The organism is Enterobacter cloacae complex sp. I3, assembly GCF_014896175.1.
GTDB lineage: Bacteria > Pseudomonadota > Gammaproteobacteria > Enterobacterales > Enterobacteriaceae > Enterobacter > Enterobacter bugandensis.
On sequence record NZ_JADBQZ010000016.1, the window covers coordinates 57,672 to 114,853 of the forward strand.

The 57,182-nt window shown below is 57.0% G+C and carries 54 protein-coding genes and 1 pseudogene (2 of these 55 cut by a window edge); 34 read left to right on the forward strand and 21 right to left on the reverse strand.

Annotated elements, in window-relative coordinates; genetic code table 11:
- Positions 1–682, forward strand: partial view of a sn-glycerol-3-phosphate import ATP-binding protein UgpC gene (locus IM271_RS13960; protein ID WP_028015154.1) — the 3' portion only. Its footprint begins 389 nt before the window's first position; only the last 682 of its 1,071 coding nucleotides appear in the window; its start codon lies beyond the left edge, outside the window; its stop codon occupies positions 680–682.
- A complete protein-coding gene (ugpQ, locus tag IM271_RS13965) occupies positions 679–1,419 on the forward strand; it encodes a glycerophosphodiester phosphodiesterase (protein WP_193052756.1) in 741 nt (246 codons plus the stop codon). The genes IM271_RS13960 and ugpQ overlap by 4 nt, the downstream gene beginning before the upstream one ends.
- Here the strand turns inward: ugpQ and IM271_RS13970 are convergent.
- Complete coding sequence (locus IM271_RS13970; RefSeq protein ID WP_045260950.1) at positions 1,409–1,780, reverse strand: DUF2756 family protein; 372 nt, start codon at positions 1,778–1,780, stop codon at positions 1,409–1,411. The genes ugpQ and IM271_RS13970 overlap by 11 nt on opposite strands.
- Before the next feature lie 126 nt (positions 1,781–1,906).
- Here IM271_RS13970 and ggt point away from each other — a divergent pair, with 126 nt between their 5' ends.
- Positions 1,907–3,649, forward strand: a complete 1,743-nt coding sequence (gene ggt, locus IM271_RS13975) for a gamma-glutamyltransferase (RefSeq protein WP_041911549.1) — start codon at positions 1,907–1,909, stop codon at positions 3,647–3,649.
- A gap of 48 nt (positions 3,650–3,697) precedes the next feature.
- Here ggt and yhhY read toward each other — a convergent pair whose 3' ends face one another.
- Positions 3,698–4,186, reverse strand: coding sequence for an N-acetyltransferase (yhhY, locus tag IM271_RS13980; RefSeq protein WP_063155548.1), 489 nt, complete (start codon positions 4,184–4,186; stop codon positions 3,698–3,700).
- A 256-nt stretch (positions 4,187–4,442) separates the two neighbouring features.
- Between yhhY and IM271_RS13985 the strand changes: the two genes are divergently transcribed.
- The 5 genes from IM271_RS13985 (at position 4,443) to gntU (ending at position 9,385) form a co-directional block, all read left to right on the forward strand.
- Positions 4,443–5,480, forward strand: coding sequence for an oxidoreductase (locus tag IM271_RS13985; protein WP_028015159.1), 1,038 nt, complete (start codon positions 4,443–4,445; stop codon positions 5,478–5,480).
- A gap of 123 nt (positions 5,481–5,603) precedes the next feature.
- Positions 5,604–6,299, forward strand: a complete 696-nt coding sequence (locus IM271_RS13990; RefSeq protein WP_003861565.1) for a pirin family protein — start codon at positions 5,604–5,606, stop codon at positions 6,297–6,299.
- A 92-nt stretch (positions 6,300–6,391) separates the two neighbouring features.
- Positions 6,392–7,387: a gluconate operon transcriptional repressor GntR gene (gene gntR, locus IM271_RS13995; protein WP_014882133.1), complete on the forward strand. Its 996-nt coding sequence runs from the start codon at positions 6,392–6,394 to the stop codon at positions 7,385–7,387.
- Between the two features lie 126 nt (positions 7,388–7,513).
- A complete protein-coding gene (gntK, locus tag IM271_RS14000; RefSeq protein WP_193052757.1) occupies positions 7,514–8,041 on the forward strand; it encodes a gluconokinase in 528 nt (175 codons plus the stop codon).
- A 3-nt stretch (positions 8,042–8,044) separates the two neighbouring features.
- A complete protein-coding gene (gene gntU / locus IM271_RS14005) occupies positions 8,045–9,385 on the forward strand; it encodes a gluconate transporter (RefSeq protein ID WP_047366855.1) in 1,341 nt (446 codons plus the stop codon).
- A gap of 101 nt (positions 9,386–9,486) precedes the next feature.
- On the opposite strand, the gene plsB is transcribed toward gntU, so the two are convergent.
- Positions 9,487–11,907, reverse strand: a complete 2,421-nt coding sequence (gene plsB, locus IM271_RS14010; RefSeq protein WP_028015161.1) for a glycerol-3-phosphate 1-O-acyltransferase PlsB — start codon at positions 11,905–11,907, stop codon at positions 9,487–9,489.
- A 154-nt stretch (positions 11,908–12,061) separates the two neighbouring features.
- On the opposite strand from plsB, the gene IM271_RS14015 reads away from it, so the two are divergent.
- From IM271_RS14015 to IM271_RS14030, 5 genes and pseudogenes are all read left to right on the forward strand, one after another.
- Positions 12,062–12,430 carry a diacylglycerol kinase gene (locus IM271_RS14015; protein ID WP_014830281.1) on the forward strand — a complete coding sequence of 123 codons (369 nt, stop codon included), beginning with the start codon at positions 12,062–12,064 and terminating at the stop codon, positions 12,428–12,430.
- 108 nt (positions 12,431–12,538) lie between these two features.
- The gene (gene lexA / locus IM271_RS14020; RefSeq protein WP_193052758.1) at positions 12,539–13,147 is read left to right on the forward strand and encodes a transcriptional repressor LexA; all 609 of its coding nucleotides are present in this window, start codon (positions 12,539–12,541) and stop codon (positions 13,145–13,147) included.
- 63 nt (positions 13,148–13,210) lie between these two features.
- Entirely contained in the window at positions 13,211–14,548 is a 1,338-nt protein-coding gene (gene dinF / locus IM271_RS14025; RefSeq protein WP_048998287.1) for an MATE family efflux transporter DinF, read from the forward strand.
- A pseudogene (locus IM271_RS20350) lies at positions 14,545–14,619 on the forward strand (hypothetical protein); the annotation flags it as partial. The gene dinF and the pseudogene IM271_RS20350, both read left to right, overlap by 4 nt.
- 49 nt (positions 14,620–14,668) lie before the next feature.
- Positions 14,669–14,878 carry a CsbD family protein gene (locus tag IM271_RS14030; protein WP_014882139.1) on the forward strand — a complete coding sequence of 70 codons (210 nt, stop codon included), beginning with the start codon at positions 14,669–14,671 and terminating at the stop codon, positions 14,876–14,878.
- Between the two features lie 48 nt (positions 14,879–14,926).
- Here IM271_RS14030 and zur read toward each other — a convergent pair whose 3' ends face one another.
- A complete protein-coding gene (gene zur, locus IM271_RS14035; protein ID WP_028015164.1) occupies positions 14,927–15,439 on the reverse strand; it encodes a zinc uptake transcriptional repressor Zur in 513 nt (170 codons plus the stop codon).
- Positions 15,440–15,554: 115 nt separating this feature from the next.
- Here zur and IM271_RS14040 point away from each other — a divergent pair, with 115 nt between their 5' ends.
- The 4 genes from IM271_RS14040 to pspG all read left to right on the forward strand — a co-directional run bounded on the left by IM271_RS14040 (position 15,555) and on the right by pspG (position 18,984).
- The gene (locus IM271_RS14040; RefSeq protein WP_045260944.1) at positions 15,555–16,043 is read left to right on the forward strand and encodes a cupin domain-containing protein; all 489 of its coding nucleotides are present in this window, start codon (positions 15,555–15,557) and stop codon (positions 16,041–16,043) included.
- A 225-nt stretch (positions 16,044–16,268) separates the two neighbouring features.
- Complete coding sequence (gene traF, locus IM271_RS14045) at positions 16,269–17,528, forward strand: conjugal transfer protein TraF (protein WP_226858995.1); 1,260 nt, start codon at positions 16,269–16,271, stop codon at positions 17,526–17,528.
- 82 nt (positions 17,529–17,610) lie between these two features.
- Positions 17,611–18,606: a tRNA dihydrouridine(20/20a) synthase DusA gene (gene dusA / locus IM271_RS14050; RefSeq protein WP_193052759.1), complete on the forward strand. Its 996-nt coding sequence runs from the start codon at positions 17,611–17,613 to the stop codon at positions 18,604–18,606.
- A 135-nt stretch (positions 18,607–18,741) separates the two neighbouring features.
- Positions 18,742–18,984: an envelope stress response protein PspG gene (gene pspG, locus IM271_RS14055; RefSeq protein ID WP_028015168.1), complete on the forward strand. Its 243-nt coding sequence runs from the start codon at positions 18,742–18,744 to the stop codon at positions 18,982–18,984.
- A gap of 184 nt (positions 18,985–19,168) precedes the next feature.
- Here the strand turns inward: pspG and IM271_RS14060 are convergent, their stop codons facing one another.
- Entirely contained in the window at positions 19,169–20,152 is a 984-nt protein-coding gene (locus IM271_RS14060) for a quinone oxidoreductase (RefSeq protein WP_193052760.1), read from the reverse strand.
- A gap of 66 nt (positions 20,153–20,218) precedes the next feature.
- Between IM271_RS14060 and dnaB the strand changes: the two genes are divergently transcribed.
- The 6 genes from dnaB (at position 20,219) to IM271_RS14090 (ending at position 25,847) form a co-directional block, all read left to right on the forward strand.
- Positions 20,219–21,631 (forward strand): replicative DNA helicase, encoded by a 1,413-nt coding sequence (gene dnaB / locus IM271_RS14065; protein ID WP_008503375.1) that lies wholly within the window; start codon positions 20,219–20,221, stop codon positions 21,629–21,631.
- A 16-nt stretch (positions 21,632–21,647) separates the two neighbouring features.
- On the forward strand, positions 21,648–22,727 hold the full coding sequence (alr, locus tag IM271_RS14070) for an alanine racemase (protein ID WP_048998280.1): 1,080 nt from the start codon (positions 21,648–21,650) through the stop codon (positions 22,725–22,727).
- A 109-nt stretch (positions 22,728–22,836) separates the two neighbouring features.
- A complete protein-coding gene (tyrB, locus tag IM271_RS14075; RefSeq protein ID WP_045260940.1) occupies positions 22,837–24,030 on the forward strand; it encodes an aromatic amino acid transaminase in 1,194 nt (397 codons plus the stop codon).
- A 218-nt stretch (positions 24,031–24,248) separates the two neighbouring features.
- Positions 24,249–24,962 (forward strand): acid phosphatase AphA, encoded by a 714-nt coding sequence (gene aphA, locus IM271_RS14080; RefSeq protein ID WP_041911537.1) that lies wholly within the window; start codon positions 24,249–24,251, stop codon positions 24,960–24,962.
- A 112-nt stretch (positions 24,963–25,074) separates the two neighbouring features.
- Positions 25,075–25,491 carry a secondary thiamine-phosphate synthase enzyme YjbQ gene (locus tag IM271_RS14085; RefSeq protein ID WP_041911536.1) on the forward strand — a complete coding sequence of 139 codons (417 nt, stop codon included), beginning with the start codon at positions 25,075–25,077 and terminating at the stop codon, positions 25,489–25,491.
- A gap of 2 nt (positions 25,492–25,493) precedes the next feature.
- Positions 25,494–25,847 (forward strand): MmcQ/YjbR family DNA-binding protein, encoded by a 354-nt coding sequence (locus tag IM271_RS14090; RefSeq protein ID WP_028015174.1) that lies wholly within the window; start codon positions 25,494–25,496, stop codon positions 25,845–25,847.
- Positions 25,848–25,850: 3 nt separating this feature from the next.
- On the opposite strand, the gene uvrA is transcribed toward IM271_RS14090, so the two are convergent.
- Complete coding sequence (uvrA, locus tag IM271_RS14095; RefSeq protein ID WP_028015175.1) at positions 25,851–28,673, reverse strand: excinuclease ABC subunit UvrA; 2,823 nt, start codon at positions 28,671–28,673, stop codon at positions 25,851–25,853.
- A gap of 251 nt (positions 28,674–28,924) precedes the next feature.
- Here uvrA and ssb1 point away from each other — a divergent pair, with 251 nt between their 5' ends.
- Positions 28,925–29,455, forward strand: coding sequence for a single-stranded DNA-binding protein SSB1 (ssb1, locus tag IM271_RS14100; RefSeq protein ID WP_193052761.1), 531 nt, complete (start codon positions 28,925–28,927; stop codon positions 29,453–29,455).
- 60 nt (positions 29,456–29,515) lie between these two features.
- On the opposite strand, the gene IM271_RS14105 is transcribed toward ssb1, so the two are convergent.
- Positions 29,516–29,797, reverse strand: a complete 282-nt coding sequence (locus tag IM271_RS14105) for a YjcB family protein (protein ID WP_028015176.1) — start codon at positions 29,795–29,797, stop codon at positions 29,516–29,518.
- A 656-nt stretch (positions 29,798–30,453) separates the two neighbouring features.
- Between IM271_RS14105 and IM271_RS14110 the strand changes: the two genes are divergently transcribed.
- Positions 30,454–32,019 (forward strand): EAL domain-containing protein, encoded by a 1,566-nt coding sequence (locus IM271_RS14110; protein WP_193052762.1) that lies wholly within the window; start codon positions 30,454–30,456, stop codon positions 32,017–32,019.
- A 6-nt stretch (positions 32,020–32,025) separates the two neighbouring features.
- Here the strand turns inward: IM271_RS14110 and soxS are convergent, their stop codons facing one another.
- Positions 32,026–32,352, reverse strand: coding sequence for a superoxide response transcriptional regulator SoxS (gene soxS / locus IM271_RS14115; RefSeq protein ID WP_008503387.1), 327 nt, complete (start codon positions 32,350–32,352; stop codon positions 32,026–32,028).
- Between the two features lie 98 nt (positions 32,353–32,450).
- On the opposite strand from soxS, the gene soxR reads away from it, so the two are divergent.
- The 4 genes from soxR (at position 32,451) to IM271_RS14135 (ending at position 37,315) form a co-directional block, all read left to right on the forward strand.
- Positions 32,451–32,909, forward strand: a complete 459-nt coding sequence (soxR, locus tag IM271_RS14120; RefSeq protein ID WP_023331806.1) for a redox-sensitive transcriptional activator SoxR — start codon at positions 32,451–32,453, stop codon at positions 32,907–32,909.
- A 287-nt stretch (positions 32,910–33,196) separates the two neighbouring features.
- On the forward strand, positions 33,197–33,868 hold the full coding sequence (locus IM271_RS14125) for a glutathione S-transferase family protein (protein ID WP_049137624.1): 672 nt from the start codon (positions 33,197–33,199) through the stop codon (positions 33,866–33,868).
- Between the two features lie 297 nt (positions 33,869–34,165).
- A complete protein-coding gene (gene ghxP / locus IM271_RS14130; RefSeq protein WP_028015179.1) occupies positions 34,166–35,515 on the forward strand; it encodes a guanine/hypoxanthine transporter GhxP in 1,350 nt (449 codons plus the stop codon).
- Positions 35,516–35,668: 153 nt separating this feature from the next.
- Positions 35,669–37,315, forward strand: coding sequence for a Na+/H+ antiporter (locus IM271_RS14135; RefSeq protein ID WP_028015180.1), 1,647 nt, complete (start codon positions 35,669–35,671; stop codon positions 37,313–37,315).
- Between the two features lie 81 nt (positions 37,316–37,396).
- On the opposite strand, the gene IM271_RS14140 is transcribed toward IM271_RS14135, so the two are convergent.
- The gene (locus IM271_RS14140; protein WP_041911529.1) at positions 37,397–38,284 is read right to left on the reverse strand and encodes a LysR family transcriptional regulator; all 888 of its coding nucleotides are present in this window, start codon (positions 38,282–38,284) and stop codon (positions 37,397–37,399) included.
- Positions 38,285–38,386: 102 nt separating this feature from the next.
- On the opposite strand from IM271_RS14140, the gene IM271_RS14145 reads away from it, so the two are divergent.
- Complete coding sequence (locus tag IM271_RS14145) at positions 38,387–38,797, forward strand: CidA/LrgA family protein (RefSeq protein ID WP_028015182.1); 411 nt, start codon at positions 38,387–38,389, stop codon at positions 38,795–38,797.
- On the forward strand, positions 38,790–39,479 hold the full coding sequence (locus IM271_RS14150) for an LrgB family protein (RefSeq protein ID WP_045630755.1): 690 nt from the start codon (positions 38,790–38,792) through the stop codon (positions 39,477–39,479). Before IM271_RS14145 ends, IM271_RS14150 begins: the two co-directional genes overlap by 8 nt.
- A gap of 32 nt (positions 39,480–39,511) precedes the next feature.
- Here IM271_RS14150 and actP read toward each other — a convergent pair whose 3' ends face one another.
- From actP to acs, 3 genes are all read right to left on the reverse strand, one after another.
- Positions 39,512–41,161, reverse strand: coding sequence for a cation/acetate symporter ActP (gene actP, locus IM271_RS14155; RefSeq protein WP_047366862.1), 1,650 nt, complete (start codon positions 41,159–41,161; stop codon positions 39,512–39,514).
- Positions 41,158–41,472, reverse strand: a complete 315-nt coding sequence (locus IM271_RS14160; RefSeq protein ID WP_028015185.1) for a DUF485 domain-containing protein — start codon at positions 41,470–41,472, stop codon at positions 41,158–41,160. Before IM271_RS14160 ends, actP begins: the two co-directional genes overlap by 4 nt.
- A gap of 128 nt (positions 41,473–41,600) precedes the next feature.
- On the reverse strand, positions 41,601–43,559 hold the full coding sequence (gene acs, locus IM271_RS14165) for an acetate--CoA ligase (protein ID WP_192987552.1): 1,959 nt from the start codon (positions 43,557–43,559) through the stop codon (positions 41,601–41,603).
- A gap of 423 nt (positions 43,560–43,982) precedes the next feature.
- Between acs and gltP the strand changes: the two genes are divergently transcribed.
- Entirely contained in the window at positions 43,983–45,296 is a 1,314-nt protein-coding gene (gltP, locus tag IM271_RS14170) for a glutamate/aspartate:proton symporter GltP (RefSeq protein WP_028015187.1), read from the forward strand.
- An 80-nt stretch (positions 45,297–45,376) separates the two neighbouring features.
- Here the strand turns inward: gltP and IM271_RS14175 are convergent, their stop codons facing one another.
- From IM271_RS14175 to fdhF, 3 genes are all read right to left on the reverse strand, one after another.
- Positions 45,377–46,051, reverse strand: coding sequence for a tetratricopeptide repeat protein (locus tag IM271_RS14175; RefSeq protein WP_193052763.1), 675 nt, complete (start codon positions 46,049–46,051; stop codon positions 45,377–45,379).
- A gap of 121 nt (positions 46,052–46,172) precedes the next feature.
- Positions 46,173–46,325 carry a Hok/Gef family protein gene (locus IM271_RS14180; protein ID WP_028015189.1) on the reverse strand — a complete coding sequence of 51 codons (153 nt, stop codon included), beginning with the start codon at positions 46,323–46,325 and terminating at the stop codon, positions 46,173–46,175.
- A gap of 320 nt (positions 46,326–46,645) precedes the next feature.
- A complete protein-coding gene (gene fdhF, locus IM271_RS14185; protein WP_193052764.1) occupies positions 46,646–48,793 on the reverse strand; it encodes a formate dehydrogenase subunit alpha in 2,148 nt (715 codons plus the stop codon).
- 257 nt (positions 48,794–49,050) lie between these two features.
- On the opposite strand from fdhF, the gene IM271_RS14190 reads away from it, so the two are divergent.
- A complete protein-coding gene (locus IM271_RS14190; protein ID WP_048957490.1) occupies positions 49,051–49,782 on the forward strand; it encodes a response regulator in 732 nt (243 codons plus the stop codon).
- Here the strand turns inward: IM271_RS14190 and IM271_RS14195 are convergent.
- From IM271_RS14195 to IM271_RS14220, 6 genes are read right to left on the reverse strand one after another with little or no spacing between them, the layout of a single operon-like run.
- Entirely contained in the window at positions 49,779–50,786 is a 1,008-nt protein-coding gene (locus tag IM271_RS14195; RefSeq protein ID WP_193052769.1) for a carbohydrate kinase family protein, read from the reverse strand. The genes IM271_RS14190 and IM271_RS14195 overlap by 4 nt on opposite strands.
- Complete coding sequence (locus tag IM271_RS14200; protein ID WP_193052770.1) at positions 50,783–51,643, reverse strand: ketose 1,6-bisphosphate aldolase; 861 nt, start codon at positions 51,641–51,643, stop codon at positions 50,783–50,785. The genes IM271_RS14195 and IM271_RS14200 overlap by 4 nt, the downstream gene beginning before the upstream one ends.
- A 10-nt stretch (positions 51,644–51,653) precedes the next feature.
- Positions 51,654–52,340, reverse strand: a complete 687-nt coding sequence (locus IM271_RS14205; protein ID WP_048999403.1) for a D-lyxose/D-mannose family sugar isomerase — start codon at positions 52,338–52,340, stop codon at positions 51,654–51,656.
- 49 nt (positions 52,341–52,389) lie between these two features.
- On the reverse strand, positions 52,390–53,331 hold the full coding sequence (locus tag IM271_RS14210) for an ABC transporter substrate-binding protein (RefSeq protein ID WP_193052765.1): 942 nt from the start codon (positions 53,329–53,331) through the stop codon (positions 52,390–52,392).
- 30 nt (positions 53,332–53,361) lie between these two features.
- Positions 53,362–54,357, reverse strand: coding sequence for a ribose ABC transporter permease (locus tag IM271_RS14215; RefSeq protein ID WP_028015198.1), 996 nt, complete (start codon positions 54,355–54,357; stop codon positions 53,362–53,364).
- The gene (locus IM271_RS14220; RefSeq protein ID WP_028015199.1) at positions 54,354–55,874 is read right to left on the reverse strand and encodes a sugar ABC transporter ATP-binding protein; all 1,521 of its coding nucleotides are present in this window, start codon (positions 55,872–55,874) and stop codon (positions 54,354–54,356) included. Before IM271_RS14220 ends, IM271_RS14215 begins: the two co-directional genes overlap by 4 nt.
- Before the next feature lie 125 nt (positions 55,875–55,999).
- Here IM271_RS14220 and IM271_RS14225 point away from each other — a divergent pair, with 125 nt between their 5' ends.
- On the forward strand, positions 56,000–57,182 hold the 5' portion of the coding sequence (locus IM271_RS14225; protein WP_048958902.1) for an ATP-binding protein. The gene runs 1,097 nt beyond the window's last position; the window shows 1,183 of its 2,280 coding nt (coding positions 1–1,183); its start codon is at positions 56,000–56,002; its stop codon lies beyond the right edge, outside the window.

Genomic DNA, 57,182 nt, shown 5'->3' on the forward strand with positions numbered 1-57,182 from the left:
CCGCCCGCGCGAGCTCTCCGGCGGCCAGCGCCAGCGCGTGGCGATGGGGCGCGCCATCGTGCGTGACCCGGCGGTATTCCTGTTCGACGAGCCGCTGTCTAACCTCGACGCCAAGCTGCGCGTGCAGATGCGCCTTGAGCTGCAGCAGTTGCACCGTCGTCTGAAAACCACGTCACTGTACGTGACCCACGATCAGGTCGAAGCGATGACCCTCGCCCAGCGCGTGATGGTAATGAACAAAGGCGTTGCCGAGCAGATTGGCACCCCGGTGGAAGTGTACGAAAAACCGGCCACCCGCTTTGTGGCGAGCTTTATCGGCAGCCCGGCGATGAACCTGCTGGAAGGGCGCATCAGCAGCGCGGGCACCCACTTTGAACTGGAAAGCGGGATGGCGCTGCCGATCAACTGGTACTATCGTGGCTACGCCGGGCGTAAGATGACGCTCGGTATCCGCCCCGAGCATATTGGTTTAACCTCTCAGGCGGACGGCGGCGTGCCGCTGGTGATGGACACGCTGGAGATGTTGGGTGCAGATAACCTGGCGCATGGGCGCTGGGGCGAGCAAAAAATGGTGGTGCGCCTGGCGCATCAGGAGCGCCCGAAAGCGGGCAGCACGCTGTGGCTCCACCTGCCGGAAAACCATCTGCACCTTTTTGACGGTGAAACAGGACAACGAGTATGAGCAACTGGCCTTATCCCCACGTCGTCGCCCACCGCGGCGGCGGTAAGCTGGCCCCGGAAAACACCCTGGCGGCGATCGATGTCGGCGCGCGCTACGGCCACACGATGATCGAGTTCGACGCCAAGCTGTCGAAGGACGGCGAAATTTTCCTGCTGCATGACGACAACCTCGAACGCACCAGCAACGGCTGGGGCGTGGCGGGCGAACTGCCGTGGCGCGATCTGCTGAAGGTGGACGCCGGGAGCTGGTTCAGCGGGGAGTTCAAAGGCGAACCGCTGCCCCTGCTGGCGGAAGTGGCAGACCGGTGTCGTCAACATGGCATGATGGCCAACATCGAAATCAAACCGACCACCGGCACCGGGCCGCTGACGGGCAAAGTGATTGCGCTGGCCGCGCGCGAGCTGTGGGAAGGCATGACCGCGCCGCTGCTGTCGTCGTTTGACATCGACGCGCTGGAGGCCGCACAGGCAGCTGTACCTGAGCTGCCGCGCGGGCTGCTGCTGGACGAGTGGCGTGAGGACTGGCGTGAACTGACGGGCCGCTTAGGCTGCGTCTCTATCCATCTGAACCACAAGCTGCTGGATGAGGCGCGGGTGAAAATGCTGAAAGACGCGGGTCTGCATATTCTGGTCTACACCGTTAACAAACCCCAGCGCGCAGCCGAGCTGCTGCGCTGGGGCGTGGACAGTATCTGTACCGATGCGATTGACCAGATCGGCCCGAAATTTATTTATTGAGCATACTGCCGTTCTGCTGAGTCGGCAGCATATGCTGCTGACCGCTGCTTTGCGACATCCCGCCCCCTAACATCCCGCCGTTTTTATTTGGCAGCGGCTGCTCGCGCACCTGTCCCTGCTGCACGCGCTGGGTGTTGGCGTTCATCTGGTTTTGCAGGCTCTGCTGCTGCATCTGGGTCTGCGTTCTCAGCTGCTGATTGAGCATCCCTTTCTGCTGCTGTTGCTGGCTCATCATCTCGGTCTGCATACGCTGCTGGCTCGGGATGACATAACCCTGCTGGTTCGGGTTGTTCATGGTGTTGAGTGGCTGTGCGAGCGCGGCAAACGGGATCAGCGCCGCAATAATCATCAAGCGTTTCATTGTCATTTCCTCCTCTTGAGGTCTCTCTTAAGTTTACCCTGATTTCACCATGACGATGATTTTTTAGGAGTTGTGAACCAGGCTTAAGCGGGGAATATGGATCCCTTCACCTGGAGAACAATAATCATGAAACCAACCTTCTTGCGCTGGGTCGCCATCGCCGCGCTGATGGCAGGCGGCACATTTACCGTGGCGGCCAACCCGCCCGCCGCTCCTCCCGTCTCTTACGGCGTGGAGGAGGATGTTTTTCACCCCGTGCGGGCCACGCACGGCATGGTGGCCTCGGTTGACGCGCTGGCGACCCAAGTGGGCGTCGATATTCTTAAGCAGGGCGGTAACGCGGTGGATGCAGCGGTCGCGGTCGGGTACGCGCTGGCGGTAACGCACCCGCAGGCGGGGAATCTGGGCGGCGGTGGCTTTATGATGCTGCGCACCAAAGACGGCAAAACCACGGCCATCGACTTCCGCGAAATGGCGCCTTCTCAGGCGTCCCGCGATATGTTCCTCGACGACCAGGGTAACCCTGACAGCAAAAAATCCCTGACCTCCCACCTCGCCTCCGGCACGCCGGGCACCGTTGCGGGCTTCTCGCTGGCGCTGGAAAAATACGGCACGATGCCGCTGAACAAGGTAGTGCAGCCTGCCATCAGGCTGGCGCGGGAGGGATTTGTGGTCAATGACGCCCTGGCGGACGATCTCAAGACCTACGGCAGTGAAGTCATTCCCAATCACGAAAACAGCAAGGCGATCTTCTGGAAGGACGGTGAACCGCTGAAGAAGGGCGATAAGCTGGTGCAGAAGAACCTCGCCAAAAGCCTGGAGCTGATTGCGGAGCACGGCCCGGACGCCTTCTACAAAGGGGCGATTGCCGACCAGATTGCCGAAGAGATGCAGAAGAACGGCGGGCTTATCACCAAAGCGGATCTGGCGGAATACAGGGCGGTGGAGCGCGAGCCGATTAGCGGCACCTATCGCGGCTACGAGGTCTTCTCCATGCCGCCGCCGTCTTCCGGGGGCATTCACATCGTGCAGATCCTCAATATTCTTGAAAACTTTGATATGCACAAGTTCGGCTTCGGCAGCGCGGATGCCATGCAGGTGATGGCGGAGGCGGAAAAACGCGCCTATGCCGACCGCTCGGAATACCTCGGCGATCCGGACTTCGTGAAGGTGCCGTGGCAGGCGCTGACCAACAAGGCGTATGCAAAATCCATTGCCGATCAGATCGACATCAACAAGGCTAAGCCGTCGAGCGAGATCCGCCCCGGCAAGCTGGCGCCGTATGAAAGCAACCAGACCACGCACTTCTCGGTGGTGGATAAAGACGGCAATGCGGTGGCGGTGACCTACACGCTCAACACCACCTTTGGCACCGGGATTGTGGCGGGCAACAGCGGTATTCTGCTGAACAATGAGATGGATGACTTCTCCGCCAAGCCGGGCGTGCCAAACGTCTACGGGCTGGTCGGCGGCGATGCGAATGCGGTGGGGCCGAAGAAGCGTCCGCTGTCGTCCATGTCGCCAACCATCGTGGTGAAAGACGGGAAAACCTGGCTGGTGACCGGCAGCCCTGGCGGGAGCCGCATCATAACTACCGTGCTACAAATGGTGGTGAACAGCATCGACTTTGGCATGAACGTCGCCGAGGCGACCAATGCGCCGCGTTTCCATCATCAGTGGCTGCCGGATGAACTGCGCGTGGAGAAGGGCTTTAGCCCGGACACCATCAAGCTTCTGGAGCAGCGCGGACAGAAGGTTGCGGTGAAAGAGGCGATGGGCAGCACCCAGAGCATTATGGTGGGGCCAGACGGCGCGCTGTTTGGCGCGTCGGATCCGCGTTCGGTGGATGATTTGACGGCGGGGTATTGATTATTCCCCTCACTCTAACCCTCTCCCCATAGGGGAGAGGGGAGTGTGTCACTTCATTCTCGCCATGAAGTACGCGTCCACATATTCGCCGTTGCGCAGGGCGTAGCGCTTGCCGGTGCCTTCAATTACGAACCCGTGCTTTTTGTACACCGCGATTGCCGGTTCGTTATCAACAAATACCGTTAACTCAATGCGATCTACGCGCAGCCAGTTGTCGCACATATCAATCATGGTTCGCATCAGCGCGCTGGCAACGCCCCGATTTTGCCATTGCGCACCCACACAAATACCGAAATCGGCAACGTGGCTGCGACGCGGGCGTTGTGCGACGGCAATGCACAGGTGCCCGGCGACAGTCCCGTCGATACAAGCCACCAGCTGTTTAATGCCGGGCTGATCGGTTAGCCGGTCATGCCACATCTGCTCTGAGGGATGAGGAACCTGTAGCGTGTTGTGGTACACCTCCGGCTGGGCGTGGATCTGACGAATGGCATCGTAATCTCTCGGTTCAGCGTGGCGTATCACTATCTCACTCATTCCTTGTTCCTCAGTCGGTTAAAAGTCCCCTCCAACATCAATGACTTTAAAATTTGAGTCAACCGCTATTTTTTGCAAAAAGTATTGGACAAGTGCGAATGAGAATGATTATTATTGCTTTGCATTCAGGAGGACCCCTACGGGAACCTGAAAGCACGACATTGCTCACATTGCTTCCAGTATTACTTTAGCCAGCTTCTCGCTGGCTTTTTTTTTGTTATGGTTAGATTCAGTAACCTTCCAAAAGGACTGAGCCATGACACTACATTGCGCATTTATTGGATTTGGCAAAAGCACCACGCGTTACCATCTTCCGTATGTCCTCCACCGTAAAGACACCTGGCATGTGGCCCATATCTACCGCCGCCGCGCGAAGCCGGAAGAGCAGTCTCCGCAGTATTCCCACATTCACTTCACCAGCGATCTCGATGAAGTATTGAATGACCCGCAGGTAAAGCTGGTGGTTGTCTGCACCCATGCCGACAGCCATTTTGACTATGCGAAACGCGCGCTCGAAGCGGGCAAGAACGTGCTGGTGGAAAAGCCGTTCACCCCGACCATTGCCGAAGCGAAAGCGCTGTTTACGCTGGCGAAAAGCAAAGGGCTAACCGTTACCCCGTATCAGAACCGTCGCTTTGACAGCTGTTTCCTGACGGCGAAAAAGGCGATTGAGAGCGGCAAGCTTGGCGACATTGTGGAAATCGAAAGCCACTTCGATTACTACCGCCCGGTGGCGGAAACCCAGCCCGGCCTGCCGCAGGACGGCTCGTTCTATGGTCTGGGCGTGCACACCATGGACCAGATCATCTCCCTGTTTGGCCGCCCGGACCACGTGGCTTACGACATCCGCAGCCTGCGCAATAAAGCCAACCCGGACGACACCTTCGAGGCGCAGCTGTTCTACGGCGACCTTAAGGCTATCGTTAAAACCAGTCATCTGGTGAAAATCGACTACCCGAAATTTATCGTTCATGGCACCAAAGGCTCGTTCATTAAGTACGGCATTGACCAGCAGGAGACCAGCCTGAAGGCCAACATCATGCCGGGCGAACCGGGCTTTGCGGCGGACGATTCCGTGGGCGTGCTGGAGTATGTGAACGATGAGGGCGTAACGGTCAAAGAAGAGCTGAAACCGGAAACCGGCGACTATGGCCGCGTCTACGATGCACTGTATGAAACCCTCACCAGCGGCGCGCCGAATTACGTCAAGGAATCTGACGTTCTGACCAACCTTGAAATCCTTGAACGGGCCTTCGAGCAGGCTTCTCCTGCCACGGTAACCCTCGCAAAATAAGCAAAAACGGCTCCTCTGGGCTTGTTCATAATTTTTGAACAGAGGAGTCAATTTTCACCCTCTATGATCCCCGACCGTTTGAGTCCACACTTACTCCATCGAAACGAACTGAGGGTGAAAACAATGATCTACTTACGCAAAGCAAACGAACGCGGTCACGCAAATCATGGCTGGCTGGACTCATGGCATTCATTCTCGTTTGCCGACTACTACGACCCGAACTTCATGGGCTTCTCCGCACTGCGCGTGATTAACGACGACGTGATTGATGCAGGCCAGGGCTTCGGTACCCACCCGCACAAAGACATGGAAATCCTGACCTATGTGCTGGAAGGGGCGGTTGAGCACCAGGACAGCATGGGCAACAAAGAGCAGGTGCCGGCGGGCGAGTTCCAGATTATGAGCGCGGGTACCGGGGTGCGTCACTCTGAGTACAACCCGAGCAAAACGGAAAAACTGCACCTGTATCAAATCTGGATCATTCCAGAAGAGACCGGCATCACGCCACGCTACGAGCAGCGCCGCTTCGACGCGAAACAGGGCAAACAGCTGGTGCTGTCCCCGGACGCGCGTGAAGGTTCCCTGAAAGTGCATCAGGATATGGAGCTGTACCGCTGGGCGCTGGCGAAAGACGAACAGTCCGTGCACCAGATTGCCGCCAACCGCCGCGTCTGGATCCAGGTGGTGAAAGGGGAAGTGTCTATCAACGGCACCAAAGCCACCACCGCCGATGGTCTGGCCGTCTGGGATGAGCAGGCGCTCTCCGTGCACGCCGACAGCGAAAGCGAAATCCTGCTGTTTGACCTGCCTCCGGTCTAAATAATTTCTCAACCTTCCCTTTTAAACGGGGAAGGTTGAGCTTTGTCCGTGATAAACTGAGCAAATCTCTCACTTCAAGATTTCTCAGGACGATGAAAAAGAAACGCCCCGTACTTCAGGATGTCGCCGATCGCGTCGGTGTGACCAAAATGACGGTCAGCCGTTTTTTACGTAACCCGGAACAGGTTTCCGTGGCGTTGCGTGGCAAGATTGCCGCCGCCCTTGATGAACTGGGTTATATCCCCAACCGCGCACCCGATATTCTCTCCAATGCGACCAGCCGTGCGGTGGGCGTTCTGCTTCCTTCCCTGACCAACCAGGTTTTCGCTGAAGTTCTGCGCGGCATTGAAAGCGTCACCGATGCGTTTGGCTACCAGACCATGCTCGCTCACTATGGGTACAAGCCGGAACTGGAAGAGGAACGTCTTGAATCAATGCTTTCCTGGAACATTGACGGCCTGATTTTAACCGAGCGTACCCACACTGCCCGCACGCTCAAAATGATTGAAGTCGCCGGTATTCCGGTGGTGGAGCTCATGGACAGCCAGTCGCCATGCCTCGACATCGCCGTTGGGTTCGATAACTTTGAAGCGGCTCGTCAGATGACAGCGGCGATCATCGCCCGCGGTCATCGTCATATTGCCTATCTGGGTGCGCGTCTTGATGAACGTACTATCATCAAACAGAAGGGATACGAGCAGGCCATGCTCGACGCAAATTTAACCCCGTACAGCGTGATGGTGGAGCAGTCCTCATCTTACACCTCGGGTATTGAGCTGATGCGTCAGGCACGACGCGAGTATCCGCAACTGGACGGTATTTTCTGTACCAACGATGACCTTGCGGTCGGTGCAGCGTTCGAATGCCAGCGTCTGGGGTTGAAGATCCCTGAGGATATGGCGATTGCCGGCTTCCACGGCCACGATATTGGTCAGGTGATGGAGCCGCGTCTGGCGAGCGTTCTGACACCGCGTGAACGCATGGGCCGCATTGGCGCAGAACGCCTGCTGGCGCGCATTCGTGGAGAGACGGTTACCCCTAAAATGTTAGATTTAGGTTTCACCTTGTCACCGGGTGGATCTATTTGAACTGACAAATTTGAAGTAGCTCACACTTATTCACTTCGCGCACGTTTGGATATTGCTTCTCTTTTGCCCCAGCAGGACAATGTTACCGATAACTGTTACCCGTAACAATTGACTGAGGGACACCCTTTGAGCACGACTAATCACGATCACCACGTTTACGTCCTGATGGGCGTGTCCGGTAGCGGTAAATCTGCCGTGGCGAGCGAAGTGGCGCATCAACTTCAGGCTGCGTTTCTTGATGGTGACTTCCTCCATCCGCGCAGCAACATCATGAAAATGGCCTCCGGCGAACCGCTGAACGATGACGACCGCAAACCGTGGTTGCAGGCGCTGAATGACGCCGCGTTCGCGATGCAGCGCACCAACAAAGTTTCCCTGATCGTCTGCTCCGCGCTGAAAAAAACCTACCGCGACCTGCTGCGCGACGGCAATCCGAACCTCTCGTTCATCTATCTGAAAGGCGATTTTGGGGTGATTGAAAGCCGTCTGAAAGCGCGTAAAGGCCACTTCTTTAAAACCCAGATGCTGGTGACGCAGTTCGAAGCGCTTCAGGAGCCGGGTGAAGATGAAAAAGACGTCTTAGTGGTTGATATCGATCAGCCGCTGGAAGGTGTTGTAGCCAGCACCATCGAGGTCATTCACAAAAGGCAGTAAGTTTTGAGTACATTAACGCTAGTTTTGACAGCAGTGGGTTCGGTATTGCTGCTGCTGTTTTTAGTGATGAAGGCGCGTATGCACGCCTTCGTTGCTTTGATGGTGGTTTCTATTGGTGCAGGTCTCTTTTCCGGTATGCCGCTCGACAAGATCGCCGCGACGATGGAGAAAGGGATGGGAGGCACGCTGGGCTTCCTGGCGATTGTGGTCGCGCTGGGCGCGATGTTTGGCAAGATTCTGCATGAGACGGGCGCGGTCGACCAGATTGCCGTCAAAATGCTCAAATCCTTCGGGCACAGCCGCGCGCACTACGCGATTGGCCTGGCCGGTCTGATTTGCGCACTGCCGCTGTTCTTCGAAGTGGCGGTGGTGCTGCTCATCAGCGTCGCCTTCTCCATGGCGCGCCATACCGGCACTAACCTCGTGAAGCTGGTCATTCCGCTGTTTGCGGGCGTGGCGGCGGCTGCGGCGTTTCTGCTGCCAGGGCCGGCGCCGATGCTGCTGGCCTCCCAGATGCACGCGGACTTTGGCTGGATGATCCTGATTGGCCTGTGTGCGGCCATCCCGGGGATGATTATCGCCGGTCCGCTGTGGGGCAATTTCATCAGCCGTTACGTTGAGCTGCACATCCCGGACGACATCACCGAGCCGCACCTGGGCGAGGGCAAAATGCCGTCATTCGGCTTTAGCCTTTCTTTGATCCTGCTCCCGCTGGTGCTGGTGGGCCTGAAAACCATCGCCGCGCGCTTTGTGCCGGTCGGTTCTGCCGCGTACGAATGGTTTGAGTTCATTGGTCACCCGTTCACGGCGATTCTGGTGGCGTGTCTGGTGGCGATTTACGGCCTGGCGATGCGCCAGGGAATGCCAAAAGACCGCGTGATGGAGATCTGTGGTGCGGCGCTGCAGCCTGCGGGTATTATCCTGCTGGTGATCGGTGCCGGCGGCGTGTTCAAACAGGTGCTGGTGGATTCCGGCGTGGGCCCGGCTCTGGGTGAAGCACTGACCGGAATGGGCCTGCCGATTGCGGTAACCTGCTTCGTGCTGGCTGCGGCGGTGCGTATCATTCAGGGTTCCGCCACCGTGGCGTGCTTAACCGCCGTGGGTCTGGTGATGCCGGTGATTGAACAGCTGAACTACTCCGGTGCCCAGATGGCCGCGCTGTCTATCTGCATCGCGGGCGGTTCGATTGTCGTCTCGCACGTTAACGACGCCGGCTTCTGGCTGTTCGGTAAGTTTACCGGCGCGACCGAAGCGCAAACGCTGAAAACCTGGACGCTGATGGAAACCATCCTCGGCACCACCGGGGCCATTGTCGGGATGATTGCCTTTACGCTGCTCAGCTAAATGCAATGATTTAACAAGGCAAAAAAGGCCCGGTAGCGTTAGCGCTTACCGGGCCTTTTTGTTATGCAGAACGTCAGGCCGGGCCATAACCCGGCATTGTGTTACTCGCCCTGCGTCGCGCTCTCAATCGTCAAGCGCACATCCGACGTAATCAGTTCAGCCAGCATCTGGTAAACCTTCAGCGTCTCTTCCGGCTCGGCATCGCCCGTATCGCTGATGAAGCCTTCGTCACGCAGCGTCAGCACCAGCGAGCTGAATACCGCCTTGTCGAAGAATTCCGGGGCGTTAATGCCGTGCAGAACGGACAGGCGCTGCGCCAGCGTCCGGCTCTCTTTCTCCAGCGTGCCGCGGTTGATCGACGGGTTCGCGCTCAGCAGCCAGAACGTAATGGCGTAGCGCTGCAGCGTTTCGCGCGCACCGGCCGCCAGCAGTTGCAGGGTACGGGAGCGTGACGGATTGATGTGCAGCTCGTCGTTCGCAACGGTGATCAGCCCCTGACGGCGCAGCTCTTCCGTCAGTTTATCCAGCTCAACGGCCAGCTCTTCCTTGCTCCAGCGCAGGAATAGCTCCGCTTTAAGCATCGGGTAGAGCGTCTCAACGTGGCGCAACAGCTCCTGACGTGAAATACGGCGATGCTGGGTGATAATGGCCGCCATGAGCGACGGCAGCATCAGCATATGAGCGATGTTGTTGCGGTAGTACGTCATCAGTACAGCCTGCTCGCGCGGCAGAATGATGATATCGCCGATCGTATCTTTTTCGACTTCGAACTTGTTCATCTGCAGCGCGTGATCGATAAGCTCGCTGGCGGTAGCAGAAGGAGCTGTCGAATCAACCGAGTATGGCACGTTGCGCATCATGTCCAGATAGCAGTCAAGCTGCTCCGTGAGCTGTTCACGGGTCAGGGAACGTTGACGTGAAGCCAGCAGCGCCGTACAACACAGGTTCATCGCATTGGCCGCACCGGCGTTGTTAATGCGCACCATCAGCTCGGACGCGATACCGTTCACCGTTGGCGTCAGCCAGGCCGGACGCACCGCTTCGATAGGGTCGATAGACTCGCGCCAATCCGGAACATGATGGTTCAGATACGTCATCAGCGGCATCGGCTCGCCAAAGTTTACGTAGCCCTGACCCAGGTTGCGTAACTTGCTCAGGCCGCGCAGCATCTGCGGCAGGCTCTCTTTCTCTTTGGTCGCGCCGCGCAGTTCTTTGGCGTACGTGCCCACTTCCATCACGTGCTCATAGCCAATGTAAATTGGCACAAGCGTGATTGGACGCGTACCGCCGCGCAGCATCGCCTGAATGGTCATTGACAGCGTGCCGGTCTTCGGATCGAGCAGACGACCGGTACGGGAGCGCCCGCCCTCCACGAAGTACTCTACGGAGTAGCCGCGGCTGAAAAGCTCGCCGAGATACTCGCGGAACACGGTGGAGTAGAGCTTGTTGCCCTTGAAGGTACGACGAATAAAGAACGCACCCAGGCGGCGGAAAATCGGGCCTGCTGGCCAGAAGTTCAGGTTAATACCGGCGGCAATGTGCGGCGGTACCAGTCCCTGGTGATAGAGCACGTAGGAGAGAAGCAGGTAGTCCATGTGGCTGCGGTGGCAGGGGACATAGACAATCTCATGACCATCGTGCGCCAGCTGACGTACACGCTCAGCGTTATGCACGTTGATGCCCTGATACAGACGGTTCCAGGTAAAGCCGAGAATACGATCGGACAGGCGAATCATCTCGTAGGAGAAGTTCGCTGCGATCTCTTCCATCAGCGCAATGGCGTTCTGCTGGGCTTTCTCATGGGAAATTTTCTTGCTGCGCGCTTCGTCTTCAACGGCGCGGGCGATCGCTTTGGAGGCCAGCAGCTTGTTGAACAGGTCCTGACGCGCCGGAAGACGTGGCCCTACGGCCGCCAGGCGCTGACGGGCGAAGTGCATACGCGCCACGCGCGCCAGTTTTTGCGCGATGATCTTGTCAGTGCCGTGCTCGTCCGCCATTCGGCGAAGGGAGACGGAAGGGGAGAAGCGCACAAAGCTGTCGCGTCCCAGCCAGGAGACCGCGAAGAACTTCTGGATGCCGTTAAGCATGCGCAGCGGCGGGTTCTCTTCGCCTTTTTCGCGGCCCGGACGGCGACCAAACATCACCGATACCGGCACCATCTGTACATCAAGGTCAGGATTGCTGCGGTGCAGGTCGAGATAGTCGTGGAACAGCTTGATGGACTCTTCTTTCGGTGTGTAATAGGTAAACACGCGCGGCCCGCCGTGAATGAACACGTAGCGCGGCAGCAAAGTGCCGTCAACTTCCAGTGGTTCAAGCGGATCGGGTAAATCATGCGCCAGACACTGGGCACGGAGCGTTAGCAGGTCTGCCTTAGAGTTATAAGGCAAAACGTACATAATAGGGCGCGACGTATCGAGCCCCAGTTCCAGCGCGGGTTCTGCTGGGATAGACTTGCTTTTTACCAGTATGCTTAATGGTAAATTAAGTAATTTGTAGTAAATTCGTGGCCAGCCGGACATAAACGATGTAAAGCCTCTGGTTAATAATGCAATTGCGGCGCAAGGATAACAGAAAGCGCGCAAAATTTCTGTTGTTACCCGTCATACTTCAGGCGGCAGCGAAACGCGCTGCAGCTCCTGTTACTGACGCTCTTTTTTAAAAAAGGTTCTTTTAATGGCCAATAATACCACTGGGTTGACGCGTATCATCAAAGCCGCCGGCTATTCATGGAAAGGTTTCCGTGCCGCGTGGGTCAATGAAGCTGCTTTTCGCCAGGAAGGTGTCGCCGCTATCGTCGCGGTTATCATCGCCTGTTTCCTTGATGTAGATGCCATTACCCGCGTGCTTCTCATCGGTTCCGTACTTCTGGTGATGATAGTGGAAATTCTCAATAGCGCTATTGAGGCCGTGGTCGACCGGATCGGCTCTGATTTTCACGAGCTCTCTGGCCGCGCGAAAGATATGGGCTCCGCCGCTGTCCTGCTGGCGATTATCACCGCAGCCATTACCTGGGTCACGCTGCTTTGGTCACATTTCCGATGATGCTCGAGGAATAATTAAGTCCCTGGTTTTTTGTGCAGTTTTTGGTTCCAAAATCGCCTTTGACTGTATATACTCACAGCATAACTGTATATACACCCAGGGGGCGGAATGAAAGCATTAACGACCAGGCAGCAAGAGGTGTTTGATCTCATTCGGGATCATATCGGCCAGACGGGTATGCCACCCACGCGTGCGGAAATCGCGCAGCGTCTGGGTTTCCGTTCTCCGAATGCTGCCGAGGAACACCTGAAAGCGCTGGCGCGTAAGGGTGTGATTGAGATTGTGTCAGGCGCGTCGCGTGGTATCCGCCTGCTGGTGGAAGAAGAGACGGGCATTCCGCTGATAGGCCGCGTTGCTGCAGGTGAACCGCTGCTGGCACAACAGCATATTGAAGGTCACTACCAGGTCGATCCTGGTATGTTCAAGCCGAGCGCTGATTTTCTGCTGCGCGTTAGCGGGATGTCGATGAAAGACATCGGCATTCTTGATGGCGACCTTCTGGCCGTTCACAAAACGCAGGATGTGCGAAACGGCCAGGTGGTGGTTGCGCGCATTGATGACGAAGTGACCGTTAAGCGCCTGAAAAAACAGGGTAACACTGTTCAGCTGTTGCCCGAAAACAACGAGTTCACCCCGATTGTGATCGACCTCCGCGAACAGAGCTTCTCTATTGAAGGTCTGGCTGTTGGCGTGATTCGTAACGGCGAATGGCTGTAATCTCTTCCTGACAGGCTACGCTTCCGCTGTAGCCTGCTTCATTTACCCTTCCCGGTATCTCTCATGTCACTGCTGACGGCATCTGATAAGGCATTGTGGCGTCTTGCCCTGCCGATGATTTTCTCCAATATCACCGTGCCCTTGCTGGGTCTGGTCGATACGGCCGTTATTGGTCATCTCGATTCCCCTGTTTATCTTGGCGGCGTGGCGATTGGCGCGACGGCAACCAGCTTCCTGTTTATGCTGCTGCTCTTTTTGCGTATGAGTACTACCGGGCTCACGGCACAGGCGTATGGTGCGAAAGATCCGTTACGTCTGGCGCGTGCGCTGGTGCAGCCGCTGATCCTGGCGCTTGGCGCGGGGGTACTCATTGTTTTACTGCGCACGCCCCTGATAGACCTTGCGCTCCATGTTGTTGGTGGCAGCGAGGCGGTACTGGAGCAGGCGCGTCGCTTCCTGGAAATCCGCTGGCTCAGCGCGCCCGCTTCGCTGGCAAACCTGGTTCTGCTGGGTTGGTTACTGGGTGTGCAATACGCCCGTGCGCCAGTGATTTTGCTGGTCGTGGGAAACCTTCTCAACATTGTGCTCGATCTCTGGCTGGTGATGGGCCTGCATATGGACGTGCGCGGGGCGGCACTGGCAACGGCGATTGCCGAATACGGAACCTTACTCATTGGGCTGTGGATGGTCTGGCGCGTGCTGGCCCTGCGCGGGATATCCCTCGTAATGCTGAAAACCGCATGGCGCGGCAATATCCGTAAACTGCTGGCGCTCAACCGTGACATCATGCTGCGCTCGCTTCTGCTACAACTCTGTTTTGGCGCATTGACGGTTTTTGGTGCCCGTCTTGGGCCTGAGATCGTCGCGGTGAATGCGGTCCTGATGACATTGCTGACGTTTACCGCCTACGCGCTGGACGGCTTCGCCTACGCCGTTGAGGCGCATTCCGGGCAGGCGTACGGCGCGCGGGAAAGTGGCCAGCTTAGGGATGTCTGGCGGGCAGCCTGTCGACAAGCGGGACTGGTGGCACTGGCGTTTGCACTCATTTATGCCTGTTTTGGCCGTGACATTATTGCATTACTCACTTCGATCCCGGCTTTACGTGAACTGGCGGACCACTACATCGTCTGGCAGGTGATCTTGCCGGTGGTGGGGGTGTGGTGTTATCTGCTGGACGGCATGTTTATCGGTGCGACGCGCGGAGCGGAAATGCGCAACAGTATGGCGGTTGCGGCGGCGGGGTTTGGTTTGACGCTGCTGACGCTTCCGTGGCTGGGTAATCACGGTTTGTGGCTGGCGCTTGCGGTCTTTCTCTCCCTGCGCGGCCTCTCGCTTGCCTTTATCTGGCATCACCACTGGCAAAATAATACCTGGCTTCCTTCCCGTCACGATATATCGTGACGGTTAAAGATTCCGAATATGAAATCAACTGCCGAATCCTCAACTACAATTATTATCACGTCCAGCAGAAAAGAACGTAACGGACGTTACGACCCGACGCTTAACTAAGAGGACACGATGATGAATAAAGACGAAATCGGCGGCAACTGGAAGCAGTTCAAAGGTAAAGCGAAAGAACAGTGGGGTAAGCTGACTGATGACGATATGACCGTCATTGAAGGCAAGCGCGATCAGCTTGTCGGTAAAATTCAGGAACGTTACGGCTACGCGAAAGATCAGGCGGAAAACGAAGTCAAAGACTGGGAAACGCGTAACGATTACCGCTGGTAACGCTGAATAACCCACAGAGGCGGCTTAAGAGCCGCCTTTATTTTGCTGCTAACGCGGCTTTTTCTTTATCAGAATTGAGTGGTCGTGCTGACACGCATCCTGATGTCGACAGGCTTCCACCTCAACGCATGCAGAACACAGCCCGTGCGCTTCAATCACGTTATGACGCAGGGCAAAACCCATTTTTGCCGCCAGCGTGTGCATAATGTCCTCTACGCCTTCCGCTCCCTCTTCTTTCACTACGCCGCAACGATCGCAGATAAACATGGCCGATGTATGCGTTGGCTGATCGAAAAGATGGCACAGGACATAGCTGTTTGTGGATTCGACTTTATGCACAAACCCTTGTTCCAGCAGGAAATCCAGCGCGCGATACACCGTGGGCGGTTTAGCCTGCGGCTCGCTTTCGCGGAGCAGGTCGAGTAGATCGTAGGCGCTGATCGCCCCCTGTTGCAGGCTCATCAGGCGCAAGACTTCAAGGCGCTGCGGGGTCAGGCGCACATTGCGTTGCGCGCACAGCTTTTCGGCCTGCGCTAACAGCTCTTTTGTGGACTTATCCATTTAGCACCTCGGATGTTCTGGGAGATAAAACCCTCACTTTATCATGTTCTGGCAAAAACACCGATATCCGCCAGGCTGTGCTATACCTGACGCATCGCAAACCGGGAATGTAACAATGAAAAAACCAGACTGTATCAAGCACTGGCGCGACGTAGAAGGGCCAGATGACGCCACCTACCCCGACAGTAACGAGCTTTTTTCCATCGGATCGCCGCTGGCGCGCAGCCTGGGCCTCAGGCGTATAGGCATTCATCATGAACGTTTACCGCCGGGGCGTCGGACGTCCTATCCCCATGCGGAAAGTGACGAAGAAGAGTTTATCTACGTGCTTGAGGGCTATCCTGAAGCCTGGATTAATGGCTATTTGTGGAAACTCGAACCCGGAGACAGCGTGGGCTTTCCCGCCGGAACGGGGGTGTGCCACACCTTTATCAACAACACAGAGGAAGAGGTTCGGCTACTGGTGGTGGGGGAGGCCAACAAGAAGCACAACCGCATCTACTATCCGCTTAACCCGGTTTATGCCGCCACGCGGGAAGATCGCTGGGTAGACCATCCGCCACAGTTTTTTGGGCCGCACGATGGAAAACCTGGGAAAAAATAATTTCCTCTTCTATAAATATTGAGGGCCGTCACAAATTACAACAGGCCGTAAGGAAGTTTTACTTAGGGAATGAATTAGCGGGTCTTTTTATCTTTATTCACAGCAATAGTTCGCGCCTGTTTGGGGGATAACAGACAGGGGTTATTTCATAACAGACTATAAGACGGGCATACTGTGAAAAAACATTTTAAATTTTCGGTGGTTAGCATCGCTGTCTCCTTGTTTATGGCAAATCAGGCGGGAGCAGCCAATACCTGGACAGAATCACGTAGCGACGCGATGGGGGGCACCGGCGTTGCTTCGGGCAATTATGGTAGCGGGGCGTTTATTAACCCCGCGCTGCTGGCAAAGGCAAAACCGGACGATGACGTGACGGTTATTTTGCCATCCGTTGGGGTGCAGGTAACGGATGAGGACAATCTTCAGGATGAGATTGATACCATCAACGACAAAATCAATCACTATAAGGATGTGGTTGATAACCTTACGCCAATCGAGGTTATTACTAATCCGTTAGGCTCCATCAACCAGTTCCAGGGCGCGGCCAAAGATCTGGCCGATGAGCTGGACTATCTCAAGGGCAAAACCGCTCGCGCGACGGCAGGAGCAGGCCTTGCCGTGAGTATCCCTAACGATGTGCTTTCCGTGGCCTTTATGGCGAAAGGGTACGCCCATGGCCGGGTAAGTTCGTCTATCGACCAGCAGGATATTGATTATCTGCGCGGTATTCAAAGAAGCAATCTGGTGGCTGCCGGCGTTGCCCTGGACGCTGCGCTGAACGGCACGGACCAGATCACTAAAAACCTCAACTCAACGGCGTCCGGTCGGGCGGCGATTATCTCCGACTACGGTATTGCCGTTGCCCGCCAGTTTGACCTTGGCGGCGTTCCGGTTTCCGTGGGCGTGACGCCAAAACTGCAAAAAAGCTGGATCTATAACTACACCACCTCGATCTACGATTACGACAGTAATAAGTGGAACGATAGCCGCTACCGTACAGACGATACCGGCTTTAACGTCGATGCCGGTATTGCCGCTGATTTTGGCGAAAACTGGACGGTCGGCGTGAGCGGGCAAAACCTGATGTCGCGCGATATCGACACCAAAGATATCCGCATCCGTAACGGGCGTACGGGGGAAGTGGTGAGCTATAAAGACACCTACCAGATCCGTCCGCTGGTGACCGCGGGCGCTGCCTGGCACAACGATCTGGTGACCCTGACCGCCGATGGCGATCTGACCGAAACCAAAGGATTTAAGAGCGAAGATACGTCGCAGTATGTTGGGGTCGGTGCTGAAGTGACTCCGCTGAGCTGGCTGGCGGTGCGTGCCGGTTATCGTGCGGATATGAAAGGGAACGACAGCAACGTCTTTACCGGCGGTGTCGGTTTTGCGCCGTTCAATACCGTTCATGTTGACCTGATGGGCCTGTATGGCGAGGACGAAACCTGGGGCGCAGGGGCTCAGCTGAGCATGACGTTCTAAAGTACACCGGAGGCGCTGCGCCTCCGGCTTTTCTTTGTGCTATAGTAGCGCCCCTTTTCCACCAGATGCTTAAAACTTCGCCATGTCGTCAGAACACCAGACCGCTTTTCCTGCACACCGTTTCTCTATTGCGCCAATGCTCGACTGGACGGACAGACACTGCCGCTATTTCCTGCGCCAGCTCTCCCGCCATACGCTGCTGTACACCGAAATGGTGACCACGGGCGCAATTATTCACGGTAAGGGCGACTACCTGGCATACAGTGAAGAAGAGCATCCGGTTGCGCTGCAGCTGGGGGGCAGCGATCCGGTCGCGCTGGCCCAGTGTGCAAAGCTGGCGGAAGAACGCGGCTACGACGAGATCAACCTGAACGTTGGCTGCCCTTCCGACCGCGTGCAAAACGGCATGTTCGGCGCCTGTCTGATGGGCAACGCACAGCTGGTGGCGGACTGTATCAAGGCGATGCGCGATGTAGTCTCCATTCCGGTGACGGTCAAAACCCGTATCGGCATTGACGACCAGGACAGCTACGAATTCCTGTGCGATTTCATCAATACGGTGTCAGGGAAAGGCGAGTGTGAGATGTTTATCATCCACGCCCGCAAAGCCTGGCTTTCAGGCCTTAGCCCGAAAGAGAACCGTGAGATCCCGCCGCTGGACTACCCGCGCGTGTACCAGTTGAAACGTGATTTCCCGCACCTGACGATGTCAATCAACGGCGGCATCAAGTCTCTGGAAGAGGCCAAAGCGCACCTTGAACATATGGATGGCGTGATGGTCGGGCGCGAGGCGTATCAAAATCCGGGCATTCTGGCGACCGTCGGCCGCGAAATCTTTGGCGTTGCAGGCGCAGACACCGATCCGGTTACCGTCGTGCGTGCCATGTACCCTTACATTGAGCGCGAGTTGAGCAATGGCACCTATCTTGGCCACATCACCCGCCATATGCTTGGCCTGTTCCAGGGTATTCCGGGCGCGCGCCAGTGGCGTCGCTACCTCAGTGAGAACGCGCATAAAGCCGGTGCCGATATTGAGGTACTGGAACATGCGCTGCGGCTGGTGGCGGATAAGCGATAATTTCGCTAAAAGATCGTCAAATTCACCACGCCCTGCGGATCCTCGCGGGGCGTTTTGCTTTAAGAACAATAGGTTAGCTTTGGCATGATTATTGTAATGATTGCAGCATCATTCGGGAACTCGTGGGAGAGCACCATGCTTGAACTACTTTTTGTGATTGGCTTTTTTGTCATGCTGATGGTCACGGGCGTGTCGCTGCTCGGCATTCTGGCCGCGCTCGTTGTGGCTACGGTAGTTATGTTTATCGGCGGATTATTTGCCCTGACGATCAAACTGCTGCCGTGGCTGCTGCTGGCTATCGCCGTGGTGTGGGTAATACGGGCGATTAAAGCGCCAAAACTGCCGACTTATCAGCGCAATAACCGCTTCCGTTACTAAGGTATTGAGGGGTTCGTCACATACTTGTAACTTTTCCGGCAGCATGGCTTAGAACAGAATAGGATTTACTTATCGAATCTGTCACTATGGCTGCCGCTACAGAATTCATCGAGCTGTACCCTACATACAGCCGAACTAAAAAAAGAAAGGGCTTCCCACGGGAAGCCCAATTTCTTTTTGGGGGTCAGGGAATTAGCAGACTTGAACCCTGCGTCGCCCGGCTTTCCAGCACCTCATGCGCGCGCTGCGCATCGGTTAGCGGGTATTTCTGCGCATCCGCCACATCCACCTTAATCACGCCGCTGGCTATTAGCGAGAACAGCTCGTTGCTGGCTTCCTCCAGTTCTTCCCGGTTGGTGATGTAACCCTGCAAAGAAGGGCGCGTCACGTACAGCGACCCTTTCTGATTCAGAATGCCGAGATTGACGCCGGTGACAGCGCCTGAGGCGTTACCAAAGCTCACCATCAGTCCGCGACGCTGCAGGCAGTCCAGCGACGCTTCCCAGGTGTCTTTCCCCACCGAGTCATACACGACGCGTACTTTTTTGCCGCCGGTAATCTCTTTTAGCCGCTCGACGATGCTCTCTTCCCGATAGTTGATCACCTGCCACGCGCCCGCGTCCAGCGCACGCTGGGCTTTTTGCGCACTGCCTGTGGTGCCGATCAGCTTCGCGCCTAAGGCTTTCGCCCACTGGCAGGCAATCAGCCCCACGCCACCGGCGGCAGCATGGAACAGGAACTGCTCATCGGGCTTAATTTCGTAGGTTTTGCGCAGCAGGTAATAGACCGTCAGCCCTTTCAGGAATGAGGCGGCCGCCTGCTCAAAGGTGATGGCGTTCGGCAGCAGGGCGGCTTTGTCCGCCGGGACGTTGTGGATGGAGCTGTAAGCGCCCAGGGCAGACTGTGCATACACCACACGGTCGCCTTCTTTAATGTGCTTAACCGCACTGCCCACTTTGCTGACGATGCCGGCCGCTTCAGTGCCCAGGCCGCTCGGCATTGACGGAGGCGGGTAGAGCCCGCCGCGAATATAGGTATCAATGTAGTTAATGCCGATAGCTCTGTTTTCCACCTGAATTTCGTTCTCGCCAGGCGCAGCGGGGGTAAACTCCACTGCTTTCAGCACTTCAGGACCGCCGTGTTTCTGGAACTCAATGCGCGTTGCCATGCTCCCTCCGTAAGAAAAATATGGTAATCTTTCGACCCACTCTTTATCTCGGTAACTCCATTCACTATGGCAGGAAACAAACCCTTCAACAAACAGACTGAACCTCGCGAGCGTGATTTCCAGGTCGCAGGGTTAAAAGTCCCGCCGCACTCGATTGAAGCGGAACAGTCGGTGTTGGGCGGTTTAATGCTGGATAACGAACGCTGGGACGACGTCGCCGAGCGCGTAGTGTCTGAAGATTTCTACACCCGTCCGCACCGCCATATCTTTACCGAAATGGCGCGCCTGCAGGAGTCCGGCAGCCCGATTGACCTGATTACGCTCGCGGAATCGCTGGAGCGTCAGGGGCAGCTGGACAGCGTTGGCGGCTTTGCCTACCTGGCAGAACTGTCAAAAAATACGCCAAGTGCGGCGAACATCAGCGCTTACGCCGACATCGTGCGCGAACGTGCCGTCGTCCGCGAGATGATCTCGGTAGCGAACGAAATCGCCGAAGCTGGATTCGACCCGCAGGGCCGCACCAGCGAAGACCTGCTCGACCTTGCTGAGTCCCGCGTCTTTAAAATCGCCGAAAGCCGTGCCAACAAAGATGAAGGCCCGAAAAACATCGCCGACGTGCTCGACGCCACCGTTGCGCGTATAGAGCAGCTTTTCCAGCAGCCGCACGACGGCGTGACCGGGGTGAACACAGGCTATGACGATCTGAACAAAAAAACTGCCGGTTTACAGCCGTCGGATTTAATTATCGTCGCGGCGCGTCCGTCGATGGGTAAAACGACATTTGCGATGAACCTCGTTGAAAATGCGGCGATGTTGCAGGATAAGCCGGTGCTTATTTTCAGTCTCGAGATGCCCTCGGAGCAGATTATGATGCGTTCTCTGGCATCCCTGTCGCGCGTGGATCAGACCCGCATCCGTACCGGCCAGCTCGACGACGAGGACTGGGCGCGAATCTCCGGCACCATGGGCATTTTGCTGGAAAAACGGAACATCTACATCGATGACTCCTCCGGCCTGACGCCGACGGAAGTGCGCTCCCGCGCGCGCCGCATCGCCCGTGAACACGGCGGCATCGGCCTTATCATGATCGACTACCTTCAGCTGATGCGCGTCCCGTCGCTCTCAGACAACCGTACGCTGGAAATTGCAGAGATTTCCCGCTCGCTCAAGGCGTTAGCTAAAGAGCTGCACGTGCCGGTAGTGGCGCTGTCGCAGCTTAACCGCTCCCTGGAACAGCGTGCAGACAAACGCCCGGTCAACTCCGACCTGCGTGAATCCGGCTCCATTGAGCAGGATGCCGACTTAATCATGTTCATCTACCGTGATGAGGTCTATCACGAGAACAGCGACCTGAAAGGGATCGCCGAAATTATTATTGGTAAGCAACGTAACGGCCCCATCGGTACGGTACGTCTGACCTTTAACGGCCAGTGGTCGCGTTTCGACAACTATGCCGGTCCTCAATATGATGATGAGTAATTTCTAAGGAATTCAAATGCAAGCGGCAACTGTTGTGATTAACCGCCGCGCTCTGCGACACAACCTGCAACGTCTGCGTGAACTGGCGCCCGCCAGCAGGCTCGTTGCAGTCGTGAAAGCGAACGCTTACGGACACGGTCTTCTTGAGACCGCGCGAACGCTCCCCGATGCCGACGCCTTTGGCGTCGCCCGTCTCGAAGAAGCTCTCCGCCTGCGCGCAGGCGGCATTACGCAACCGATTCTGCTCCTCGAAGGCTTTTTTGAAGCCTCGGATCTGCCGACCATTGCAGACCAGCAGCTGCACACGGCGGTACACAACGAAGAACAACTGGCCGCGCTGGAAACGGCTGAACTGAGCGAGCCGGTCACCGTCTGGATGAAGCTCGATACGGGCATGCACAGGCTGGGCGTGCGCCCGGAAAACGCGGAGGCGTTTTATCAGCGTTTGTGCCAGTGCAAAAATGTGCGTCAGCCGGTCAATATCGTCAGCCACTTTGCCCGTGCCGATGAGCCCGAATGCGGCGCAACCGAGCAGCAGCTTGATATCTTCAACACCTTCTGCGAAGGCAAGCCGGGAATGCGCTCCATTGCGGCATCCGGCGGCATTCTGCTGTGGCCGCAATCCCACTTCGACTGGGCGCGTCCGGGGATTATTCTGTATGGCGTTTCCCCGCTTGAGAATAAACCCTGGGGGCCGGACTTAGGCTTTAAGCCGGTGATGTCGCTGGTATCAAAGCTGATTGCCGTGCGGGAGCACAAAGCGGGCGAGCCGGTGGGTTACGGCGGTACCTGGACCAGCGAGCGCGACACGCGGCTTGGCGTGGTGGCGATGGGCTACGGCGACGGCTATCCGCGCGCGGCACCAACGGGCACGCCGGTGCTGGTCAATGATCGTGAAGTGAAAATTGTCGGCCGCGTGGCGATGGACATGATTTGCGTGGATCTTGGGCCCGGCGCGCAGGATAAAGCGGGCGACGATGCGGTGATGTGGGGTGAAGGTCTGCCCGTTGAACGCATTGCTGAGATTACAAAAGTAAGTGCTTACGAACTTATTACGCGTCTGACGTCGCGGGTGGCAATGAAATACATCGACTGAGCTTTAACGGGATGCGATGCATCCCGCTTCTGTTAACATCCCCTCGATCTTATTCCGCTTCCGGTTTATTGTTGAAAACCCTGCCTCATAATAATCCGGAGAACATCGCGTGTTTCAGAAAGTAGACGCCTACGCCGGCGACCCTATTCTCTCCTTGATGGAGCGTTTCAAAGAAGATCCTCGCAGCGATAAAGTGAACCTCAGCATTGGTCTTTATTACAACGAGGACGGCATCATTCCTCAACTGAAAGCCGTTGCCGAAGCCGAAGCACGTCTTAACGCAACCCCGCACGGTGCTTCGCTTTATTTGCCGATGGAAGGGTTAAACACCTACCGTAATACGATTGCGCCGCTGCTGTTTGGTGCGGACCACGCGGTGCTCGCGCAAAAGCGCGTGGCGACTATCCAGACGCTGGGCGGCTCGGGTGCGCTGAAGGTAGGCGCAGATTTCCTGAAAAAATATTTCCCGGATTCCGGCGTGTGGGTCAGCGACCCGACGTGGGAAAACCACGTGGCCATCTTTGAAGGTGCGGGCTTTAAGGTCGAGACCTATCCGTGGTTCGACAGCGAAACCAACGGCGTGCGCGTCGAAGCGCTGCTGGAAAAACTGAACACCCTGCCGGCGCGCAGCATCGTGCTGCTGCACCCATGCTGCCATAACCCGACCGGGGCGGACCTCACCAATGCCCAGTGGGATGCGGTGATCGAGGTGCTGAAGGCACGTAACCTGATCCCGTTCCTCGACATCGCCTATCAGGGCTTTGGCGCGGGCATGGAAGAAGATGCTTACGCCATCCGCGCCGTTGCCAGCGCCGGGCTGCCAGCGCTGGTCAGCAACTCCTTCTCAAAAATCTTCTCTCTCTACGGCGAGCGCGTTGGCGGTCTGTCCGTGGTGTGTGAAGACGCCGAAGCCGCGGGGCGCGTTCTCGGCCAACTGAAAGCGACGGTCCGCCGTATTTACTCCAGCCCGCCGAACTTTGGTGCGCAGGTGGTGGCGACCGTTCTGGGCGACGAACAGCTGAAAGCCACCTGGCTTGCGGAAGTGGAAGCGATGCGCAAGCGCATTCTGTCGATGCGTCAGGAACTTGTTAACGTGCTGAAAGAGGCGGTGCCGGGGCATAACTTCGACTATCTGCTCAAGCAGCGCGGGATGTTCAGCTATACCGGACTGAGCGCGGCACAGGTCGATCGCCTGCGTGACGAGTTCGGTGTCTACCTGATCGCCAGCGGCCGTATGTGCGTGGCGGGCCTGAATGCCGGCAACGTCCAGCGCGTGGCGCAGGCGTTTGCTGCTGTAATGTAAATGCTCACTAACCCAGCCCTCTCCCCGTGGGAGAGGGCTGGGGTGAGGGCATCAGACCGCATAAACACGTCCCCCGGCACTTTGTGATCGTCTTCTTTTTATTCATCTTTATAAGTAAAAACTCCTTTCCTTCCCCTCCCTCCGGGGTTATGGTCGGATAGATTTTTGACCATCCACTCAAAATATAAAGATAACAAACTGAATATTCAGGGGAAAATATGCGCAAGATCACACTGGCGCTCAGCGCCGCCTGCTTATTGTTCTCGCTTAATAGCGCCGTCGTCGCGCGAGCTTCCGCACCGACGCCGCTTTACACCGGCACCACCGCCGCCATCCTTGCCGAGCAGGCACCCATTCACTGGGTTTCCGTGGCCCAAATCGAAAACAGCCTGATGGGCCGCCCGCCAATGGCCGTGGGCTTCGACATTGACGATACCGTGCTGTTCTCGAGCCCAGGCTTCTGGCGTGGCAAGAAAACGTATTCTCCGGACAGCGAAGCGTATCTGAAGAACCCGGAGTTCTGGGAAAAAATGAATAACGGCTGGGATGAGTTCAGCATTCCGAAAGAGGTGGCCCGCGCGCTGATCGCCATGCACGTTAAGCGCGGCGACAGCATTTACTTTGTCACCGGCCGTAGCCAGACCAAAACGGAGACCGTCTCCAAAACCCTGCAGGACGATTTTCAGATCCCGGCAGCCAGCATGAATCCGGTCATTTTTGCCGGTGATAAAGAGGGACAAAACACCAAAACCCAGTGGCTGGAGCAGAAAAACATCAAAGTGTTCTACGGTGATTCGGATAACGACATTACCGCGGCGCAGGATGTGGGAGCCAGAGCGATCCGGGTGCTGCGTGCCTCTAACTCGACCTATCGACCGCTGCCGATGGCAGGCAAGTTTGGCGAGGAGGTGATTGTTAACTCCGAGTATTAGTTCTTGAGCGGCGGGTTTGATTCTTTTTTGAACAAATCCGCCGCTGCGGGTTTTACCTTTCGCCTTCTTGCTGCACACTTAGAAAGATTCATCTTTCAGAACGGAGCAGCTCATGTGGTATCAACAGACCCTGACCTTAAGCGCTAAACCCCGCGGATTTCACCTTGTGACGGACGAAGTCATCGGGCAACTCCGCGACCTGTCGCGCGTCAAAACGGGTTTACTGCATCTGCTGCTTCAGCACACGTCAGCCTCCCTCACGCTTAATGAAAATTGCGACCCTACCGTCCGGTCTGATATGGAACACCATTTCCTGAAGACGGTTCCGGACAACGCCCCCTACGAGCACGATTATGAAGGCGCAGATGACATGCCTTCGCATATCAAATCTTCTCTGCTGGGCGTATCGCTGATGCTGCCGGTTCATAACGGGCGGCTAATGCTGGGCACGTGGCAAGGGATCTGGCTGGGAGAACATCGCATTCACGGTGGTTCGCGTAAAATTATCGCAACGCTACAAGGGGAATAAAGATGACAATTTCGGAGATACTTCAGTACTGCATGAGCAAGCCTGGCGCGGAACAAAGCGTTCACAGCGACTGGAAAGCCACGCAGATCAAAGTGGGAGACGTGCTGTTTGCGATGGTGAAAGAGGTTGAAGGGCGCCCGGCGGCGTCGCTGAAAACCAGCCCGGAACTGGCGGATCTATTACGTCAGCAGCATGATGATGTGAGGCCGAGCCAGCACCTCAATAAGGCGCACTGGAGTACCGTTTATCTGGACGGCTCGCTGCCCGGCTCGCAAATTTACTATCTGGTGGATGCGTCCTACAAGCAGGCAGTTGAGCTGCTGCCGGAAGCGACCCGACAGCAGCTCTCCGTGTAACAATTACAACAACGGTTTAAGGAAGCGCGCGGTGTGCGAGGCTTCGCACTCTGCAACGGTCTCTGGCGTACCGGAGACGAGGATTTCACCCCCGCCGCTGCCGCCTTCCGGGCCGAGATCGACAATCCAGTCCGCGGTTTTAATCACGTCAAGATTATGTTCGATGACCACAATCGTGTTGCCCTGATCGCGCAGCTGATGCAGCACCTCAAGCAACTGCTGGATATCCGCAAAGTGCAGGCCAGTGGTCGGCTCATCCAGAATGTAGAGCGTCTGGCCGGTACCACGCTTGGACAGCTCGCGCGCCAGCTTCACGCGCTGCGCCTCACCGCCGGACAGGGTTGTTGCTGACTGCCCCAGGCGAATGTAGGTCAGGCCTACGTCCATCAGCGTCTGCAGCTTACGCGCCAGCGCAGGGACGGCGTCAAAGAACTCGCGCGCCTCTTCGATGGTCATGTCCAGCACTTCGTGGATGGTCTTGCCTTTGTATTTAATCTCCAGCGTTTCGCGGTTATAGCGCTTGCCTTTGCACTGGTCGCACGGCACGTAGATATCCGGCAGGAAGTGCATCTCAACCTTGATCACGCCGTCGCCTTGGCACGCTTCACAGCGGCCGCCGCGCACGTTAAAGCTGAAACGTCCTGGCGTATACCCGCGCGAACGCGCTTCCGGTACGCCGGCGAAGAGTTCACGTACGGGCGTGAAGACGCCGGTATAGGTCGCCGGGTTGGAACGCGGCGTACGGCCAATCGGGCTCTGGTCGATGTCGATAACCTTGTCGAAATGCTCCAGCCCCTGAATATCGCGGTACGGTGCAGGCTCGGCCAGCGTCGCGCCGTTCAGCGCCGTCTGCGCAATCGGGAACAGCGTATCGTTGATCAGCGTCGATTTACCGGAACCGGACACGCCGGTAATGCAGGTAAACAGGCCAACCGGCAGCGTCAGGGTGACGTCCTTCAGGTTGTTGCCGCGCGCCCCTGTGAGCTTCAGCACTTTTTCCGGGTTCGCCGCGACGCGCTGTTTTGGCACTTCAATTTTGCGCTTGCCGCTCATGTACTGGCCGGTCAGCGACTCGGGCACCGCCATAATGTCCTTCAGCGTACCTTCCGCCACCACCTGGCCGCCGTGCACGCCCGCGCCCGGGCCGATGTCGATCACGTGGTCTGCGGCGCGAATTGCGTCTTCGTCGTGCTCCACCACGATTACCGTGTTGCCGAGATTGCGCAGGTGGATCAGCGTGCCGAGCAGACGCTCGTTGTCGCGCTGGTGCAGGCCGATGGACGGTTCATCCAGCACGTACATCACGCCGACTAAGCCCGCGCCAATCTGGCTCGCCAGACGGATACGCTGGGCTTCACCGCCGGAGAGCGTTTCTGCCGAGCGGGAAAGCGTCAGGTAGTTCAGGCCAACGTTCACGAGGAACTTGAGGCGATCGCCGATCTCTTTCAGCACTTTTTCGGCGATTTTCGCACGCTGGCCGGAAAGCTTCAGGTTATTGAAGAAGTCCATTGCGTGGCCGATGCTCATGTCTGAGATGGTCGGCAGCGCCGTGTTTTCCACAAACACGTGGCGCGCTTCGCGACGCAGACGCGTGCCCTCGCAGGTGGCGCAGGAGCGATTGCTGATGAACTTCGCCAGCTCCTCGCGCACCGCGCTGGATTCGGTCTCTTTGTAGCGGCGCTCCATATTGTGCAGCACCCCTTCGAACGGGTGGCGACGCACGGAGGTATCGCCGCGATCGTTCATATATTTGAACTCTATGTTCTCTTTGCCGGAACCGAACAGGATCACTTTGTGCACGTTCGGGCTCAGGGTCGCCCACGGCGCTTCAACGTCGAATTTGTAGTGCTCCGCCAGCGACTTCAGCATCTGGAAGTAGTAGAAGTTACGCTTATCCCAGCCGCGAATCGCACCGCCCGCGAGCGACAGCTCGGGGTTCTGGATCACGCGATCCGGATCGAAATACTGCTGCACGCCCAGACCATCACAGGTCGGGCACGCGCCCGCCGGGTTGTTGAACGAGAACAGGCGCGGTTCCAGCTCGCGCATGCTGTAGCCGCAAATCGGGCAGGCGAAGTTGGCGGAGAAGAGCAGCTCTTCCGCTTTCGGGTCGTCCATGTCGGAGACCACGGCCGTGCCGCCAGAGAGTTCCAGCGCGGTTTCAAAGGATTCAGCCAGACGCGTGGCGAGATCGTCACGCACCTTAAAGCGGTCAATCACCACTTCGATGGTGTGTTTCTTTTGCAGCTCAAGCTTTGGCGGATCGGACAGGTCACACACTTCGCCGTCGATACGGGCGCGGATATAGCCCTGGCTTGCCAGGTTCTCCAGCGTTTTGGTGTGCTCGCCTTTACGCTCTTTGATGATCGGTGCCAGCAGCATCAGGCGTTTGCCTTCCGGCTGCGACAGCACGTTATCCACCATCTGGCTCACGGTCTGTGCCGCCAGCGGGACATCGTGGTCCGGGCAGCGCGGCTCACCCACGCGGGCATACAGCAGACGCAGGTAGTCATGGATTTCGGTAATGGTACCGACCGTTGAACGCGGGTTATGCGAGGTAGACTTCTGCTCAATAGAGATAGCAGGCGATAACCCTTCAATATGATCGACATCCGGTTTTTCCATCAGCGACAGGAACTGACGCGCGTACGCAGAAAGTGATTCGACGTAACGACGCTGTCCTTCGGCATACAAGGTGTCGAAAGCCAGTGAGGATTTGCCAGACCCCGAAAGCCCGGTCACGACGATGAGTTTGTCGCGAGGGATTATGAGGTTGATATTCTTGAGATTATGGGTGCGGGCGCCCCGAACTTCGATCTTATCCATTCACCTTTCCCGGTTGGAACACGGATTGCCTGGTTTGTTTGAAGGACAAACGGCTGTCAGAAACGGCTAATTATGACACAAAATGACCTGTTTGAATATACAGTATTGGAATGCATTTTCTGATTCACTGTGTAACAATGTTGAGTTCGCGAGAGAACTCTGGAACGTGCTACGCAACTATCAAAGTGCAGCATGGAAATGGTACACTCGCGCGTTTACACTATTAAGAAACGTATTCAGGAGACACGAACATGGCCAGCAGAGGCGTAAACAAGGTGATTCTCGTCGGTAATCTGGGCCAGGACCCGGAAGTACGCTACATGCCGAGTGGTGGCGCAGTTGCCAACATTACGCTGGCTACTTCCGAATCCTGGCGTGATAAAGCGACCGGTGAAATGAAAGAGCAGACCGAATGGCACCGCGTTGTGCTGTTTGGCAAACTGGCAGAAGTAGCCGGTGAGTATCTGCGTAAAGGTTCTCAGGTCTATATCGAAGGCCAGCTGCGTACCCGCAAATGGACCGACCAATCCGGTCAGGAAAAATACACCACGGAAGTGGTGGTGAACGTGGGCGGTACCATGCAAATGCTGGGTGGCCGTCAGGGCGGTGGCGCACCGGCAGGTGGCGGTCAGAACCAGCAGCAGGGCGGTTGGGGTCAGCCTCAGCAGCCGCAGGGCGGCAACCAGTTCAGCGGCGGCGCGCAGTCTCGTCCGCAGCAGCAGTCTACTCCTGCTCCGTCTAACGAACCGCCAATGGACTTCGACGACGATATCCCGTTCTGATCAACGGATGCTAAAACAAAAAACCCAGACATCGTCTGGGTTTTTTTATTGCTGAAGGGATCAGGTAATCACCATCGGCCAGTCTGGTGGGGTGTGGTTCATCGCCTCAACCATCACCACTTTTATATTTTCCCAGACCGCGGCCATATCCAGCAGGGTAATGCCCAGCAGGCCCGTTGCGAACCAGCAGGCCGCGCCAAGCCCTAACAGGGTACTTATGACGGCAAGACCCGCGTAGTCGGATTTACGAAACTGAATGTTCAGCGTGCTGGCTAAAAACATCAAAACCGCGCTCAACAAGGGCCAGCGCAGGAGAACCATGCTGGTAGTAATGGTTGCCATAAAACCCATCCTCTACAAAACAGACGAACTGAATGAAACAGTGTTTCTCGTTACACAATATGTGTGAACTATATCACATTTGTTGATTTATTCGCCAGTGTCTGCGTAGCCAAAAAAGGGGATTTTATTACCCGAAAAAAAGAGCATGCGGTTCGGGACCGCCTTCGCACAGGGGGAGGCGGATCCACAACGCGCTGAGGTAATCCCGTCGGGTAAGTGGGGAAGAGCATCTGGAGGCAGAGAGACGGCCAGCCGTGCCGTTTTTAGGGGGCGCATTATTTTCTGATAATATTGTGGTGATGTCTGTTTATTTATAAAACAACGAACAAAATATACCCGCATAAATAGGATGAAACGTCACGTTGGTGTTGTACTTTTTTCATGCCGCCAGAAGTTTTGCTTAATCAGCGATCCTCTGTTGTGTTCTCTTCAAACCTCCCGTACGCGATGGATAATTATTTTCCTTAATTAAAACGGAACGAATACTTACAGTTTAGCTTACGGGAAAATATTATCGTCATAACGAAATTTAAGATTTTTAATACTAAAAGTCAGTTGCTAACTTCGCATGATTCATGCAACGTAATCACCTGTTTAACAAAGCATCCGGCCTTCATTACTACAGGCGTACAACATGCAGGGATATAGGGCGGGAAATGAATCGTAGCGCGCGGCGCAAAATGCTCAGAGTGGTAGGGATCATCATGGTAGTTATGCTGCCGGTGATGCTTGCTCTATGGTTTGCCCAGCTACGAGCCGAGTCGGAAACGAGCGCTCAGCTACGGACATTTGCTGAACTGGCTTTAGACAAAACAGAACTGGTTATTCAACAAGTTGAACTGGCCAGGGGCGAGGCAGAAAAATATCGGGGTGAACGTTGTACGCCGAAACATCGTCAATATATGTTGAACGTTGTTCGTGGCCGCCTGTTTGTCGCCGATTTAATTTATGCTGAAGGTCAGAATTTTCTTTGTTCGACCGTTTTTACACCGGATCAACCCTACGTCATTCCGGTCGCTAATTACACGCGTAAACCTGACGTTGCTATCTATTATTTTCGCGATACGCCATTTTATACTGGCTATAAAATGACATATATGCAGCGCGGAAATTATGTCGTGGTGGTCAATCCGCTTTCTTACAGTGAAGTGATGTCTACCGATCATTCCCTCGCATGGGGGGTATACGACACGGTAACTAATGCCTTCTTTTCCGTAAGCCAGAAAGCCAATGCGACTTTATTAAATTCGATGATTCAGGATAAGGAATCGGTATTTCAAAAAGATAACCGTTTCTATACCGTCGTGAAATCGACAAATCGGCCTATTGCCGCCATCGTGTCGACGTCAGATAAACGTTTTTATGAAACGCTCTATCACCAGGCGACGTTGACGCTACCGCTGGGAATGATCTGCAGCATTATTATTTTGCTGGTGTGGTCCCGTACCCATCGTGAGCTTAATTCGCCGGGGCGCTTACTGCACCGGGCGCTGAACAAGCGCCAGCTTTGTGTGCACTATCAGCCGATTATTGATATCAAGAACAACCAGTGTGTGGGGGCAGAGGCGCTGTTGCGCTGGCCTGGTTTTAATGGGCAGGTAATGAGCCCGGCTGAGTTTATTCCGCTTGCGGAAAAAGAGGGAATGAGCGAGCGGATCACGGATTATGTCGTTGAGGAGGTATTCAGCGATCTGGGCCATTTCCTGGCGGCGCATCCGCATCTCTATATTTCGATCAACCTGTCGGCCACGGACTTCCACTCCTCGCGGCTGATCGCCATGATTTCTGACAAGGCCCGGCACTACGCCGTACGCGCCCAGCAAATTAAAATTGAAGTGACGGAGCGCGGCTTTATCGATGTGCCAAAAACCACGCCGGTGATTCAGGCCTTCCGTCAGGCGGGCTATGAAGTGGCGATCGATGATTTCGGGACCGGTTATTCCAACCTGCACAACCTCTACTCGTTGAACGTGGATATTCTGAAAATCGATAAATCGTTTATCGACACCTTAACCACTAACAGTACCAGCCACCTGATCGCCGAGCATATTATCGAGATGGCGCAAAGCCTGCGGCTTAAAACCATTGCGGAAGGGGTTGAGACGGCTGAGCAGGTGAGCTGGCTGTTGAAGCGCGGCGTTGAGTTCTGTCAGGGATGGCACTTCGCGAAAGCGATGCCGCCCCAGGAGTTTATGACCTGGCAGCAGCAACCTTTGCACTGATATGCATTAATTCAACTGGTGGCGATAATCGCTCGGCGTACGGTCAAACTCGCGGCGAAACACACGGGAAAAGGTTTGTTGCGAGACATAGCCAAGATCCATCGCGATATCAAAAATCGGCCGCTGCGTTGAGCGTAACGCCTGCGCCGCCAGCAGGAGCCTGCGCTGACGAATGTACTCCCCCAGCGTCTGGTGCATGACCGTACGGAACATTCTCTGTAAATACCATTTCGAATAGCCCGATTTTTTTGCGACCACATCAATGTTCAACGGTTGGTCGATATGATCGTCAATCCATTCAATAAGTGTCTGAATAATTTGCTGATGCGACATAAGGTTGCCCCTCTGTAGATACAACTTTCTCGGTTGATTCGTCGTTTTCTCTGCGGGGGAGTATAATTCCTCAAGTTAACTTGAGGTAAAGAGGTTTTATGGAAAAGAGATTGCCGCGCATTAAAGCGCTGTTAACCCCCGGCGAAGTGGCAAAGCGAAGCGGTGTAGCGGTATCGGCGCTCCACTTTTATGAAAGCAAAGGGTTAATTAAAAGCATCCGTAACGGTGGAAACCAGCGCCGCTATACCCGTGACGTGCTCCGCTACGTGGCGATTATCAAAATTGCGCAACGCATCGGCATTCCCCTGGCGACGATCGGTGAGGCATTCGGCGTGTTGCCGGAAGGGCACACGCTTAGCCCGAAAGAGTGGAAAGAGCTTTCGTCCCAGTGGCGTGAAGAGCTGGACAGGCGTATCCACACGCTGGTGGCGCTGCGTGACGAGCTGGACGGCTGTATCGGCTGCGGCTGCCTGTCCCGTAGCGACTGCCCGCTACGTAACCCTGGCGACAGGCTGGGCGAGCAGGGGACCGGGGCGCGGCTGCTGGAGGAGGATTAAGTTCTTGCGGCAAAAAGCATAATAAAGAACTAAAGCGCCACTAAGGGCGCTTTAGTTTTTCCCGGTCTTTGTCTTTCTCTCTATCCCGCTGGTTCACGGGAGGGCTTCCCCCGACATCAGCACCCCTCGTGTCGAGCTGGTTGGGGAGGTTCCGGATTGTGCTGACACTTTAATTCTATGCAAGACCCGTATTTTCGCCAGCCGCGCTAGCCGTTTTTTAGACGAAATTTTTTCGCGGTGTTGTTCGATTTTCTATAGTTAAAAAGTATGAATAACAGGAGAAAATCATGCTCACGGTACATCACCTTAACCAGTCGCGCTCGCACCGCGTGATCTGGGCGCTGGAAGAGCTCGCCCTGCCTTATGAGATTGTTCACTACCAGCGCGAAAAGAACATGCTGGCACCCGATTCCCTCAAAAAGGTGCATCCGTTGGGCAAATCGCCGGTCATTGAAGATAACGGGCTGATCCTTGCGGAGTCAGGCGCCATTCTGGAGTATCTGCAGGAAACCTATGATGCCGAATCGCGGCTGAAGCCTTTAGACCCCGCGCATAAGGTGCAATACCGCTTCTGGCTGCATTACGCAGAAGGGTCGCTGATGCCGCTGCTGCTCATGAAGCTGGTCTTCAGCAGCCTGGGCAAGCCGCCCGTGCCGTTTGGCATCCGAACGCTGGGCAAGGCGCTGGGGCAGGGGGTACAGAAAGCGTATCTCAACCCCCAGCTGGAGACCCATGCGCGCTTTATTGACTCACATCTTGCTAAAAACAGCTGGTTTGCCGGAGAGACGTTAAGCATGGCCGACATTCAGATGAGCTTCCCCCTCTTTGCCCTGCTGGCGCGCGGCGGCATTGCTAATCTGCCGCATATTCAGGCATGGAAGCAAAAAGTGGAAACGAGTCCTGGCTGGCAAAGAACCCTGCAACAAGGTGGCCCGTTAACGATCCCGGGCGAGGATTGAAATGTAAACAAATTGCGCATAGACGATAACGTTTGCGCATCCTCTGTTTATTTCTTCATCGTCATAAGTGAATTTTAGCGAAAAACGATAAAGTTCAGTTGAAAAGGGCGGGTATTAGGCTGGATAATCGTTTGCCTTAATTTGACCACCCGTTTTATAAGCGCGGAGCTAAACGTTTGCTTTTTTTGTGACGCCCTTTCGTCGCAAACGCAACACACGGATTTGACGTTTTAGCTGGCAGCGGTGTCTCCACCACGCTTATGGACGTTCTATAAAAACTCTCAGGGGATGTTTTCTATGTCTACGCCATCTGCGCGTACCGGCGGTTCACTTGACGCCATGTTTAAAATTTCGGCTCGTGGCAGCACCGTGCGTCAGGAAGTCGTTGCCGGTCTGACCACGTTTCTGGCGATGGTTTACTCCGTCATCGTGGTGCCGGGCATGCTGGGCAAGGCGGGCTTCCCGCCTGCGGCTGTCTTTGTCGCCACCTGCCTGGTGGCCGGCGTGGGCTCCATCGTAATGGGCCTGTGGGCGAACCTGCCGCTGGCGATTGGTTGCGCCATCTCTTTGACCGCCTTTACCGCGTTCAGTCTGGTGCTGGGCCAGCAGATCAGCGTACCGGTTGCCCTCGGCGCCGTGTTCCTGATGGGCGTACTGTTTACCGTTATTTCTGCCACCGGCATCCGTAGCTGGATTTTGCGCAACCTGCCGCAGGGCGTGGCGCACGGAACCGGTATCGGTATCGGCCTGTTCCTGCTGCTGATCGCTGCCAACGGCGTGGGTCTGGTCATCAAGAACCCGCTGGACGGCCTGCCGGTAGCGCTCGGTCATTTTGCGAGCTTCCCGGTCATTATGTCGCTCATCGGTTTGGCGGTGATTATCGGCCTGGAAAAACTGAAGGTGCCGGGCGGCATTTTGCTGACCATTATTGGCATTTCTATTGTCGGCCTGATTTTCGATCCGACCGTTCACTTCTCCGGTATTTTCGCCATGCCGTCGCTGAGCGATGACAAAGGCAACTCCCTGATCGGCAGCCTGGATATCGTCGGTGCGCTGAACCCGGTGATCCTGCCAAGCGTGCTGGCGCTGGTGATGACCGCGGTATTTGACGCCACCGGTACCATTCGCGCGGTGGCCGGTCAGGCCAACCTGCTGGATAAAGACGGTCAGATTATTGATGGCGGCAAAGCGCTGACCACCGACTCCCTGAGCAGCGTCTTCTCTGGTCTGGTGGGTGCGGCGCCTGCGGCGGTGTATATCGAATCTGCAGCGGGTACGGCGGCAGGCGGTAAAACCGGCCTGACGGCCATCACCGTCGGCGTGCTGTTCCTGCTGATCCTGTTCCTCTCTCCGCTCTCATACCTGGTACCGGCTTACGCGACCGCGCCAGCGCTGATGTACGTCGGCCTGCTGATGCTGAGCAACGTGGCGAAAATCGATTTTGCGGACTTCGTGGATGCGATGTCCGGCCTGATTACCGCAGTGTTTATCGTCCTGACCTGTAACATCGTGACCGGCATCATGATCGGTTTCGCGTCGCTGGTGATTGGTCGTCTGGTTTCCGGAGAGTGGCGCAAGCTGAACATCGGCACCGTGGTGATCGCCGTTGCGTTGGTCGCCTTCTACGCGGGCGGCTGGGCAATCTAAATTATCCATTGATGCGAAAACGGGTGGCTCAGGCCGCCCGTTTTTATTTTCAGGACTCATCCCGTTGCCTTTTGCGTTACTCTGGAGAGGATAGAATAAGAGGCACGACGCCTCAGGTTTGGCTTAAAAAGAAACACAGCAAACAGGGAACGCATGGAAATCTTCTTCACAATACTCATCATGACCCTTGTGGTCTCATTATCCGGGGTGGTTACACGCGTACTGCCCTTCCAGGTCCCCCTGCCTTTAATGCAAATAGCCATCGGCGCGCTGCTGGCGTGGCCGACGTTCGGTCTGCACGTGGAGTTCGATCCGGAACTGTTCCTCGTGCTGTTTATCCCGCCGCTGCTGTTTGCCGATGGGTGGAAAACGCCGACGCGCGAATTTCTTGAGCACGGGCGAGAGATCTTCGGCCTGGCGCTGGCGCTGGTGGTCGTTACCGTGGTCGGGATTGGTTTCCTGATCTACTGGGCCGTACCGGGTATCCCGTTAATTCCCGCCTTTGCGCTGGCCGCCGTGCTGTCGCCGACCGACGCCGTGGCCCTTTCCGGCATTGTGGGTGAAGGGCGCATTCCGAAGAAAATAATGGGCATTTTGCAGGGCGAGGCGTTGATGAACGACGCTTCCGGCCTGGTGGCCCTGAAGTTTGCCGTGGCGGTAGCCATGGGCACCATGGTCTTTACCATTGGTGGCGCGACCCTGGAATTCTTCAAGGTGGCGATTGGCGGTATTCTCGCGGGCTTCGTGGTGAGCTGGCTGTACGGTCGTTCGCTGCGCTTCCTCAGCCGCTGGGGCGGCGATGAACCGGCGACGCAAATCGTTCTGCTGTTCCTGCTGCCGTTTGCCTCTTACCTTATCGCTGAACATATCGGCGTCTCGGGCATTCTGGCGGCGGTAGCCGCGGGGATGACCATCACCCGCTCCGGCGTGATGCGCCGCGCGCCGCTGGCGATGCGCCTGCGTGCCAACAGCACCTGGGCGATGCTGGAATTTGTCTTTAACGGCATGGTCTTCCTGCTGCTGGGCCTGCAGCTGCCGGGCATCATGGAATCCTCGCTGATCGCGGCGGAGGCGGATCCAAACGTTGAAGTCTGGATGCTGTTTACCGATATCGTGCTGATCTACATGGCATTAATGCTGGTGCGTTTCGGCTGGCTGTGGACGATGAAAAAGTTCAGCGTCCGCTTCCTGACCAAAAAGCCGATGGAGTTCGGCTCCTGGACCACGCGCGAGCTGCTGATTGCCTCCTTCGCGGGCGTACGCGGGGCGATAACCCTCGCCGGTGTGCTCTCTATTCCGCTGCTGCTGCCGACGGGCGACGTCTTCCCGGCGCGCTACGAGCTGGTGTTCCTGGCGGCGGGCGTGATTCTCTTCTCGCTGTTTGTCGGCGTGATTATGCTGCCGATTTTACTCCAGCACATTGATGCCGGTGACTCGACCCAACAGCACAAAGAGGAGCGGATAGCCCGTGCGGCGACGGCAGAAGTCGCGATTGTCGCCATTGAGAAGATGGAGGAGCGTCTGGCTGCCGATGCCGAAGAGAACATTGATAACCAGCTGCTGAAGGAAGTCAGTTCACGCGTGATTGGTAATTTGCGCCGTCGTGCTGACGGACGTAACGACGTGGAAAGCTCGCTGCAGGAAGAGAACCTCGAGCGTCGTTTCCGCCTGGCGGCGCTGCGCTCCGAGCGTGCCGAGCTGTATCACCTGCGCGCGACGCGTCAGATCAGCAACGAGACGCTGCAAAAGCTGCTGCACGATCTGGACCTGTTAGAAGCGCTGTTGATAGAGAATCAGTAGCGCGTTGTTGCCCGGTGGCGCTACGCTTATCGGGCCTACATTTGAACCGTAGGCCGGGTAAGGCGAAGCCGCCACCCGGCACTATTCAGACCGCACCCAAAACCCCTCACAACATTGCAGCCACGCCTGTGCGCTGTGCGAAAGATACACCCCTTCACGCCAAATCATCCCCAACTGCCAGTGCAGGTCACTCTCCAGCGGGATCCAGCGCAGCGTGTTTTTATCCAGCCGCTCGCAGATCGGCTGCGGCAGAATGGCAATTCCCACGCCCGCCTGCACCATTGCCGCCAGGAAATCCCACTGGCCGCTGCGCACCGCAATGCGCGGCTTCACGTTATGGTGGTTAAACAGGGTCATTAGCTGGCGGCTTAAGGCGAAGTCTTCGTTGTAGATCAGCAGCGGGTGTTCGCCGAGCAGATCGGGCTTCACTGAGTCTATCTTCAGCCAGTCGCCGGAGCGGGGCACCAGCACGCACAGCGGATGGCTGAACAGCGGCAGCGTTGCCAGCCCGCTCTCTTCCTCCACGGGAAGGGCCGTCATCGCCACGTCCAGCTCGCCGTTGATCACCGCCTGCTGCACGGTCAGGCCGCCAAATTCAGAAATTTTGAGCTCAACGCCAGGGTAGCGCTGACGGAACAGGCTTATCGGCCCGGCCATCATCATGCCAACCATCGGCGGAATGCCGAGCCGCAGCAGACCTTTCGTCAGGTGGTTGATGTCCGCAAGCTCGGCCTCAAGCTGGCGAAACTCCGCCAGGATCGCCAGCCCGCGCTCGAAGACCACGCGTCCGGTATCGGTCAGCAGCAGCTTGCGTCCGTCGCGGATCAGCAGGGTACAGTTCAGCTCGTCTTCGAGGTTTTTCAGCATCTTGCTGATGGTTGGCTGGGTAACGAACAACTTCTCCGCTGCGCGGGTAAAACTTTGCTGGCGAACCACCTCGACAAAATAGCGCAGCGTTCTTATGTCCATGATTATTCCTCGAAACTATACCTTCGATGATTTTAATTCATTTCAGTCGATGACGTACGCTCACTATACTGGCGCCTCGTCTCATTTCTGAGGAAAACCCCCATGGCCGTGGCGTTAAGCCGTGTTACGCCTGCCGTTGTGCAACGACTCCAGGTCCCGGTTCAGGTACTGCTCTACGCGGGACTGTTTATTTTTGCGGAATACCTTGTCGACTGGCTGCATCTGCCTTTACCCGCCAACCTGGTGGGAATGGTGCTGATGCTGGTGCTGATCCTCTGCCGCGCGTTGCCCCTCAGCTGGGTGCGCGCCGGCGCGCGCTGGCTGCTGGCGGAGATGCTGCTGTTCTTTGTTCCGGCCGTGGTGGCGGTGGTGAACTATGCGCAGCTGCTGATGGTCGACGGCTGGCGCATCTTCGCGGTTATTGCCCTGAGCACGCTGATGGTGCTGGGTGCCACCGCCTGGGTGGTGGATAAGGTTTACCGGTTCGAAATCAGCAGGCAAAAGCATGACTAACTTTCAGATAAGCGTGCTGTGCCTGATCGTGACGGTCGCCATCTACTTTGCCAACAAGCGCCTGTATCGCCGCTTTCGCACGCTGCCGCTGATGCCGCTGGTCTTTACGCCGATCCTGCTGGTGCTGATGCTGGTCTTCGGCCATATCTCCTGGCAGAACTACATTGGTGAATCCCACTGGCTGCTGTGGCTGCTCGGCCCGGCGACTATCGCCTTTGCGGTGCCGGTGTATGACAACCTGGCGATTATCAAACGCCACTGGATGTCGCTCAGCGCGGGCGTCGTCACCGCGACGGTGGTGGCGGTCTGTAGCTCCGTCTGGCTGGCGCGGCTGTTTACCCTCTCCGATGAAATTCAGCGCAGTCTGGCCGTGCGCTCGGTGACCACGCCGTTTGCGCTGGCGGCCGCCAAACCGCTCGGCGGGCAGCCGGATCTGGTGGCGCTCTTTGTGGTCGTCACCGGCGTATTCGGCATGGCGGTGGGGGATGTGCTGTTTCTGCGGCTGTCCATTCGGGAAGGGATGGCGAAAGGAGCAGGGTTTGGCGCGGCATCTCACGGGGCAGGCACGGCGCGTTCGTATGAGCTCGGTCAGCAGGAGGGCGTGGTGGCAAGCCTGGTGATGATGCTCTCGGGCGTAACGATGGTGCTGATTGCGCCGCTGGTGGCGTGGGTGATGTTTTAAGCTCCCCGGCCAGAGCAACCGGGGAGAAAGGCTTAGTGCGCGCGGCCCTGCTCAACGCCGAGGCCGGTTTGTGAGCGGATAAACTGGGCGCGGAATTTCTCACGCTCCAGGTTACCCTCCGGCGAGTTGTCGGTAGCCGAGAAGACCCAGATACCGATAAACGCCACGGCAATGGAGAACAGCGCCGGGTACTCGTACGGGAAGATAGCGCTTTCGTGACCGAGGATCTGCACCCAGATGGTCGGGCCGAGGATCATCAGAATTACCGCTGTCAGCAGGCCGAGCCAGCCGCCTATCATCGCCCCACGGGTGGTCAGTTTGGACCAGTACATGGAGAGCAGAATGATTGGGAAGTTACAGCTTGCCGCAATCGAGAAGGCCAGTCCCACCATAAAGGCGATGTTCTGCTTCTCAAACAGGATCCCCAGCAGAATAGCGACCACGCCCAGCACCAGCACGGTGATTTTGGAAACCTTCAGCTCGTCGCGCTCGCTCGCGCCTTTACGGAAGACGTTGGCGTAAAGGTCGTGCGATACCGCAGACGCGCCCGCCAGCGTCAGCCCGGCGACCACCGCAAGGATGGTGGCGAAGGCCACGGCGGAGATAAAGCCGAGGAACAGGTTGCCGCCCACCGCGTCGGCCAGGTGCACCGCCGCCATGTTGTTACCGCCAATCAGCGCACCCGCCGCGTCTTTAAACGCCGGATTCGCGCCCACCAGCATGATCGCGCCGAAGCCGATGATAAAGGTCAGGATGTAGAAGTAACCCATAAAGCCGGTGGCGTAGAAGACGCTCTTACGCGCTTCACGCGCGTCTGACACCGTGAAGAAACGCATCAGAATGTGCGGCAGGCCAGCGGTACCAAACATCAGGCCGAGACCGAGAGAGAGCGCGGAGATCGGATCTTTCACCAGCCCGCCCGGGCTCATGATCGCTTCTCCTTTCGGGTGGACAGCCATCGCTTCGGTGAACAGGTTATTGAAGCTGAAGCCGACGTGTTTCATCACCATAAAGGCCATAAAGCTCGCGCCGAACAGCAGCAGTACGGCTTTGATGATCTGCACCCAGGTGGTGGCCAGCATGCCGCCGAACAGAACGTACATCACCATCAGCACGCCCACCAGCACCACCGCGACGTGGTAGTTCAGGCCAAACAACAGTTCGATAAGCTTGCCCGCGCCCACCATCTGGGCGATCAGATACAGCGCCACCACCACCAGCGAGCCGCAGGCGGAGAGGGTACGAATCGGCCCCTGTTTCAGGCGATAGGATGCCACGTCAGCGAAGGTGTAACGTCCCAGGTTGCGCAAGCGTTCGGCAATCAGGAACAGAATGATCGGCCAGCCAACGAGGAAGCCGAGGGAGTAGATCAGGCCGTCATAGCCGGAGGTGTACACCAGCGCGGAGATCCCGAGGAACGAGGCGGCGGACATAAAGTCACCCGCAATCGCCAGGCCGTTCTGGAAGCCGGTAATGTTGCCGCCCGCAGTGTAGTAATCGTTACGGGAGCGAACGCGTTTCGACGCCCAGTACGTAATGTACAGCGTCAGCACCACGAAAATCAGGAACATGATAATCGCCTGCCAGTTGGTTGGCTGGCGCTGTACCTCGCCGGTAATGGCATCCGCCGCGTGGGCGGCAAAGGGAAGTGTGGCGGCTAGCGCCGTCAGGATTCGCTTCATGATGCTTTTACCTCTTGCAGTACCGCTTTATTAAGACGATCGAACTCACCGTTCGCGCGCCAGACGTAGACGCCGGTCAGCACAAATGAAATCACGATCACGCCAATGCCAATGGGGATACCGCGCGTCACGCTGGTGCCCTCATGTAACGGGGTGCCCAGCCAGTGCGGCGCAAAGGCGATCAGCAGAATAAAGCCGACATAGATAATCAGCATGATGATGGAAAGGGTGAAGGCAAACCGTTGCCGCTTATCGACGAGCTCCCTGTAGTGCGCACTATTCTCTATCTGCTGACAAATATCGTTATTCATCACAGAAATCTCCAGAGGTAAGGTTGGTTTGTTTTATCCCCTCTCCCCTATGGGGAGAGGGTGAGGGGAGGAAGGTGCGGTCTGATGCCCTCACCCCGGCCCTCTCCCACGGGGAGAGGGGGAAAAAATTATGAAGGCATTGCGATGGCCTGCTTCTCTTCGAGCAGTTTGTCCACCACGCCAGGATCCGCAAGCGTTGAGGTATCGCCGAGGTTGCTGGTATCGCCTGCCGCGATTTTGCGCAGGATACGGCGCATAATCTTGCCGGAACGGGTTTTCGGCAGCGAGTCTGTCCAGTGCAGTACGTCCGGCGTGGCAAGCGGGCCAATCTCTTTACGTACCCAGTTGCGCACCTCGGTATACAGCTCCGGCGACGGCTCTTCGCCGTGGTTCAGGGTGACGTAGGCGTAGATCGCCTGGCCCTTGATGTTGTGAGGAATGCCGACCACCGCCGCTTCGGCAATCTTCGGATGCGACACCAGCGCGGACTCAATTTCTGCCGTACCCAGACGGTGGCCGGAAACGTTCAGCACGTCGTCCACGCGTCCGGTGATCCAGTAATAACCGTCTTCATCCCGGCGCGCGCCGTCGCCGCTGAAGTACATGTTTTTAAAGGTCGAGAAGTAGGTCTGCTCGAAGCGCTCGTGATCGCCAAACAGCGTGCGCGCCTGGCCCGGCCAGGAGTCTGTGATCACCAGGTTACCCTCGGTGGCGCCTTCCTGCGGATTGCCTTCGTTATCCACCAGCGCAGGCTGCACGCCGAAGAACGGACGGGTTGCCGAGCCGGCCTTCAGCTGCGTGGCACCCGGCATTGGGGTGATCATGAAGCCGCCGGTTTCGGTCTGCCACCAGGTGTCCATCACCGGGCACTTCTCGTTACCGATTTTCTTCCAGTACCACTCCCAGGCTTCCGGGTTGATGGGCTCGCCCACGGAGCCGAGGATGCGCAATGAGGAGCGGTCAGTGCCCTCGATGGCCTTATCGCCTTCCGCCATTAACGCGCGGATCGCCGTTGGCGCGGTGTAAAGAATGTTGACCTGGTGCTTATCGACCACCTGACACATGCGCGCCGGGGTCGGCCAGTTCGGTACGCCCTCAAACATCAGCGTCGTTGCGCCGCAGGCCAGCGGGCCGTACAGCAGGTAGCTGTGTCCGGTGACCCAACCCACGTCGGCGGTACACCAGTAGATGTCGCCCGGATGGTAGTCGAAGACGTATTTAAAGGTGGTGGCCGCATAGACCAGATAGCCGCCGGTGGTGTGCAGTACGCCTTTCGGTTTACCGGTTGAGCCGGAGGTGTAAAGAATAAACAGCGGATCTTCCGCGTTCATCTCTTCCGGCTGATGCTGGTCGCTCGCTTTTTCAATCAGGTCGCTCCACCACAGGTCACGCCCCTCGTGCCAGTCGATCTTGCCGCCGGTACGCTTGAGGACAATGACGTTATTGATGGATTTGACGTTCGGGTTTTTCAGCGCTTCATCGACGTTTTTCTTCAGCGGAATACCGCGCCCGGCGCGTACGCCCTCGTCGGCGGTGATCACCAGCTTCGAGTTCGAGTCAACGATGCGCCCGGCAACCGCTTCAGGGGAGAAGCCGCCGAAGATGACGGAGTGGATCGCGCCAATACGCGCGCAGGCGAGCATAGCTACCGCCGCTTCCGGCACCATCGGCATGTAGATCGCCACCACGTCGCCTTTTTTAATCCCCTGGTCCAGCAGCACGTTAGCGAAGCGGCAGACGTCGCGGTGCAGCTCTTTATAAGAGATGTGTTTGCTCTGAGAGGCATCGTCGCCTTCCCAGATAATGGCCGTTTCGTTGCCGCGTTCGGCAAGATGGCGGTCCAGGCAGTTCGCCGCCAGGTTCAGCGTGCCGTCTTCATACCATTTAATGGAGACGTTGCCTGGCGCGAAAGAGGTATTCTTCACCTTCTGATAAGGTTTGATCCAGTCAAGGATGTGACCCTGCTCGGCCCAGAAGGCGTCCGGGTTGGTAACAGATTGCTGATATTTCTCGTGGTACTGCTCCGGGGTGATCAGGCAACGGTCCGCAATGTTTGCGGGAATGTCGTGTTTGTGTATTTGGCTCATGGCTTTTTTTCTCCTTGTAAGATGTTAATAATATGTCGCAAAAACGTTAATAGTAGGGGCTTTACAAGCTTTGTTTAGTATTTGGGCGACAGATCACGCATTGTTTGAACAGGTTGAAAATTGAGCGAATGAAACTTTGAAGGGAAATAATTCACGATGCCGATTATTCACAATTCTTTATAAAAAAGCGTTTTTATAACAAAAGGTTATTTATCAGAATTATGACAAACTCGCGTCATAACCGCTTTTGATAGTGAAATGCGTCGTTCTTTAAGGCTTGCGCAACAGGTCGTGCAAATGATACTCATACGCCGCGTTAAAAAATCCCATAAACCAACGCAACACAATTCATACCCTTTCAGTATGTCTCCATATTCATGCAGTTTTGCTGGTGCGGAGATTTCATTGAGGAAGTCAGTTTCTATGAAAAATTTGAAAGTCAGCCTGGCCTGGCAGATCCTGCTGGCCCTTGTGCTGGGCATCTTGCTGGGCAGTTATCTTCATTATCATAGCGACAGCCGCGAGTGGCTGATTGCGAACCTGCTCTCTCCGGCAGGCGATATTTTTATTCATCTGATTAAGATGATTGTGGTGCCCATTGTGATCTCGACGCTGGTGGTCGGTATCGCGGGCGTCGGCGATGCGAAGCAGTTAGGCCGCATTGGCGCGAAAACTATTCTCTATTTCGAAGTGATCACAACGGTTGCGATTATCCTCGGCATAACGCTGGCGAACGTATTCCAGCCAGGCTCCGGGATCGATATGTCGCAGCTGGCGACGGTGGATATTTCGAAATATCAAAGCACCACCGCTGACGTGCAGAGCCATTCCCATGGTCTGATGGGGACTATCCTGTCGCTGGTGCCGACCAACATCATTGCTTCCATGGCGAAAGGCGAGATGCTGCCGATCATCTTCTTCTCGGTGCTGTTTGGTCTGGGGCTCTCCTCGTTGCCAGCGACGCACCGCGAGCCGCTGGTGACCGTGTTCCGCTCTATCTCCGAAACCATGTTCAAAGTGACCCACATGGTGATGCGCTACGCGCCGGTTGGGGTGTTCGCGCTTATCGCAGTGACCGTGGCGAACTTTGGTTTTGCCTCCCTGTGGCCGCTGGCGAAGCTGGTGATCCTGGTGCACTTCGCCATTCTGTTCTTCGCGCTGGTGGTGCTGGGGATTGTGGCGCGCCTGTGCGGGCTGAGTATCTGGATCCTGATCCGCATCCTGAAGGATGAACTGATTCTGGCGTACTCCACCGCAAGCTCTGAGAGCGTGCTGCCGCGCATCATTGAGAAGATGGAGGCGTACGGTGCGCCAGCGTCGATAACGAGCTTCGTGGTGCCGACCGGCTACTCCTTCAACCTGGATGGCTCGACGTTGTACCAGAGTATTGCGGCGATCTTTATCGCGCAGCTGTACGGCATTGACCTGTCGCTGTGGCAGGAGATCGTACTGGTTCTGACGCTGATGGTGACCTCAAAGGGCATCGCAGGCGTGCCGGGCGTCTCCTTCGTGGTGCTGCTGGCGACGCTGGGCAGCGTGGGTATTCCGCTGGAAGGCCTGGCGTTTATCGCCGGTGTGGACCGTATCCTCGATATGGCGCGTACGGCGCTGAACGTGGTGGGTAACGCGCTGGCGGTGCTGGTTATCGCCAAGTGGGAACACAAATTCGACCGTAAAAAAGCGCTGGCGTATGAACGTGAAGTGCTGGGTCGTTTCGATAAGACGGCTGACCAGTAACATCCTAAGCCCGGTGGCGCTGCGCTTACCGGGCCTACGGGTTTTGTTGGCCCGGTAAGGCGAAGCCGCCACCCGGCACGTTATTCTCCGCTCAACGCATCAAACTCCTCACACCCCGTATCAAACCCTTCGGTACAGCTCAGGTTTAGCCAGTAGAGCGCTTTCTGCTTATTCGGCGTGATAAAGCCTTTCTCACCCTGCTGGAACAGCATTCCTGCCCAGTATTCCGCATAGCCCGTACGTGACAGCGACGAGCTACGCTTAAACCATGACGCCGCCTGTACGTCATCCTGCGGCACCTCTACGCCGTTGGCATAAATCAGCCCCAGCAGCAGTTGCGCATCGACCGCCGAGTCGTTGTCGATATCTTCGGCCGCCGTTTGCAGGAGCTTGATGGCCTGAGGATAGTCGGTTTTACCCGCCTGCGTGTTCACCATAATACGCGCCAGCATAATCGTGCCGCGCTTGCTGCCGGCGATGGTGGCCTGCTGTGCCAGCGCTTTAGCCTGAGCGTAATCCCCCTGCGTAAAGAGGATCTGCGAGAGTAACCCCATGGCGTCGACATCACCGCCTTTTGCGGCTTTCTCGGCCCACAGCGCTGCCTGCTTACTGTCACCGGAGCTGAAGTAGGTATCGGCGAGATAATACTGGGCGCGGGCATCGCCGGCTTCCGCCTGCTTCTGATACTGGCTGCCTATCTCATCCGCGCGGGCGAACGACGTAAAAAATAACAACAACAGAAAAATGGCTTTCATGGATTCTTATCATCTGGGTACACGCCGCGCAGTATAATCGCGGTAGCAAAAGAAAAAAATGGGTGCATTAAGACCTCAGCATCCTACAAGCCGGGCGAAACCGTGGTTTCGCCCGTAGAGGTTAGCCTGCCACGCAGGCTAATTTCGCCGCCACCTCCTGATGTTCACTCTTTATTGAAAACTCGCACAGTCTACCGCGAGTAATAAAGGTAAATATCACTATCGTCAGGCAGATAATAAAGACGATGCCTAACGCAGTTTTTAATGGCGTCATGCCTTTTACTCCTTGTCAAAAAAAGAATAAGAGGCTACTCTCAACCTGTTGGAAGTTGAGGGGTAGCCTCGGGTGAATGAAAATTCCCCGGGGCTTTCCACTTTCTGTCCCTCAACAATGCTCAAGACAGAAAGTCTTAAGCACCCGCCGCACATCTTATCCTTCTGAATTAAAATGCAAAGATGTAATTCTGTTCTGCGCGAATTACATTATTTTGCGAGCCGCTTTCCAGAATAATAATTGATATTTTTAATGTTTTAAGCGGAAATAAAAAAGGAGTGAATAACTCACTCCCTTTATTCAACGATTAATTAACGGCTTCAACCCATTGCGCTTTCACGCAGCCGTGCTTTCAGCTTGTTATATTCGTCGATCACATACTGTTCCGCCGCGTGCTGATCCGCAATCGGCTCCACGTTGACGGCGCAGTATTTATACTCCGGCGTTTTAGTTATCGGGCTGAGGTTCTCCGTCACCAGCTCGTTACAGGCACCAATCCACCACTGGTAGGTCATATAGACCGCCCCTTTGTTTGGACGGTCGCTGACCTGCGCGCGGGTAATGATGCGGCCTTTGCGCGAATTCACCCACACCAGCGCTTCATCCTCAATGCCGAGGCGCTCCGCATCGGCGGTGTTGATCTGCGCGTAGCCCGGTTCGTCCGCCAGCGCCGCCAGCGCGGCGCAGTTGCCGGTCATTGAACGACAGGAGTAGTGGCCTACTTCACGCACGGTAGAGAGCACCATCGGGTACTCCTCGGTGAGTTTATCGATTGGCGCAACCCAGTCGCAGGTGAAGAACTGCGCCAGCCCGTTCGGGGTGTCAAATTTCTCTTTAAAGAGATACGACGTCCCCTGGTCGGCCTCCAACTCGTCCCGGCACGGCCACTGGATGTAGCCCAGCTCACCCATTTTTTCATAGGTTGCCCCATAAAAGTCCGGGCACAGATGCCGCAGCTCGTCCCAGATCTCCTGGGTGTTGTTGTAGTGCATCGGGTAGCCCATGCGGGTGGCGATTTCGCTGATGATCTGCCAGTCCGTTTTCAAATCCCACTTCGGCTCGACCGCCTTAAAGAAGCGCTGGAAGCCGCGGTCCGCCGCCGTGTAGACGCCTTCATGCTCGCCCCAGGAGGTCGACGGGAGAATCACATCCGCCGCCGCCGCGGTTTTGGTCATGAAGATATCCTGGACAATCACCAGCTCCAGATCCTCAAAGCCTTTGCGCACCGCAGACAGCTCGGCGTCGGTCTGGAGCGGATCTTCACCCATGATGTAGGCCGCCCGCACTTCACCGTGCGCCGCGCGGTGCGGCAGCTCGCTGATGCGATAGCCGGTGTGTGCCGGCAGGCTCTCCACGCCCCAGGCCTTCGCGAACTTCTCGCGGTTTTCCGGGTACTTCACGTACTGATAGCCCGGATACGTGTCCGGCAGCGCGCCCATGTCGCAGGCACCCTGGACGTTATTCTGGCCGCGAACCGGGTTAACGCCGACGTGCGCTTTGCCGAGATTCCCGGTCAGCATCGCGAGGCTGGTCAGGGAGCGCACGGTTTCCACGCCCTGGTAGAACTGGGTCACGCCCATGCCCCACAGGATGGCGGCGGTTTTCGCTCCGGCATACATCCGAGCCGCCTGGCGGATCTCCTGCGCGCTCACGCCGGTTATCGCCTCTACCGACTCCGGCGTGTAGCCTTCGACAATTTTCCGGTACTCTTCAAACCCTTCCGTACGCGTGGCGACAAACGCCTGGTCGTACAGGTTTTCCTCAATAATGACGTGCCCCATCGCATTCAACAGCGCGATATTCGAGCCGTTTTTCAGCGCAATGTGCATATCCGCAATGCGCGCGGTTTCGATTTTGCGCGGATCGCAGACGATAATTTTCGCCCCGTTCTGTTTAGCGCGAATCACGTGGTTCGCGACGATAGGGTGAGAATCCGCCGGGTTATAACCGAAGATAAACACCAGATCGGTGTTATCTATCTCGTTGATAGCATTACTCATTGCGCCGTTACCGACCGACTGGTGCAGACCTGCAACCGATGGGCCGTGTCAGACGCGAGCGCAGCAGTCGACGTTATTGGTACCAATAACGGCGCGCGCGAATTTTTGCATCACGTAGTTGGTTTCATTCCCGGTCCCGCGTGAGGAGCCGGTGGTCTGAATGGCATCCGGGCCATACTTGGCCTTAATGGCACTCAGGCGCGTGGCGACGTAATCCAGCGCCTCGTTCCAGGAGACGGCTTCCAGCTTGCCGCCGCGCTCGCGGCGGATCATAGGGTTTTTCAGGCGCGGGGTGAGGATTTGTGTATCGTTAATGAAATCCCAGCCGTAATACCCCTTCAGGCACAGCGTGCCCTGGTTGGTTTTCCCCTGCGCGGCCTCCGCCCGGACGATTTTGCCGTTATCGACCACCAGGTGGATCTTGCAACCTGAGGCACAATAAGGGCAAACCGTGACGACTTTTTTCATCAGTCTGCTCCAGTTAATCAAATCTTTCGCACCGACTAATGCAGCTTCTATGCCATGTTTTTAGTGGGGTTACTCACCGGCTTTACGGTGCATTCCCGGCGAAATCCCTGACGAAAAGCAGACAATCGTCAAAATTGACGTGTCGAATGAGCGGCGGATGTGACATGGGTTGAATTTCCGTCACGGAAAAATTCATTTCACTGGAGCCGACGGCAGAATGGTTCAGACTTAACATAATCCCCTGACGGAAGCATATGATGAAACCGGCGATTCTGGTGGTTGATGACGATATGGCAGTGTGTGAACTGCTGCAGGATGTGCTGAGCGAGCACGTCTTTAGCGTGCTTGTCTGCCACAACGGCCAGGATGCGCTGCGGCAGGTTCAACAGGAGCCGGCTATCGCCCTTGTTCTGCTGGATATGATGCTGCCGGACATCAACGGCCTGCAGGTTTTGCTGCAGCTGCAAAAGCAGCGCCCGGCGCTACCGGTGATCATGTTAACCGGGCTGGGCAGTGAATCAGACGTGGTGGTGGGGCTGGAGATGGGGGCTGACGATTATATTGGCAAACCGTTTAATCCACGCGTGGTGGTGGCACGCGTTAAGGCCGTGCTGCGTCGTACCGGAGCGCTGGCAGCCGAAGCGCCGATGCCACGTGCGGCGGGGATAACCTTCAACGACTGGACGCTGGACACCACCCGCTGTGAACTGATTGATCCGCAGCGTAACGCCGTGCCACTGACTCAGGGTGAATATGGCCTGCTGCTGGCGCTCACGCAGAATGCCCGCCGGGTACTGAGCCGCGAGCAGCTGCTTGAGCTCACCCACAGCGAAAGTACCGAGGTATTCGACCGTACGATTGACGTGTTGATCATGCGCCTGCGGCGAAAAATCGAGGTCAACCCGCATCAGCCTAAGCTCATCAAAACCATGCGCGGTCTGGGCTACGTTTTTGCCGCCGATGTGTCTCATAGTGAGAAAGCGGCCTAAGTATTCTCTTTAATAAACAGCTGCAGCTCGGCCAGCGTTTTCGCGCCGTCAATCGCATTGGCCGCCAGTAGGCTTGCCCGCGCGCAGGCGTGCGCCAGATAAATACTTTCTGTCAGCGGCAGCGATTCATGGCAGCCGTATAAAAAGCCCGCGCAAAACGCGTCGCCCGCGCCGACGCTGCCGATAATCTCGTTCTGCTCCAGCTTCCAGGACGGAACCCATCGGCCCGCTTCTCCCGGTGTTTCACCCCATGCCCCTTCCGGGCAGTGGATCACCACCCGCTGACGAACGCCTGCCGCCAGCAGCTGCGCCGCGGCGTCGGCGATATGGACAATGTGCGGGGCGTCGTTTTCGTCACGCATTGTCAGCCCGCTAAACTCACCGGCCTCGAGCTCGTTAATCACCAGATAATCCAGATGGCGCAGGGCAGGGAGTACCAGTGGCTGATAGCGCGGGTCGCCCTTGCGGGACACCAGGTCAAGGGAGGTTTCATACCCCTGCTCGCGCATCTGCGCCAGCAGCCGCGCGCTGCGGGTGCCAAACTCGTCATCCGGCATATCCAGGCTGTCGAGCAGCAGCAGGTAGCCGAGATGGAAGATCTTCATCGATCCATCGAGACGATCGAAGGCGGGAAGATCCAGCAGACGGTTGGCGCCCGGCGAGTGGAAAAAGGTGCGCTGCCCGCTGGGATCGGTCATCACCTGCGACATGGAGGTTGGCGCAAAGGTGGTGCGCTGTACGCGCTGGCGGTTGACGTGGTACTGGTCGAGCATCGCCAGAATGTAATCCCCGTCGCCGTCTTCCCCGATCAGCCCCACCGCCTGCAGCGGCAGGCCGGCGTGCATTTTCGCCAGCGTCAGCAGCACGTTGAGCGGCGCGCCGCCGGTTGAGCGTTCGCTGTGGGTGATTTCCGCCAGCCAGCCGCGCTCCGGCCACTGCACGATCTGGTGAACGTGATCCACCAGCATATTGCCTGCGGCGATGATGCCTTTGCGTTCCATTATGCCTGCCCCGCGCTGCCGAAGATGCGCATCTGCTCGGCGACCGTATCGGTTATCGCCTCTTCTATCCCCAGCAGCAGTTCGGCAAACTCATCGTACAGCGGCTGGCGGTTCGCCATACGCTGCTCAACGGCGGCGAGCGCGGCCTGCGACATGCCGGTGTAGAAGTTGATTTTATGAATGCCCAGCTCGATGGCGCGGCGGAAGTCGGCATCGCTAATCCCGGAGCCGCCGTGCAGCACCAGCGGCAGCCCCGTCTGCTGACGAATGGCGTCCAGGCGCGGGAAATCGAGCTTCGGTTCGCCTTTGTATTTGCCGTGCGCGTTGCCGATGGCGACCGCCAGCGCGTCGATGCCGGTCTTATCGACAAACTCCCGCGCCAGCTGCGGGTCGGTAAAGAACGCTTCATCCGCATGTCCGTACAGCGCGCCGCCTTCATCCCCGCCGACCGCGCCCAGCTCCGCCTCCACCGAGACGCCCACCGCGTGGCACATCTTCACCACTTCCCGGGTCTGGCGAATGTTCTCCTCGTAGCTCAGCGTCGAGCCGTCGAACATCACCGAGCTAAACCCCAGGCGCAGGGCGAGCACGACGGCCTCGAAATGCAGACCGTGGTCGAGATTCAGCACCACGGGAATATCGTGACGGGCGGCTTCGAACTTGACCGCTTCGACCAGCGAATCCAGGGAAACATACTTAAAGTGCACTTCGGCGATGTTGATGATAAACGGCGAGCGTTCCTGCTTTGCGGCGGCAAACAGCGCGCGCAGGAAATGGGAGTCGAGCACGTTGAACGCGCCCAGCGCGTAGCGATGTTTCCTGGCGTGCTCAAGACCGTCGGCAAGAGAAATCAGTGGCATCATTCACTCCTTATCTCCGAAACAGGTTGTACTCGTTGCACAACACCAGCACCGCCGGTTCGTCTTCTTCGATGTTGTTATAGCGGGCAACGGGCTGCAAAAAGTGGTTGTCGTGCTCGTCGTCATTCACCGACGACACTTCGCCCACCAGCACGTCCCCAAAGCCGCGTTCGCCCCAGAAGCTGTGATACAGACCGGGCGTGAGACAGATGCTTTCCCCTGGTGTGAGGCGCAGCTGGCTGCCGGGAGCGTGGGTTTGCCGACAGCCGTCAATCGTGACGGTCACGTCGGTGTTTTCGGTCTCTTCATGCGCTCCCGCATTCCATAACTCAATAATCAGGTTCCCGCCGCCCCGGTTAATGATGTCCTCCCGCTTGCGCCAGTGAAAATGCATCGGCGTCACCTGGCCGTCGCGCACGTGCATGATTTTTTCGGCGTAGCATTTCTCATACGGCACGCCGTTGGGGGAGCCGTTGCGCAGGGTAAACAGCGTCAGACCCTGTGCGGAAAAGCTGTTGCCGCCGAAAGCGGTCACGTCCCAGCCGAGCTTGAGGTCAAACACTTCCTGCCACTCGGCCCGATCAAGCTGCTGCCATTTTGTGGGTGGAAAGCTGGCAAACGGCGGGAGATGCACGTCGTGCATGGAAAAGAACTGCCGCGTGTGGCCGAGGATTTCATTAATGTCGGAGCGTTTCATGGGGACTCCTTGAAAACAGTTCCCTCTCCCTGTGGGAGAGGGAAAAGGATCATTTAACCGTCCACCCCTTATACGTGCCGACGTTCTTTTTATCGATCATCGTCACCGGGATCAGCACAGGCTCTTTCGGCGCAGGTTGGCCCTGCAGAATGTCATAGCCGATCTCCACCGCCTTCGCCGCCATCACCTGCGGATCCTGCGCCGGGGTCGCCACAAACAGGGAGTTTTCGCGCTTCAGCGCCTCTTCACCGTCCGGGGAACCGTCCACGCCGACGATAAAGAACTCATTGCGCTGGGCCTGTTTCGCCGCCAGATCGGCGCCGATCGCGGTCGGATCGTTAATCGCGAATACGCCGTCGATCTTCGGATTGGCCGCCAGCAGGGAGGTCATCACTTCCAGCCCGCCTTCACGACTGCCTTTGGCATTCTGGTTGTCCGAGAGCACCTTGATGTCCGGATGTTTTTTGAATTCCGTCTGGCAGCCTTCCACGCGGTTCTGCACCGCGGAGACCGGCGGTCCGTTGATGATCACCACGTTGCCTTTGCCTTTCAGGCGGTCGGTAATGTACTTACAGGCCATTTCCCCCGCCTGGGTATTATCGGAGGTGATGGTCGCATCGGCCCCTTCCGCCGCCACGTCCACCGCCACGACCACGATCCCCGCTTCTTTGGCTCGCTTCACCGCCGGGCCGATCCCTTTGGAATCCGCAGCGTTGAGGATGATCATGTCCACCTTCGCGGCGATGAAGTTATCGATCTGCGACACCTGCTGGCCCAGATCGTACCCGCTGGAAACCAGCGTCACCTTGACGTTATCGCCAGCCAGCTTGCGCGCTTCCAGCTCGGCACCTTTGGTGATCTGCACGAAGAACGGGTTAGCCAGGTCGCCCACCGTCACGCCGATGGACTTCAGATCTTTTGCCTGCGCAAACGGCGTTGCGGCCAGCAGCGCGCCAGCACAGAGCGCGGTCACTAAGGGTTTCAAACGCATCTTGTCTTCCTCGCTTGTAGGGTATTGTTGTTATGCACTTTGATGATGTCGGGTACGGTATTTGTCGATCAGCACCGCTATGATGATCACCGCCCCTTTGATCACCAGCTGCCAGAAGTAGGAGACGCCCATCAGCGTCATGCCGTTGTTGAGGGTGGCGATGATCAGCGCCCCCACCAGCGTGCCGGTGATCGTGCCGATCCCGCCGACGAAGCTGGTGCCGCCGAGGATCACCGCCGCAATCGCATCCAACTCGTAACCCGTGCCGAGGTTGCCGTTGGCGCTGTAGAGGCGCGAGGCGCTCATCACCCCGCCGAGGCCGGAGAGCAGGCCGCTCATGCCGTAGACAAACAGCAGCACCAGCCAGACCTTGATGCCGGTTAAGCGCGCCGCCTGCATGTTGCCGCCGACCGCGTAGATATGAACGCCGAGCGTGGTGCGGCGCAGGATGAACCAGCAGATAGCGATGACTGCCAGGGCAATGACGACGAGCCACGGAATCGGGCCGAGGTAGTTATTGCCGATCCACTCGAAGCTGATGCTGGAGTTAATCACCGTGGTGCCGTCCGCCAGCAGATACGCCGCGCCGCGCAGCGCCGTATAGGTGCCGAGCGTGACGATAAACGGCGGCAGCCCGGCGAAGGCCACCAGCGCGCCGTTGAACAGCCCCAGCACCATGCCGAGCATCAGCGCCGCCGGAATGGAGAGCATCGCGAATTCAGGAATAAGCGAGACCACCATCGCCGCCACCGCCGTGGTGCCGAGAATCGAGCCCACGGAGAGGTCAATCCCGCCGGTCAGGATGATGAAGGTCATCCCCGCCGCCAGCACGATGTTGATCGACGCCTGACGGGTAATGTTGAGCAGGTTACTTTCGGTAAAGAAGTTCGGGGCGATAAAGCCAAACACCGCCACAATCAGGATTAAAATCGGCAAAATGCCGACCGTTTGCATCAGATCGCTCATCAGCATTTTTTTGGCGGAGGCGGATTTCGCCACCTGCTGCGGATGGGTTGGAGTTGTCATGATTGCACCGCCTGATGATGTGTGTCGTTCACGCCGGTTGCCAGCGTCATAATATTTTCCTGAGAGATGTCGCGCCCGTGCAGTTCACCCGCAATGCTGCCTTCCCGCATTACGTACACCCGGTCGCTCATGCCTACCACTTCCGGCAGCTCGCTGGAGATCATCAGAATCGCCACCCCCTTGCGCGCCATCTGGTTCATGATGCGGTAGATCTCGCTTTTGGCACCGACGTCCACCCCGCGCGTGGGTTCGTCGAGAATCAGAATGCGCGGGCCAATCGCCACCCAGCGGGAGATCAGCAGCTTTTGCTGGTTGCCGCCGGAAAGCCCGCCCGCGCGCACCTGAGAATGGGGCACGCGGATGTTAAGCAGGGCGATAGCGTCATCGGAAATGGACTGGGCTTTTTTGCGGTTAAGCATGCCGAAGGTGGCGTCGCGCTCCAGCGTCGCCATGGTGATGTTCTCCTGCGCCGCCAGCTCCAGAAACAGCCCCTGCTCCTTGCGGTTCTCGGTGAGAAAACCAATCCCGTTTTCAATGGCCGCGCGCGGGGAGTGGATCACCACCGGCTCGCCGTCCACCTCAATCATCCCGCCGGTGGCCTTGCGCACGCCGAAAATCAACTGCGCCAGCTCGGAGCGTCCGGCCCCGACCAGCCCCGCCAGCCCGACGATTTCACCGGAGCGCACCTGCAGGCTGCATGGCTGCACTTTTTTACCGTCGGTGAGGTGGTGCACGTTGAGACGCGGGCTGCCGAGAGGGATATCGCGCTCTTTGTTGAACAGATCGCTGAGCGGGCGGCCCACCATCATCTTCACCAGTTCAGACGCGTTCAGCTTGTCGCGCGTCAGGCTGCCGACGTACTGCCCGTCGCGCAGAACGCTCACGCGGTCAGAGAGTTCATAGACCTCCGCCATGCGGTGGCTGATATAGATAATCGCCATGCCTTCATCGCGCAGGCGCAAAATCAGTTCAAACAGGCGGTGGGTTTCGCGGGAGGAGAGGGCGGCGGTGGGTTCGTCCATCACCAGGATGCGGCTATTGCGGTGCAGCGCGCGGGCGATTTCCACCTGCTGCTGCTCGGCGATGGTCAGCTTCATCACCAGGTCGGTGGCGCTGAACTGCGCGCCGAGACGGTCAATCACCGCCTGCGCCTGGGCGGCCATCTCCTTGCGCTGCACCAGCCCGCCGCGCGACAGCTCGCTGCCGAGGAAGATATTTTCCGCGACGGTCAGATTGGGGGCGAGCTGCATCTCCTGGTAAATCAGGGTAATGCCTGCGGCCAGCGCGTCCTTCGGCCCTTTGATGTGAAACGGCTGGCCGTCGATCAGGATCTCGCCGCCGGTGGCGGTATAGGCCCCCGCGAGGATCTTCATCAGCGTGCTTTTTCCCGCGCCGTTTTCCCCCATCAGCGCGTGGATCTCACCGGGGAAGACCGTCAAATCGACGCCCTTGAGCGCGTGGAAATTGCCAAAGGTTTTGGCAATGTGGCGCATCTCTAAAACCGGGGTTCTGCTCATGGCGGATCTCCTGTGAATGTCGATATCTGCACTTCATCACAGGTGCGTAAATGCAAAATGTCAGAAGCTGTTCATATTTGTCATAGTTATGAATAGCAAATGTGGATCACAGTTACGGAGTCAACATGTCTTCACGCCCCCCGTTCTTCTCCAGCGCCCGCGGTCGCCTGCTGATATTTAACCTGCTGGTGGTCGCCGTCACGCTGATGGTGAGCGGCGTGGCGGTGCTCGGCTTTCGTCATGCCAGCCAGATCCAGGAGCAGGTCCAACAGCAAACGCTGGACGACATGACCGGGAGCATGAACCTCGCGCGCGACACGGCCAACGTGGCAACGGCGGCGGTGCGGCTTTCGCAGGTAGTGGGGGCGCTGGAGTACAAAGGCGAGGCCGAGCGGCTGAAGCAGATGCAAACGGCGCTGCGCCGCTCGCTGGAACAGCTGGCGGATGCCCCGCTGGCGCAGCAGGAGCCGGCGCTGGTGGCGCGGATTATTCGCAGAAGCAATGAATTACAGCAAAGCGTAACGGGGATGCTGGAGCGTGGGCAAAAGCGGCATCTTGAGCGTAACGCGCTGCTGAGCTCGCTCTATCAAAGCCAGAGCTATTTACGCCATCTTCAGGACATCAACCGCCGCTTCGGCAGCAACGTGCCGGACGCGCGGCAGCTGATGGAGATGGATCGGCTGATCGCGGCCGCGATTGATACACCTTCGCCGCGTGCTACCGTTCAGCAGCTGGACGCCGTGACCGCCACGCTGCCCCGAAGCGCCATACAGCCGGTCGTGGAGGGCGTTCTGCCCGATTTTAACGCCGAGCTGCGCAAGCTTGCCCCGCTCTCGAAGCAACTGGAGGAGAGCGATCTGTCCATCAGCTGGTATATGTTCCACATTAAGGCGCTGGTAGCGATCCTTAATAGCGATATTAATCAGTACGTTGAGCAGGTGGCGCAGGCTTCCCGGCTTCGCACGGCCCAGAGCCATCACGAGTTGCAATCCATCAGCGTGTTTATCAGCATCTTCGCCGTGCTGGCGCTGATCATCACCGGCTGCGCCTGCTGGTATATCTACCGCAATCTGGGCTCCAACCTGACGGCCATCTCCCGGGCGATGTCGCGACTTGCCCACGGTGAACAGGATGTTTCTGTTCCTGCGCTGCAGCGGCGCGACGAGCTGGGCGAGCTGGCGCGCGCGTTTAACGTTTTTGCCCGCAACACCGCCTCGCTTGAGCACACCACGCGTCTGCTGAAAGAGAAAACCACGCAGATGGAGATCGACCGCATCGAGCGTCAGGGGCTGGAAGAGGCGCTGCTGC

Bases quoted from the DNA above. Each gene is read 5' to 3' on its own strand.
- IM271_RS14135 (WP_028015180.1), top strand. From the start codon at position 35,669: ATGGAAATCTTCTTCACAATACTCATCATGACCCTTGTGGTCTCATTA.
- dusA (WP_193052759.1), top strand. From the start codon at position 17,611: ATGTCGTCAGAACACCAGACCGCTTTTCCTGCACACCGTTTCTCTATT.
- IM271_RS13970 (WP_045260950.1), bottom strand. From the start codon at position 1,780: ATGAAACGCTTGATGATTATTGCGGCGCTGATCCCGTTTGCCGCGCTC.
- IM271_RS14145 (WP_028015182.1), top strand. From the start codon at position 38,387: ATGGCCGTGGCGTTAAGCCGTGTTACGCCTGCCGTTGTGCAACGACTC.
- ugpQ (WP_193052756.1), top strand. From the start codon at position 679: ATGAGCAACTGGCCTTATCCCCACGTCGTCGCCCACCGCGGCGGCGGT.
- gntR (WP_014882133.1), top strand. From the start codon at position 6,392: ATGAAAAAGAAACGCCCCGTACTTCAGGATGTCGCCGATCGCGTCGGT.
- IM271_RS14175 (WP_193052763.1), bottom strand. From the start codon at position 46,051: ATGAAAGCCATTTTTCTGTTGTTGTTATTTTTTACGTCGTTCGCCCGC.
- soxS (WP_008503387.1), bottom strand. From the start codon at position 32,352: ATGTCGCATCAGCAAATTATTCAGACACTTATTGAATGGATTGACGAT.
- IM271_RS14190 (WP_048957490.1), top strand. From the start codon at position 49,051: ATGAAACCGGCGATTCTGGTGGTTGATGACGATATGGCAGTGTGTGAA.
- IM271_RS14105 (WP_028015176.1), bottom strand. From the start codon at position 29,797: ATGGCAACCATTACTACCAGCATGGTTCTCCTGCGCTGGCCCTTGTTG.
- soxR (WP_023331806.1), top strand. From the start codon at position 32,451: ATGGAAAAGAGATTGCCGCGCATTAAAGCGCTGTTAACCCCCGGCGAA.
- IM271_RS14030 (WP_014882139.1), top strand. From the start codon at position 14,669: ATGAATAAAGACGAAATCGGCGGCAACTGGAAGCAGTTCAAAGGTAAA.
- IM271_RS14205 (WP_048999403.1), bottom strand. From the start codon at position 52,340: ATGAAACGCTCCGACATTAATGAAATCCTCGGCCACACGCGGCAGTTC.
- dinF (WP_048998287.1), top strand. From the start codon at position 13,211: ATGTCACTGCTGACGGCATCTGATAAGGCATTGTGGCGTCTTGCCCTG.
- plsB (WP_028015161.1), bottom strand. From the start codon at position 11,907: ATGTCCGGCTGGCCACGAATTTACTACAAATTACTTAATTTACCATTA.
- IM271_RS14220 (WP_028015199.1), bottom strand. From the start codon at position 55,874: ATGAGCAGAACCCCGGTTTTAGAGATGCGCCACATTGCCAAAACCTTT.
- IM271_RS14110 (WP_193052762.1), top strand. From the start codon at position 30,454: ATGAATCGTAGCGCGCGGCGCAAAATGCTCAGAGTGGTAGGGATCATC.
- IM271_RS14090 (WP_028015174.1), top strand. From the start codon at position 25,494: ATGACAATTTCGGAGATACTTCAGTACTGCATGAGCAAGCCTGGCGCG.
- ggt (WP_041911549.1), top strand. From the start codon at position 1,907: ATGAAACCAACCTTCTTGCGCTGGGTCGCCATCGCCGCGCTGATGGCA.
- aphA (WP_041911537.1), top strand. From the start codon at position 24,249: ATGCGCAAGATCACACTGGCGCTCAGCGCCGCCTGCTTATTGTTCTCG.
- IM271_RS13990 (WP_003861565.1), top strand. From the start codon at position 5,604: ATGATCTACTTACGCAAAGCAAACGAACGCGGTCACGCAAATCATGGC.
- IM271_RS14215 (WP_028015198.1), bottom strand. From the start codon at position 54,357: ATGACAACTCCAACCCATCCGCAGCAGGTGGCGAAATCCGCCTCCGCC.
- acs (WP_192987552.1), bottom strand. From the start codon at position 43,559: ATGAGCCAAATACACAAACACGACATTCCCGCAAACATTGCGGACCGT.
- IM271_RS14085 (WP_041911536.1), top strand. From the start codon at position 25,075: ATGTGGTATCAACAGACCCTGACCTTAAGCGCTAAACCCCGCGGATTT.
- gltP (WP_028015187.1), top strand. From the start codon at position 43,983: ATGAAAAATTTGAAAGTCAGCCTGGCCTGGCAGATCCTGCTGGCCCTT.
- uvrA (WP_028015175.1), bottom strand. From the start codon at position 28,673: ATGGATAAGATCGAAGTTCGGGGCGCCCGCACCCATAATCTCAAGAAT.
- dnaB (WP_008503375.1), top strand. From the start codon at position 20,219: ATGGCAGGAAACAAACCCTTCAACAAACAGACTGAACCTCGCGAGCGT.
- IM271_RS14060 (WP_193052760.1), bottom strand. From the start codon at position 20,152: ATGGCAACGCGCATTGAGTTCCAGAAACACGGCGGTCCTGAAGTGCTG.
- IM271_RS14150 (WP_045630755.1), top strand. From the start codon at position 38,790: ATGACTAACTTTCAGATAAGCGTGCTGTGCCTGATCGTGACGGTCGCC.
- ssb1 (WP_193052761.1), top strand. From the start codon at position 28,925: ATGGCCAGCAGAGGCGTAAACAAGGTGATTCTCGTCGGTAATCTGGGC.
- IM271_RS14125 (WP_049137624.1), top strand. From the start codon at position 33,197: ATGCTCACGGTACATCACCTTAACCAGTCGCGCTCGCACCGCGTGATC.
- lexA (WP_193052758.1), top strand. From the start codon at position 12,539: ATGAAAGCATTAACGACCAGGCAGCAAGAGGTGTTTGATCTCATTCGG.
- traF (WP_226858995.1), top strand. From the start codon at position 16,269: ATGGCAAATCAGGCGGGAGCAGCCAATACCTGGACAGAATCACGTAGC.
- zur (WP_028015164.1), bottom strand. From the start codon at position 15,439: ATGGATAAGTCCACAAAAGAGCTGTTAGCGCAGGCCGAAAAGCTGTGC.
- IM271_RS14210 (WP_193052765.1), bottom strand. From the start codon at position 53,331: ATGCGTTTGAAACCCTTAGTGACCGCGCTCTGTGCTGGCGCGCTGCTG.
- IM271_RS14040 (WP_045260944.1), top strand. From the start codon at position 15,555: ATGAAAAAACCAGACTGTATCAAGCACTGGCGCGACGTAGAAGGGCCA.
- ghxP (WP_028015179.1), top strand. From the start codon at position 34,166: ATGTCTACGCCATCTGCGCGTACCGGCGGTTCACTTGACGCCATGTTT.
- IM271_RS14200 (WP_193052770.1), bottom strand. From the start codon at position 51,643: ATGCCACTGATTTCTCTTGCCGACGGTCTTGAGCACGCCAGGAAACAT.
- pspG (WP_028015168.1), top strand. From the start codon at position 18,742: ATGCTTGAACTACTTTTTGTGATTGGCTTTTTTGTCATGCTGATGGTC.
- yhhY (WP_063155548.1), bottom strand. From the start codon at position 4,186: ATGAGTGAGATAGTGATACGCCACGCTGAACCGAGAGATTACGATGCC.
- IM271_RS14015 (WP_014830281.1), top strand. From the start codon at position 12,062: ATGGCCAATAATACCACTGGGTTGACGCGTATCATCAAAGCCGCCGGC.
- actP (WP_047366862.1), bottom strand. From the start codon at position 41,161: ATGAAGCGAATCCTGACGGCGCTAGCCGCCACACTTCCCTTTGCCGCC.
- alr (WP_048998280.1), top strand. From the start codon at position 21,648: ATGCAAGCGGCAACTGTTGTGATTAACCGCCGCGCTCTGCGACACAAC.
- IM271_RS14180 (WP_028015189.1), bottom strand. From the start codon at position 46,325: ATGACGCCATTAAAAACTGCGTTAGGCATCGTCTTTATTATCTGCCTG.
- IM271_RS14160 (WP_028015185.1), bottom strand. From the start codon at position 41,472: ATGAATAACGATATTTGTCAGCAGATAGAGAATAGTGCGCACTACAGG.
- IM271_RS13985 (WP_028015159.1), top strand. From the start codon at position 4,443: ATGACACTACATTGCGCATTTATTGGATTTGGCAAAAGCACCACGCGT.
- IM271_RS14140 (WP_041911529.1), bottom strand. From the start codon at position 38,284: ATGGACATAAGAACGCTGCGCTATTTTGTCGAGGTGGTTCGCCAGCAA.